General features: G+C 73.4%; 38 protein-coding genes, 4 tRNA genes, 1 rRNA gene and 1 other RNA gene. 29 read left to right on the top strand and 15 right to left on the bottom strand.

Annotation, left to right across the window (positions count from 1 at the left end; translation table 11 throughout):
- The coding region (locus tag LV78_RS06545; RefSeq protein ID WP_253843829.1) for an AAA family ATPase at positions 1–1,343 on the bottom strand (1,343 nt) is incomplete at its 3' end.
- Between the two features lie 904 nt (positions 1,344–2,247).
- Here LV78_RS06545 and LV78_RS06540 point away from each other — a divergent pair.
- Both LV78_RS06540 and LV78_RS06535 read left to right on the top strand, forming a co-directional pair.
- Positions 2,248–2,505: a hypothetical protein gene (locus LV78_RS06540; protein WP_253843828.1), complete on the top strand. Its 258-nt coding sequence runs from the start codon at positions 2,248–2,250 to the stop codon at positions 2,503–2,505.
- Positions 2,506–2,635: 130 nt separating this feature from the next.
- Positions 2,636–3,385 (top strand): sulfite exporter TauE/SafE family protein, encoded by a 750-nt coding sequence (locus LV78_RS06535; RefSeq protein WP_253843827.1) that lies wholly within the window; start codon positions 2,636–2,638, stop codon positions 3,383–3,385.
- A gap of 53 nt (positions 3,386–3,438) precedes the next feature.
- Here the strand turns inward: LV78_RS06535 and hisC are convergent, their stop codons facing one another.
- A complete protein-coding gene (gene hisC, locus LV78_RS06530) occupies positions 3,439–4,506 on the bottom strand; it encodes a histidinol-phosphate transaminase (RefSeq protein WP_253843826.1) in 1,068 nt (355 codons plus the stop codon).
- A 121-nt stretch (positions 4,507–4,627) separates the two neighbouring features.
- Between hisC and LV78_RS06525 the strand changes: the two genes are divergently transcribed.
- The 8 genes from LV78_RS06525 (at position 4,628) to LV78_RS06490 (ending at position 12,040) form a co-directional block, all read left to right on the top strand.
- The gene (locus LV78_RS06525) at positions 4,628–5,311 is read left to right on the top strand and encodes a dienelactone hydrolase family protein (protein WP_253843825.1); all 684 of its coding nucleotides are present in this window, start codon (positions 4,628–4,630) and stop codon (positions 5,309–5,311) included.
- 131 nt (positions 5,312–5,442) lie between these two features.
- Positions 5,443–7,125 carry a hypothetical protein gene (locus LV78_RS06520; protein ID WP_253843824.1) on the top strand — a complete coding sequence of 561 codons (1,683 nt, stop codon included), beginning with the start codon at positions 5,443–5,445 and terminating at the stop codon, positions 7,123–7,125.
- Positions 7,125–8,441, top strand: coding sequence for a hypothetical protein (locus tag LV78_RS06515; protein ID WP_253843823.1), 1,317 nt, complete (start codon positions 7,125–7,127; stop codon positions 8,439–8,441). Before LV78_RS06520 ends, LV78_RS06515 begins: the two co-directional genes overlap by 1 nt.
- Positions 8,438–9,196 carry an ESX secretion-associated protein EspG gene (locus LV78_RS06510; RefSeq protein WP_253843822.1) on the top strand — a complete coding sequence of 253 codons (759 nt, stop codon included), beginning with the start codon at positions 8,438–8,440 and terminating at the stop codon, positions 9,194–9,196. Before LV78_RS06515 ends, LV78_RS06510 begins: the two co-directional genes overlap by 4 nt.
- A 244-nt stretch (positions 9,197–9,440) precedes the next feature.
- A complete protein-coding gene (locus LV78_RS06505; protein WP_253843821.1) occupies positions 9,441–11,423 on the top strand; it encodes an acetoacetate--CoA ligase in 1,983 nt (660 codons plus the stop codon).
- 157 nt (positions 11,424–11,580) lie between these two features.
- Positions 11,581–11,669, top strand: a tRNA-Ser gene (locus tag LV78_RS06500).
- Between the two features lie 41 nt (positions 11,670–11,710).
- A tRNA-Arg gene (locus LV78_RS06495) sits at positions 11,711–11,783 on the top strand.
- Between the two features lie 80 nt (positions 11,784–11,863).
- Positions 11,864–12,040 carry a hypothetical protein gene (locus LV78_RS06490; protein WP_253843820.1) on the top strand — a complete coding sequence of 59 codons (177 nt, stop codon included), beginning with the start codon at positions 11,864–11,866 and terminating at the stop codon, positions 12,038–12,040.
- A gap of 27 nt (positions 12,041–12,067) precedes the next feature.
- Here the strand turns inward: LV78_RS06490 and LV78_RS06485 are convergent, their stop codons facing one another.
- Together LV78_RS06485 and LV78_RS06480 are read right to left on the bottom strand one after the other, a co-directional pair.
- On the bottom strand, positions 12,068–14,230 hold the full coding sequence (locus tag LV78_RS06485; RefSeq protein ID WP_253843819.1) for a hypothetical protein: 2,163 nt from the start codon (positions 14,228–14,230) through the stop codon (positions 12,068–12,070).
- Positions 14,231–14,352: 122 nt separating this feature from the next.
- Positions 14,353–15,168 (bottom strand): serine hydrolase domain-containing protein, encoded by an 816-nt coding sequence (locus LV78_RS06480; RefSeq protein ID WP_253843818.1) that lies wholly within the window; start codon positions 15,166–15,168, stop codon positions 14,353–14,355.
- Positions 15,169–15,246: 78 nt separating this feature from the next.
- Between LV78_RS06480 and LV78_RS41495 the strand changes: the two genes are divergently transcribed.
- Complete coding sequence (locus tag LV78_RS41495) at positions 15,247–16,662, top strand: SdrD B-like domain-containing protein (RefSeq protein ID WP_253843817.1); 1,416 nt, start codon at positions 15,247–15,249, stop codon at positions 16,660–16,662.
- A 391-nt stretch (positions 16,663–17,053) separates the two neighbouring features.
- On the opposite strand, the gene LV78_RS06470 is transcribed toward LV78_RS41495, so the two are convergent.
- Entirely contained in the window at positions 17,054–17,884 is an 831-nt protein-coding gene (locus tag LV78_RS06470) for an NAD-dependent epimerase/dehydratase family protein (protein ID WP_253843816.1), read from the bottom strand.
- Between the two features lie 117 nt (positions 17,885–18,001).
- On the opposite strand from LV78_RS06470, the gene LV78_RS06465 reads away from it, so the two are divergent.
- The gene (locus LV78_RS06465; protein ID WP_253843815.1) at positions 18,002–18,253 is read left to right on the top strand and encodes a hypothetical protein; all 252 of its coding nucleotides are present in this window, start codon (positions 18,002–18,004) and stop codon (positions 18,251–18,253) included.
- Between the two features lie 150 nt (positions 18,254–18,403).
- The gene (locus LV78_RS06460; protein WP_253843814.1) at positions 18,404–19,831 is read left to right on the top strand and encodes an ATP-grasp domain-containing protein; all 1,428 of its coding nucleotides are present in this window, start codon (positions 18,404–18,406) and stop codon (positions 19,829–19,831) included.
- On the opposite strand, the gene LV78_RS06455 is transcribed toward LV78_RS06460, so the two are convergent.
- Positions 19,821–20,633, bottom strand: coding sequence for a hypothetical protein (locus LV78_RS06455; RefSeq protein ID WP_253843813.1), 813 nt, complete (start codon positions 20,631–20,633; stop codon positions 19,821–19,823). The genes LV78_RS06460 and LV78_RS06455 overlap by 11 nt on opposite strands.
- An 82-nt stretch (positions 20,634–20,715) precedes the next feature.
- Here LV78_RS06455 and LV78_RS06450 point away from each other — a divergent pair, with 82 nt between their 5' ends.
- The 4 genes from LV78_RS06450 (at position 20,716) to LV78_RS06435 (ending at position 24,503) form a co-directional block, all read left to right on the top strand.
- Complete coding sequence (locus LV78_RS06450; protein WP_253843812.1) at positions 20,716–21,930, top strand: DNA cytosine methyltransferase; 1,215 nt, start codon at positions 20,716–20,718, stop codon at positions 21,928–21,930.
- 387 nt (positions 21,931–22,317) lie between these two features.
- Positions 22,318–23,568 carry a thioester domain-containing protein gene (locus LV78_RS06445; protein WP_253843811.1) on the top strand — a complete coding sequence of 417 codons (1,251 nt, stop codon included), beginning with the start codon at positions 22,318–22,320 and terminating at the stop codon, positions 23,566–23,568.
- Positions 23,569–23,706: 138 nt separating this feature from the next.
- Positions 23,707–23,880 carry an antitoxin gene (locus LV78_RS06440; RefSeq protein ID WP_253843810.1) on the top strand — a complete coding sequence of 58 codons (174 nt, stop codon included), beginning with the start codon at positions 23,707–23,709 and terminating at the stop codon, positions 23,878–23,880.
- On the top strand, positions 23,877–24,503 hold the full coding sequence (locus tag LV78_RS06435; RefSeq protein ID WP_253843809.1) for a putative glycolipid-binding domain-containing protein: 627 nt from the start codon (positions 23,877–23,879) through the stop codon (positions 24,501–24,503). The genes LV78_RS06440 and LV78_RS06435 overlap by 4 nt, the downstream gene beginning before the upstream one ends.
- Before the next feature lie 80 nt (positions 24,504–24,583).
- Here LV78_RS06435 and LV78_RS06430 read toward each other — a convergent pair whose 3' ends face one another.
- Genes LV78_RS06430 through LV78_RS06410 form a run of 5 tightly spaced genes read right to left on the bottom strand, consistent with a single transcriptional unit; the run spans position 24,584 to position 31,562 of the window.
- Positions 24,584–25,768, bottom strand: coding sequence for a thiolase family protein (locus LV78_RS06430; RefSeq protein ID WP_253843808.1), 1,185 nt, complete (start codon positions 25,766–25,768; stop codon positions 24,584–24,586).
- A 12-nt stretch (positions 25,769–25,780) separates the two neighbouring features.
- Positions 25,781–27,592: a hypothetical protein gene (locus LV78_RS06425; RefSeq protein ID WP_253843807.1), complete on the bottom strand. Its 1,812-nt coding sequence runs from the start codon at positions 27,590–27,592 to the stop codon at positions 25,781–25,783.
- 57 nt (positions 27,593–27,649) lie between these two features.
- On the bottom strand, positions 27,650–29,314 hold the full coding sequence (locus LV78_RS06420) for a fibronectin type III domain-containing protein (RefSeq protein ID WP_253843806.1): 1,665 nt from the start codon (positions 29,312–29,314) through the stop codon (positions 27,650–27,652).
- A gap of 1 nt (position 29,315) precedes the next feature.
- Positions 29,316–30,272, bottom strand: a complete 957-nt coding sequence (locus LV78_RS06415; protein WP_253843805.1) for a prephenate dehydrogenase — start codon at positions 30,270–30,272, stop codon at positions 29,316–29,318.
- Between the two features lie 54 nt (positions 30,273–30,326).
- On the bottom strand, positions 30,327–31,562 hold the full coding sequence (locus LV78_RS06410; protein WP_253843804.1) for a M20 metallopeptidase family protein: 1,236 nt from the start codon (positions 31,560–31,562) through the stop codon (positions 30,327–30,329).
- A 79-nt stretch (positions 31,563–31,641) separates the two neighbouring features.
- Between LV78_RS06410 and LV78_RS06405 the strand changes: the two genes are divergently transcribed.
- From LV78_RS06405 to LV78_RS06390, 4 genes are all read left to right on the top strand, one after another.
- On the top strand, positions 31,642–32,133 hold the full coding sequence (locus tag LV78_RS06405) for a tRNA adenosine deaminase-associated protein (RefSeq protein WP_253843803.1): 492 nt from the start codon (positions 31,642–31,644) through the stop codon (positions 32,131–32,133).
- Positions 32,134–32,153: 20 nt separating this feature from the next.
- Positions 32,154–32,612 carry a nucleoside deaminase gene (locus tag LV78_RS06400; RefSeq protein ID WP_253844300.1) on the top strand — a complete coding sequence of 153 codons (459 nt, stop codon included), beginning with the start codon at positions 32,154–32,156 and terminating at the stop codon, positions 32,610–32,612.
- A gap of 57 nt (positions 32,613–32,669) precedes the next feature.
- Positions 32,670–32,757, top strand: a tRNA-Ser gene (locus tag LV78_RS06395).
- Between the two features lie 555 nt (positions 32,758–33,312).
- Positions 33,313–35,778 carry a DUF8508 domain-containing protein gene (locus tag LV78_RS06390; protein WP_253843802.1) on the top strand — a complete coding sequence of 822 codons (2,466 nt, stop codon included), beginning with the start codon at positions 33,313–33,315 and terminating at the stop codon, positions 35,776–35,778.
- Between the two features lie 63 nt (positions 35,779–35,841).
- On the opposite strand, the gene LV78_RS06385 is transcribed toward LV78_RS06390, so the two are convergent.
- Entirely contained in the window at positions 35,842–36,249 is a 408-nt protein-coding gene (locus tag LV78_RS06385; protein WP_253843801.1) for a RidA family protein, read from the bottom strand.
- 93 nt (positions 36,250–36,342) lie between these two features.
- On the opposite strand from LV78_RS06385, the gene LV78_RS06380 reads away from it, so the two are divergent.
- Complete coding sequence (locus tag LV78_RS06380) at positions 36,343–36,966, top strand: TetR/AcrR family transcriptional regulator (protein ID WP_253843800.1); 624 nt, start codon at positions 36,343–36,345, stop codon at positions 36,964–36,966.
- Positions 36,967–37,047: 81 nt separating this feature from the next.
- Here LV78_RS06380 and LV78_RS06375 read toward each other — a convergent pair.
- From LV78_RS06375 to LV78_RS06365, 3 genes are all read right to left on the bottom strand, one after another.
- Positions 37,048–37,132 (bottom strand) — tRNA-Ser (locus LV78_RS06375).
- A gap of 180 nt (positions 37,133–37,312) precedes the next feature.
- The gene (locus LV78_RS06370; RefSeq protein ID WP_253843799.1) at positions 37,313–39,460 is read right to left on the bottom strand and encodes a methyl-accepting chemotaxis protein; all 2,148 of its coding nucleotides are present in this window, start codon (positions 39,458–39,460) and stop codon (positions 37,313–37,315) included.
- Positions 39,461–39,583: 123 nt separating this feature from the next.
- Positions 39,584–41,182, bottom strand: a complete 1,599-nt coding sequence (locus tag LV78_RS06365; protein ID WP_253843798.1) for a methyl-accepting chemotaxis protein — start codon at positions 41,180–41,182, stop codon at positions 39,584–39,586.
- A gap of 170 nt (positions 41,183–41,352) precedes the next feature.
- On the opposite strand from LV78_RS06365, the gene LV78_RS06360 reads away from it, so the two are divergent.
- The 7 genes from LV78_RS06360 to LV78_RS06330 all read left to right on the top strand — a co-directional run.
- Complete coding sequence (locus LV78_RS06360; protein WP_253843797.1) at positions 41,353–42,321, top strand: iron-siderophore ABC transporter substrate-binding protein; 969 nt, start codon at positions 41,353–41,355, stop codon at positions 42,319–42,321.
- 34 nt (positions 42,322–42,355) lie between these two features.
- Positions 42,356–42,450, top strand: an RNA gene (gene ffs, locus LV78_RS06355) — signal recognition particle sRNA small type.
- Positions 42,451–42,513: 63 nt separating this feature from the next.
- Positions 42,514–44,589 (top strand): DNA polymerase III subunit gamma and tau, encoded by a 2,076-nt coding sequence (locus LV78_RS06350; protein ID WP_253844298.1) that lies wholly within the window; start codon positions 42,514–42,516, stop codon positions 44,587–44,589.
- A gap of 47 nt (positions 44,590–44,636) precedes the next feature.
- A complete protein-coding gene (locus LV78_RS06345; RefSeq protein ID WP_012782836.1) occupies positions 44,637–44,984 on the top strand; it encodes a YbaB/EbfC family nucleoid-associated protein in 348 nt (115 codons plus the stop codon).
- The gene (gene recR, locus LV78_RS06340) at positions 44,984–45,577 is read left to right on the top strand and encodes a recombination mediator RecR (protein WP_012782837.1); all 594 of its coding nucleotides are present in this window, start codon (positions 44,984–44,986) and stop codon (positions 45,575–45,577) included. Before LV78_RS06345 ends, recR begins: the two co-directional genes overlap by 1 nt.
- Before the next feature lie 13 nt (positions 45,578–45,590).
- On the top strand, positions 45,591–46,061 hold the full coding sequence (locus LV78_RS06335; protein ID WP_253843796.1) for a uridine kinase family protein: 471 nt from the start codon (positions 45,591–45,593) through the stop codon (positions 46,059–46,061).
- A 412-nt stretch (positions 46,062–46,473) separates the two neighbouring features.
- Positions 46,474–46,671: ribosomal RNA gene (locus LV78_RS06330) — 16S ribosomal RNA — on the top strand; the annotation flags it as partial.

Below are 46,671 nucleotides of genomic sequence, written 5' to 3'. Positions count from 1 at the left end.
AGGCGGTTCAGGTTGCGGGTGGCCCGAGTGAGGTGGGTGATCGCGGTCGTGATCCCCCCCTGCCCTTGGAGGTAGCGGCCGAGTTGGTTGAGCAGGTTGCAGGTGGTCGTGCTGTCACTATCGGGACTCGCGCGATCGAGCAGGACCTGGGCGTGTGGAAGGAATTCCAGGAATGCTGGCCAGTTCTCCGGGGTATCGGAGTCCAATCCGTCCAGGGCTTTGTTGAGCGTCGCAGTCGCCTCGTGCAGTGCGGCGGTGACATCGTCGGGATGGCGGTGTGGGTCCTGCAGGCTCGGGTCCGGGGTGCGGGTGATGGCCTGGACTAGGCGGTGCACGCTGATGGTGTCCTCGGTCAGGCTGATCATGCTGTGGGCGGCGAGTCTGCCCAGTGCGTCCAGCACGTCGGGTTCCTCGCCAGCCGCAGCGACGAACCTGCGGGGGATTTCGTCAGGGGCGTACCAGGCCAGTTGACGCAGCAGGCTCCCCGCCAGTGGGGTGTCGGCGAGCCGGTTCAGGGTGACTCGCCAGACCCTGGCCACGGTGCGCTGGGCATCGCCACCCTCCCCAGCGGCGGCGAACATGCGATCGGGGTAACGGCCCAGCAGGTCTAGGTAGGCGGCCGGTGTGATGCGGGCTTGGCCGATGTAGGCGCCCGCCTGCTCCACCGCCAGTGGCAACCACCCCAGCTCCTCGCACAGCGCGTCCGCGTTGGACAGGTCTGCCTCGGGCCAGTCGGTGCGGATAATCCGGGTGAGTAGTTCGACGGCTTGTTGTGGAGTGAGGACGTCTAGAGCGACGGTGGTGATGCCGCGCCAACCGGTGCCCTGGCGACTGGTGATCACGATCGTGCCCGTGTGCACGCGCTCCAACAGTTCGGCGGCGTCCGCAGGGGCGGTCAGGTTGTCCAGGACCAGCAGCCACCCGTTGTGGGTAGCCAACCACCGCACCCCCAGCGCGGCGCGGTGCTCCAACGGTAATCCGGCGGTGTCCTGGACAAGGGCCTCGGCCAGATCGGCCATCCCGGTGTCGATCGCGCCCGGCGAGTCGGCGACCACCCACCACACCGGCGAAAATCGGTCCGTCTGTCGCTCGGCGAACCGGGAGGCCAGCGTGCTCTTGCCAACCCCGCCAAGCCCATGCACCGCGACCACAACCGCCCGGCCCGAATCGGCCACCGCGGCGTCCAACTGCGCGAGTTCGTCCGTGCGCCCCACGAACACCTCCGGTGCGGCAGGACGCCTATCCACGCCAGCCACCGCAGGAACAGACTCCATGGCGGGCACGCGGAAGGGCTCGACTACCAGATCGCCGTTCACCACACCCACGGCGGTCTGCCCGGTCACGCCTCCGGTGAACGAGACCCCTGCGGCCCGCTGCTCCGACGCGGCTGGGCCTGACCCCGCGTCGGTCCGGTAGGGCCCGGCGGCCCTCCTGCCTGACCGAAGTTCATGCCGATCGTTGGGCCCGAGCCTGAGCCCCCGGTGACATCACCGTTCCAGACAACACCTCCGCCGGTGGCCGTCTGGGTCAACGATGTGCCTGTGGCGGTGGCTGTCTGGTTCTGCCGTCTGGCCACCATCAGCGCCCAGACCGCCACTACCAGCCCGCCGATCCCGGCAAGCCAGCTCAGCCCTTCGATCACCGGCCGTGCCGGATGCTGGTCATTACCTAGCCAGGACAGCGCGCCGAACCTCAATAACGCCCACATCCCAGCCCCGACGATGACCGCTACACCGGCTGTCCACCACGCACGACGCCACACGTCCACCAGGCGACCTCTCAACTCTCCAGCACCGCCCGCGACTGGGCAGGCCTTCACCGTGCTCGTATTTTCCGCGCCCGGCGCTACAGATCCAGGCATCTCCATCGCAGTCACCCGAACGGGTGATCTAGATTGACACTTCCCGTTCCATGGGTGGTGGTGACAGTTGTGTGGGGTGATCATGGCGGGGCTTGGGCTGAAATGGGTCTCAGTTCCGGTCTCAGTTCACTGACGTACAGACGGGCCACGGAGTTCGCTCATGTGCTGCTGAACTGTACGTAGGCAACCTCAGATAGACCTCTGTATCGTCCCCCCGAGAACTTGAAAGCGGGAGACCTTCACGGGTCCGGGGGTTCAAATCCCTCCGCTTCCGCAAGTCGCCGAAGGATTCGAGTCGGGCCGTTCCGCTTTCGGGTGGGACGGCCCTTCGGCTTTTCCGACGTCCGGCGGTCATTTCCCGGCGACCACCGTCCATACTCGGAACCGTGCACCGCTCCGACCGCGCCCCGCTGCTCGACCGCGTCCTCGAAGTCGTGAACCGGCACGACCCCGAGGGGCTGCTCGGGCTGGGCGCCCCCGCCGACGAGTACGAGTCCGAGGCCCGAGCGCTCACCGCCGTGCTCGCTCGTGGCGACGCCATCACCGTCGCCGACGTCCGGCAGGTCTGGGTCCACTCGTTCGGGGCAGCCCCCGACTCGCTCACCGCCCTGGCGCGCGACCTGGCGCGGCTCCCCGCCGCCTAGCCCTCCGGAGCGGCCGCGCCCCGACCCCCGCAAGTGATCGTGAGATGGATCGCCGCCCCGCCACAACGCCGGGCACCCGGTGTTAGCGTCCGCGCACTGTCCGCGATCGGTCGACGGTGGGGAGCGCGTGATGACGGTGTTCGAGGCGGTCGTCGTCGCCCTCGCGGGCATGTTCGCGGGCGCCATCAACACCGTCGTGGGCTCCGGGACGCTCGTCACCTTCCCCGTCCTGCTCGCCATCGGCTACCCGCCCGTGGTCGCCAACGTCTCCAACAGCCTCGGCCTCGTCCCCGGCTCGCTCAGCGGCGCCTACGGCTACCGCGAGGAGCTCAAGGGCCAGGGCGAGCGGATCAAGCGGCTGCTGCCCGCCTCGGTCCTCGGCGGGATCGTCGGGGCCGTCCTGCTGGTCGTGCTGCCCGAGTCGGCGTTCTCCGCGATCGTGCCCGTGCTCATCGCGGTCGCCCTCGTGCTGGTCGTCGCCCAGCCGTGGATCAACCGCAAGCTCGCCGAGCGGAAGCGGCCCGCGCACGGCGGGGCCGCGCTCTGGGCCGGGATCTTCCTCGCGGGCATCTACGGCGGCTACTTCGGCGCCGCCCAGGGCGTGCTCGTCATGGGGCTCATGGGCGTGCTCGTGGACGACCAGCTCCAGCGGATGAACGCCCTCAAGAACGTGCTCACCGCCTTCGTGAACCTCGTCGCAGGCGTCCTGTTCATCTTCATCGCCGACGTCGAGTGGCTGGTCGTCCTGCTCCTCGCCCTCGGCGCCGTCGTCGGCGGCCAGATCGGCGCGAAGGTCGGCCGCAGGCTCCCGCCGCCCGTGCTGCGCGGCGTGATCGTCTTCGTCGGGCTCGCCGCCATCGCCCAGCTGCTGCTCGGCTGACCGGCGCTGGGCGGCCCCCGCCGCATAGAGGGGGGACCGCCCGTGCCACGGCCTCAGCGCTCGAACGACCTCGCCGCCGCCAGGAACGCCTCGTTCTCCTCCGGCGACCCGATCGTCACCCGCGCCCCGTCACCCGCGAACGCCCGCACCACGACCTTCCGGTCCAGGCAGTGCTCGTTGAACGCCGCCGTCCGCTCGCCCAGCGGCAGCCACACGAAGTTCGCCTGCGTCTCCGGCACCTCGTACCCGGCCGCCAGCAGCTCCGCGCGCACCCGCCCCCGCTCCACGACCAGCCCCCGGCACCGCTCCAGCAGCTCCGGCTCGGCGTCCAGCGACGCGATCGCCGCCACCTGCGCCAGCGCGTTCACCCCGAACGGCACGTACACCTTCCGCAGCGCGTCGGCCACCTCCGGCGACCCGACCGCGTACCCGACCCGCAGCCCGGCCAGCCCGTACGCCTTGGAGAACGTCCGCAGCACCGCCACGTTGTCCCGCCCGCGCGACCAGTGCGCCTTGGCCAGCTCGACCCCGTCCGGCACGTGCGGGTCGTCCACGAACTCCTTGTACGCCTCGTCCAGCACCACCAGCACGTCGTCCGGCACCCGCTCGACGAACCGCTCGACCTCCTCGGTCCGCACGGCGGTCCCGGTCGGGTTGTTCGGGTTGCACACGAACACCAGCCGCGTGCTCGGTGTGATCGCCTCCGCCATCGCGTCCAGGTCCAGCGCGTGCCCCGAGGTCAGCGGCACCCGGCGCTGGGTGGCGCCCACGACCTGCGTGATGATCGGGTACGCCTCGAACGACCGCCACGGGAACAGCACCTCGTCGCCCTCGGCGCAGGTCGCCTGCACGAGCTGCTGGCACAGCGTCACCGAGCCGCACCCCACCGCGATCTGCTCCTCGGGCACCCCGAGCTTCCCGCTCAGCCGCTCCACGAGCGCCCCCGAGCCGCTGTCCGGGTAGCGGTTGACCGACGTGGCCGCCTCCGCGATCGCCCGCACCACGCTGGGCAGCGGTCCTGCGGACACCTCGTTGCTCGCCAGCTTGATCGCCCCCGGAACGCTCCGGCCCGGCACGTACGGGGGCAGCAGCGAGAGGTCCGGGCGGGTGCGCACGCTCATCCAACGTCTCCTTGTTCCTCGTCCGACCTGCACGTTATCCCCTGCAAACCGAGATGTTGCACACGCGGAGTACGGATCCTCACGTTGACCGCTGTTCACCCCGGCGTGGAAGGGTTGGGACATGAAGCAGACCCGCATCGAGACCCTCCAGCTCACCGACGGCCGCGAGCTGCGGATGACCGTCGCCGAGCCGGAGTCCGCCGTGCGCGGCGGACTGGTCGTGCTGCACGAGGCGCGCGGTGTCACCGACGCCGTGCGCGGTCTGGTGAGCGGCCTCGCGGCCGAGGGGTGGCTGGTCGTCGCACCCCACCTGTACTCCGCCGACGAGCTCGACGACGAGCAGGCGGGCACGGCCGTCGACGGGCTGGACGGCGAGTCCGTCCTGGCGGACACCGACGTGGCCTTCGTCTGGCTCGGCCAGCGCGGGGTGGGCGCCGACCGGATGGGCGTGATGGGCTTCGACCTCGGCGGGTCGGTCGCGATGGCGGTCGCGGCGAGCCGCAGCGTCGGCGCGGCGGTGACCGTCGGCGGCGGTGGCGTCCTCGAACCGCTCGCCGCCGGGCTGCCCCCGCTGGTCGACCTCGCGCACGAGCTGGCCTGCCCGTGGCTGGGGCTCTACGGCGCCTCCGACGACGGGGTGCCCGCCGCCGAGGTCGCCAAGCTCCGCGACGCCGCCGCCGGAGCGCACGTGGCCACGGACGTCGTCCGCTACGACGACTCCGAGCACCGCTTCGACACCTCGCTGTCGAACGCCTCGGACGCGTGGCAGCGCGCCCTGAACTGGTTCGATTCGCATCTCCGGTAGTCATTTCGCTACCCCTTGGAACCAACTTGGGTAGCGGGTACATCTAAGGAGGCGCGTCCAGGGCGTGCTGCCGCGCGCGCTGGTAACGCGCGGCGAGGTTGCGGCGAGAACGCAGTGCTAGGGGGTAGTGGATGAGTGACGGGAACACGGTGCGGCTGACGCAGGCCGCGCCCTCGGGCTTCCTCGGGGCGCAGGCGCCCGCGACCGGCCCGACGCCACCCGCCGACACGGCGTCGACCCAGGTCGTGCGGCCCGGTGACGTCGCGGCGGCGCAGGCGCTCGGCGGTCCGCCGGGCACGCCCGCGCGGGCCGAGGAGGAGGACGGGACCGAGGCCCCCGGCGCCGCGGCGACCAGGGTGCTGTCCGCGCTGGACGTGGCCGCGCTCGTCGCGCCCGCCACGACGACGCTCCTCACCGGCATCACCCGTACGGGTCACCCTGAAGGGGTGATACCCGATGGGGCGACGAAGCACCTTGGTCCGGCTGACCTGACCGAGGCCGCCCGCGCCGCCGCCCAGTCGAGCACCCAGTCGACCACCCAGACGATCTCGCTCAAGGACCTCGCGCACGTGCTGCCCGAGTCCTCGGCGACCCACCGGATCAGCGCGGCGGACGCCAGGGCCGCGCTCGCCGGGCAGGGGCCCGCCGCGACCCAGGTCGTGCCGGGCGCGCAGCCCGCGAGCGCGCGCACCGCCCCGCCGGGGAGCACCCCGCCCGGCGGCGCCACCGCCGCGGGCAGCGCCACCCCCGTCCCGCCCGCGTCCCAGAACCAGTCCGCGCAGCCCCAGTCCGCGCAGGCGGCGGGCGCGCCGGGCGGCCAGATCGTGCACGGGCCGGTCAGCCCGGCGCCCGCGCCCGCCGCACCGGCGCCCGCGCCCGCCGCGGCCCAGAACGCCGCGCACCAGACCCCGGACGCGCCCCTGGCGCCGGTGCCGAGCGGCATGTCGGCGGGCACCACCGCCGCTGCGGGGGCGACCAGCCCCGCCTCGGTCCCGCCCGCCACCACCGGACCCGCCGGGACGACCGCCGACCCGACCTCGGGGACGACCGCCGAGCCCGTCGCCGAGCCGCTGCCTGACCCGGTGGTCGATCCCGCAGCCGACCTCGTGGCCGCCCCCGTCCAGTTCGGGGCCGCGCCCGCCGCGACGACCGGAGCCGCGCCGATCCCGGCAGCCCCGCTCCCGGCCGCCGCGCCCCAGAGCACCACCACGCCTCAGGCCGCCGCGCCCCAGACTGCGGACCCGGCGACCACCGCGGCCTCGGCACCCGCCGCCGCGCCGACCACGCCCGTCACCGGCCCGGCGACCGCCGACCCGGTGACCACCGGTCCGGCGACCGACCCGACCGCGACCGCCGCCGCCCAGACCGCAGGCGCGGCGACCACCGCCGCCGGGGGCGCCGAGGACGACGCCAGCTTCACCGGGGCAGCCAAGGCCGACCTGGAGAAGGCGGGCGCCGCGCTCGACGCCGTCGACAAGGGCCAGGTCAAGCTCGCGATGGACAACCAGTCCGTCGACGAGCTGCTCAAGCTGATCACCGAGGCCCGCGACATGGTCAGCTCCGTCCACGTCACCGCGCTCACCAGCCTCGACGTGGAGCTGCGCTTCGGCGACAACTGGGTCGGCCGCTCGATCAGCAAGCGCCTGCACGACCTCGCGGTCGGCGACGAGTCCTCCGCGGTCAACGTGATCGGCGACTTCCTGCGCATCCTGCTGGAGGTGGAGGAGACGATCCGCAAGGCGGCCCGCAACATCAGGAACGCGGACGACGACGCCAAGGACAACTTCGACAAGTCCGGGTGGGGGCACCACTGATGGCAGGCGAGCAGCGCGACCACCGGAGGAACGGCGACCACGCCAACCAGGGCGGTGGCGACAAGAACGGCTACGGCCGGGACAACGAGCCGTCCGAGCTGGGGCAGAAGGTCGACTGGATGACCTACTCCCACCAGCAGCTCTACGACATGGTGCACACGGGCGTCGACCTGGACAGCGCCAACAGCGCCAAGACCGGCTGGAGCGGCATCGGCAAGTCCCTCGGCGAGGTCCGCGACCTGCTGGTCAAGGCGATCAACCAGTCCAGCCAGGCCTGGGAGGGCGAGACCGCCGACCGCGCCCGCGAGGGCCTGGAGTCGGTGATGAAGTGGGCGCAGAACACCAGCGACCACGCCGAGAACGTCGCCACCTGCATCAACGAGGAGATCCAGCACGTCGTCACCGCGCGCGAGCAGATGCCCGCGCCCGTGCCGCCGACGCTGCCCACCGCCGTCGCGCCCGGCGCGGACCAGGCCCTCGTCCCGGCCGCGACGGCCCGCAGCGCGGACCTCCCGGCCACCTCGACCGCCGAGTCCGCGCTGACCGGCTCGTCGACGCTCGGCTCGGCGCTGCGCCGCACGCCCACCACGCCCGAGTCGTTCGCGGGCCTGGACACCGTCGCCGCCCCGGCCGCCGAGACGACCGCCGCGGCCGACGCCACGCACCGCCAGGCCGCCGAGGTCATGGCGATGTTCCAGCAGAACTCCTACGCGGTCGACCTGACCGTGCCCAGCTTCAGCGCCCCGGTGAACCCGGTGGCCACCCCGACCCCCGGCGCCCAGGTCCCGCTCGCTCCCGGCGGCGCCACCCCCGACGGCCCGGCGGGCGCGGGCGGTTCCGCCGTCGTCAACCCGGCCGCCACGACGGGCCAGAGCAGCGCGGACCGGCAGCGCCAGCAGGGCGGTTCGGCCGGGCGCGCCGCTGCTATCGCAGGCGGGCGCGGCGGCGCGGGCGGTTACGGCGGCGGGGTCTTCGCGCGCGGTCGCGTCCCCTCGTCCGGCTCCGGCTCCTCCGGCGGGTCCGGCAGCTCCCTCGGCGCGACCCCGATCGGCGCGGGCGGCTCGTCCGCGAACGTCGGCGCGGGTCACGGCGCCTCCGGCTCGACCGGTGGCGTGACCAGCCAGTTCCAGGCGTCCAAGGCGGTCACCCCGCAGCACGGCATGATCGGCGCCACGCCGATGGCCGCACCGCCCCCGATGGCGGCGGGCATGGGCGGCGGCGGCAACGACTCGCGCAACCGGCCGGACTACCTGGAGGACGACGAGAACGTCTTCGGCGTCGACCGCAAGGCAGCACCCCCGGTGATCGGACTGTGACCGAGCGCGTCTTCCGGCTGAGCGAGCAGGAGTTCTTCCTGCTCTGGCAGTCGGTCCACGGGCCGGACCTGCCGGTGCCGCTCGGCACCCGGCACTACGGCCACACCCAGGCCGAGCGCGCGGGGCTGGTCGAGTCCGCGTCCCGCGCGCTGGCGGGGCGCGGGCTCGGCACCGTGCACCGGCCCGACGAGCAGCTGCACGAGATCCTGCGCGGGCTCGGCGAGTACGAGATCGGCCTGGAGGTCGTGTTCTCCAGGGGCGGCGACCAGGGGCGCGGCCTGGCCACCGCCGCGTGGCACGGCGCGTTCGCCGCCCGCGCGGCGGGCCAGGTCCAGCTCACCTCGTTCCACGCCACCGCGCTCGCCACCACGACCATCGCCACCCTGCCCGCGGCCCCCACCGGCTCCGGCCGCTCGGTCAGCGTCCGCTGGACCGACTACCTCGCCGCCGGTGAGGCCGGGCGGGTGGACGGGGCCGAGGGCTTCCTGGAGGCGCTCCGGTCGGTCGGGGTGCGCGAGCCCGAGGCGAACACCCTGCTGCGCGCCGTGATCTCCCGCAGGGGCGGCGGCCAGGTCGCCGTGATCGCCCGCAACCGGGCGGGCTACCTGCGCGCCACCGGCGGCGCGGTGTCCTGGCTGGACACCGCCGAGGGCCGCTACCTGGTCCGCCGCGACGGGCCGTGGCTGGTGCTCGCGCCCGCGAACGTCCAGCGCCTCACCAGCGCCCTGGAGGGCGTGGTGGCGGCGGGCCGCTGAGCGGGCCCGTCCTCGGGCGCTGCGCTCAGGCGCTGTTCCCCGGCGCTGGTCTCGGGCGCCCACCGATGGCGCCGACCGAGTGCTGCCCCGGCCGACGAGCGCCCGTCCACGCCGCCCCCACCCGCACCGGGCCGACCCGCGCCGCTCCCACCCGGTGCGGCCCCCGCACCCCGCCACCCGCCGTTCCGCCGCGACGGCCGCTCGGGGCATGGTCCGGGCCGCCCCCATCGGCTAGGAACGGAGCATGACCGACACGCAGACCGGCACCGCCGCCGGTTCGCCGGAGCCCCTGTGGACCCCCGACCCCGATCGGGTCGCGGCGAGCCGCATGGCCGCCTTCCGCGACTGGCTGCGCGCAGAGCGCGGCCTGGACCTCCCGGACTACCCGAGCCTGTGGGAGTGGTCCACGAGCGACCTGGAGGGCTTCTGGGGCGCGCTGGCCGAGTTCACCTCGACCCGGTTCCACGCGCCCCCCGAGCGGGTGCTCGCCGTCGACGCCATGCCCGGCGCGGTCTGGTTCCCAGGGGCCACCCTCAACTACGCCGAGCACGCCCTGCGCCACGAGGGCGTCGCGGTCGTGCTGCGCGCCGAGGACGGCCGCCGCGCCGAGCTGACCTACGCCGAGCTGCGCGCGCGGGTCGCCGCGGCCCGCGCCGCGCTCCGAGCGCTCGGCGTGGGAGTGGGCGACCGCGTCGTCGGCCTGGTCCCCAACACCCCGGAGGCGCTGATCGCCTTCCTCGCCGCCGCGTCGCTGGGCGCCACCTGGTCCTCGTGCTCGCCGGACTTCGGGGCGCCCGCCGTGGTCGACCGGTTCGCGCAGGTCGAGCCGAAGGTGCTGGTGGCGGTGCCCGGCTACCGGTACGGCGGGCGCGACTACGACGTGCGCCCGGTCGTGGCGCGGGTGCGGGCCGCCGTGCCGTCCCTGGTCGCCACCGTCCTCGTCGGAACCGGAGCGGGCCCCGGTGAACCCGACGTCCCGGCCCCCGGCGTCCTGGACTGGGACGAGCTGCTGGCCGAGCACGCGGGCGCCGAGCCCGCCTACGACCCGGTCCCGTTCGACCACCCGCTGTGGGTGCTCTACTCGTCCGGCACCACCGGCCTGCCCAAGGGCATCGTCCACGGCCACGGCGGCATCCTCCTGGAGCACCTGAAGATGCTCGCCCTGCACTCCGACCTGGGGCCGGGGGACCGGTTCACCTGGTTCACCACCACCGGCTGGATGATGTGGAACTACCTGGTGTCCGGCCTGCTCGTCGGCGCCACCGTCGTGCTCTACGACGGCAGCCCCGGCCACCCCGACCTGTCCGCGCTGTGGCGGGTGGTCGAGCAGGAGCGGGTCACCTACTTCGGCGCCTCGGCCCCGTACCTCCAGGCCTGCCTGAAGGCGGGCCTGCGCCCCCGCGACGACCACGACCTGTCGGCGCTGCGCGCGGTCGGCTCCACCGGAGCCCCGCTGACCCCCGAGGGCTTCCGCTGGGTCGCGGACGCCGTGGGCGACGTGCAGACCGCCTCGGTCTCCGGCGGCACCGACATGTGCACCGCCTTCGTCGCCGCCGCGCCGGACCTGCCGGTGTGGGTGGGCGAGCTGTCCTGCCGGGCGCTCGGCGCCGCCGTCGCCGCGTACGACGAGCAGGGGCGTCCGGTGGTGGACGAGGTGGGCGAGCTGGTGGTGACCAGGCCCATGCCGTCGATGCCGGTGCTCTTCTGGGGCGACGAGGACGGCTCGCGGCTGCGCGAGGCGTACTTCGAGACCTATCCGGGGGTGTGGCGGCACGGGGACTGGATCCGGATCACCCCGAGGGGCACCGCGGTCATCTACGGGCGCAGCGACTCCACGCTCAACCGGGGCGGGGTGCGGATGGGCACGAGCGAGTTCTACCGGGTGGTGGAGGCGGTCGACGGGGTGGCCGACTCGCTCGTCGTGGACACCTCGGACGCGGCCACCCCGGACGGTGAGCTGCTCTGCTTCGTGGTGCTCGACGCGGGCGTGCCCCTGGCGGAGGTGGAACCGGCGCTGCGCGCGGGATTGCGCGCCCAGCTGTCCCCGAGGCACGTGCCGGACCGGTTCGTCGAGGTCGCGGAGGTGCCGAGGACGTTGAACGGCAAGAAGTGCGAGGTGCCGGTGAAGCGCATCCTGGCGGGCGCCGACCCCGAGCGCGCGGTCAGCCGGGACGCCCTGCGCAACCGGGACGCCCTGCTCCCGTTCCTGAACTGGATCTCTCGCTGAGATGAACGTCACGGGGGCGTCCGACGACCTGCGGAAGTCGACGCCCCCGTGCCGTTCACGGCGGCCCTGACCAGCGAAGATCGTGTGGGGAGGGGGGCGTTTTGCTAGTCGGACGGGGATGTGTGTAATCTATGCGTCGTAGCCGAGGGGCTGCTCGGGAGGCTTCGCCTAGTCTGGTCTATGGCGCCGCACTGCTAATGCGGTTTGGGTTCACCCCCATCCCGGGTTCAAATCCCGGAGCCTCCGCAACACCCGGTGTGATAGGGTGATAACTGAAGAAAAAACATGCGCCCGTAGCTCAACGGATAGAGCATCTGACTACGGATCAGAAGGTTAGGGGTTCGAATCCCTTCGGGCGCACATCACGAATCAGGGCCCGGTTCCAGGAATGGAACCGGGCCCTGATTCTTTTGCGTGTTTCCCGGAACCCCTGGAAAGGGTTGTGCCCGAGGTCACGCGACCGGTCCTGCCCCGAGCTGCTGGTCTGGTGGGACCTGATCGCGCCGCACCACCTCGGCGCGCAAGAACCGCACGACGCCCCGCCGCACGACGCGGTCGCCACCTGGTGGACGGGCAAGGCCCGGTCCTGGACGGCGGTCGTGCGGCTGCGGGGGTGAGCCCTGCGGGGGGTGAGCCGGGGCCGGCTAGCGGAACACCGGCCGGTTCGCCGCCGCCACCAGGGCGCTGCCCGCCACCCGCGTGGTGAGGCCCGTGCGGGGGTTCACCACCAGGACCACGTTGTGGATCGACGGCAGCAGGGCGTGCGCGTCGAGCTCCACCAGCTGCTCCTCCTCGAACACCCCGACGTGGTCCTGCGGCCTGCCGTCCGCCGTGCGCCGCACGCCCTCCAGGAAGCGCTCCCTGGACGTGTAGACCTCCATCAGCCGCGCGCCCGTCGTGCTCACCATCACCGGCAGCTCGTCGGGGCCGCGCATCACCACGAACAGCTTCGCGCGCAGCGCCGCGTCACCGGCCGCCGTTCCCGGCAACCAGCCCGCCGTGACCAGCCCCAGCACCGCCTCCAGCTCCGTCCTCGGCTCCGGGAAGCCCAGGTGGCGGGGGCTCGGGCGGTACTCGCTGTTCAGCACCGCCTCACCGGTCAGCTCGCCGGTGGCCGGGTTGGTCAGGTACGCGCCGTACACCGCCCAGTCCGGCACGGCGCCCGCGAAGCGCGGGTGGTTCACCGCCGGGTCCACGCAGCGCACGTACGGCTGCCGGTTGGCGCGCTGCGCGGCCAGCAGCTCCGGCGTCACCGGCGGCATCCCAGGGTGCTTCGGGTGCGCGGGGCCGTTGCTGGTGGTGACCGTGTGCGGGCCGGGACGCCACTGGTTGTCCTGGGGCGCGGCGGGGTGCGCCTGCCACGGCGGCGGGGTCTGCACGCCGGGCGGCGGCACGGGCAGCGGGAGCGACTGCTGCACCGGCACCGGCTGGGACTGCGGGTGCTGCACCGGGAACGGCTGCGAGTGCTGCGCGGGCAGCGGAACCGGAACCGGTACCGGAGCAGCAGGGGTCGGAGCCGGAGCGGGCTCAGGCGCGCCCAGCTCCGCGCACAACCTCCCCAGCAGGTACATCGCCGCGTGCTCCGCGCTGCCGAACTCCTCGCCCGTCGCCGACCCGTGCGGCTTCACCAGGTACCCGTCGTACGGGGCCACCTCGACCACCCACCCGGTCGACTCGGTGTCCTCCAGCGCCCGCCCGTGCGCCTCCAGGAACTCCCGCACCGGCGCCAGCGCCTTCTGCAGGCTCGCCCACGCCGTCCGCCCCTCCCGGAACCCCGGCACCAGGTCGTCGCCCGCGAACACCTCGCCCCGGCGCAGCCCGAACTCGGACACCTCGCCCACCGCGTAGTCGCGCTCGCGCATCCGCCGCACCAGCGCCGGGTGCGGCGGGACCCCGTGCCGCTCGAGGAAGTACGCCACGGCGCTGGTCCAGGTCAGCACCCCGTCCGTGTGGTGCGTCAGCGGCACGTCGGTCTCCCGCGACCCGCCGGTCTGCTCGGCGACCAGGTCCTCGACGAACCCGCCGCCCTCCAGCACCACCGGCGCGTCCCGCAGGTACCCCAGCACCGCAGCCAGCTCGGCCTCGCCCACCGGGGGCCGGTACCAGCGCGGCGCGCGCCCGTCGAACACGCCGACCGGGCCGAGCAGCTCGCACCGGTTGTTGCCAGGCCGCTCGGGCGCGGGCGGCTCGAACCGCCCCTCCCGCACCACCTCGCCGCCTGCGGTGAACCGCCAGTCCCACGCCGTGCGGTGGTCGGTCATCCGCAGCCGGTGCAACCACTGGGCCACCAGCGCGGGCGGCGTCCACGACCGCGTGCCGCCGTCCGCGAGCACGACCTCGCCCCGGAACTCGGCCTGCGCGCGGAAGAACCGGCAGCCCAGCACCAGCTCCCGCCAGCCGTCGGGGGCGCCCGCGAGCACGGCGGCCTCGGCCTCGGCCAGCGCCTGCGGCAGCACGGGGGTGTCCGCCACCTCGGGCACGTCCGGGTAGGGCACGTCGGGGCGGCGCACCAGCACCAGCCGCTCGTCCGCGTCCCCGGCGACGAGGCCCGCGTGCAGGTCGGCGTCCGGCACCGGCTCGGGGCCGTCCCCGGTCAGCCGCACCACGCCCAGCCGGAACAGCGGCTCGACCTCGCCCCTGAACCGGCGCGACCACTCCACCGGCTTGCCGGAGGCCGCGTCGTGCGCCCGGCTCGCGACGCCGATCCGCGCCCTGCTCCACACCTCGCACGGGTAGAGCCGGCCGTTCTGGAAGACGAAGCAGTCCTCCAGGTCGACGCCCAGCAGTTCCCCAGTCCGCCCACTCACCCCGAACCCCACCTCCCCGGCGGGGTCAGGCTGTCACAACCGAGCGCCGGGCCAACACGAGTTGACCGGCCGGTTACCCCGCTCACACGCTTTCGTGCCCCACAACTTCACCCGAACGGCCCCTAACGGGCCAGTTCCGCCACGACCGAGTCCGTGAACGGGGTCCACGCGGCCACGGCCCACTCGCCGAACGGCCGGTCGGTCAGCGCCACGCACGCCGCCGACAGCGCCGGGTCGAACCACAGGAACGTGCCGCTCTGCCCGAAGTGCCCGTGCGTGCCGGGGGAGCTGGTCGTGCCGGTCCAGTGCGGCGACTTGGCCGACCGGATCTCGAAGCCCAGCCCCCAGTCGTTCTCGCGCTGGAGCCCGTAACCGGGCAGCACGCCCTTCAGCCCTGGGAACGCGACGGTCTTCGCCTCGGCGACCAGCCCGGCCGACACCAGCTTCGGCGACTGCACCTCGGCCGCGAACGCCACCAGGTCCGCCACCGTCGACACCGCGCCCGCCGCAGGAGAGCCCTCCAGCGCCGTCGACCCCATGCCGAGCGGGCCCAGCACCGCCTCGGCCAGGTAGTCCCCGAACGCGATGCCGCTCGACCGCTCGACGGTCTCCGCGAGCACCTCGAAACCCCGGTTGGAGTAGATCCGGCGCTCGCCGGGAGCGGCCTGGACCTTGTCGGAGTCGAACGCCAGCCCGGAGGTGTGCGCGATCAGGTGCCGCACGGTGGACCCCTCGGGGCCCGCCGGGTCGTCCCACTCGACGGCGCCCTCCTCGACCGCGACCAGCACCGCGTACGAGGTCAGCAGCTTGGTCACCGAGGCCAGCGGGTAGCGCCGCCCCAGGTCCCCGTGCGACCCCAGGACCCGGCCGTCCGAGGAGACCGCAGCCGCCGCCGCGCTGTCCACCGGCCACTGCGACACCGCGCGCAAGCTCTCCACGACCACCACTCTGCCAGGGGGTCCCGGCCCCGCCGCACTGCGGTCGTCCGGCGCCCGCCCCACCATGGGCGGGCAGCCGTGCGGCACTGGAGGTCGGCGTTGTCCCGCAAGTCGTTCCCGCTGGTCGTGGTCGCCGTGGCACTGGCCGCGTCCACCCCGCTGCCGACCGCCGCCGCCGCGCCGTCCGACTGCCCGGTGGGCACCGAGGGCGTGCCGGTCACCTGGGACGAGCCCGGCCTGGAGTGGCCCGCGAACGTGGTGGACGCCGAGGTCCTGGACGTCGGCGGCGCCGACCTGGACGTGGCCGTGGTGCTGTCCGACCCGGCCTCCCGCAACGCCGACGACAGCAACCCGCTGGCCGACTTCGCCGCCGCCCGCCCCACCGACCTGCCCGGCTGGGCGGCGATCCCCCGGACCGGCACCCTGTCGAGCTACGGCCCCGGCTACCTGACGGCGGGCATGAACAGCCTCAGGGTGGGCGACACGGTCTCCTACACCTTCCGCTTCACCCGACCGGTCGTCGTCCCGGACTTCACCGTCGGGGGCATCGACTACACCGGGCTGGGGACCGTCCCGGCCCAGGACCCGTGGCACTCGCACCAGGACGAGGTCGTGGTGACCGCCGTCCGCGCCGGGACCGCCGTCGCCACCAGCGGCACGGGCACCGGGCTGGGCGGCCCGTACGCGCTCGGCGTCGACGGGACCCTCCCGCCCGGCGATCCGGGCGCGACCCTGGTGCGCGGCACCGCCGAGCCGGTCACCGCGCTGCGCCTGGACCTCTCCAACGGCCCGGACGACGAGGCCGCCGAGCTGGCGAACCCGAGGGCCACCGTCCTCCCGCAGCCCGCGACCTCGGTGGCGGACGCCATGACCGTGCGCGTCGCGGGCTTCACCGCGTGCCTGGGCACCGGCGCGATCACGTCCTCGGTGTACGCGGACGCCGACCGGGACGGCGTGCGCGACCCCGGCGAGGCGGGCGTCGCGGGGGCGGCGCTGGAGCTGCGCGACCCGCAGGGCTCGGTGCTGGCCACCACGACCACGGACGCGTCGGGCGGCTACGCCTTCGACCGGCTGCCGCCGATGACCTGGACGGTCCGGCTGGTGTCGGCGACCCCGCCCGCCACCTACACCGGGCCGACCAGCCGTGCCGTCGCGCTCGCGCCGGGGGAGCAGGCCACCGCGGCGGGCGACTTCGCGTTCCAGCCACCCGCACCGCAGCCCGCGGCGACCACCACGACCACCCCGCCCACGACCACGGCCCCCACGACGACCACCGGGCCGATCAGCACGACCGCCGCGCCGACCGCACCCACCACGCCCGAGCCCGCCGCAGGGCCGATCACCGCCCGGCCCGCGCTCGCCACGTCCCCGGCCGCCCAGGCGCAGGCGCTCGCGTCCACCGGGGCCGACGTCCGCGCGCTGGCCCCGCTCGGCGCGCTCCTGGTCGCACTCGGCGGCCTCGTGGTCGGCGCGTCGCGGCGGCGGGTTCGCTGAGCTCTTGGTGATGTGGCGGTTCGTCCGGTCCGGGCCGCGCTCGTTGGCCTCGTGGTCGGCGTGACCTGGCGGCGGGTTCGCTGAGCTCTTGGTGGCGTACCGGTTCGTTCGGTTCGGACCGCGCTTGGTGGTCTCGCGTTCGGCGCGATCCGACGGCGGGTTCGCCGAGCTTCTGGTGGCGTACCGGTTCGTCCGGTTCGGACCGCGCTCGGCGGTCTCGTGGTCGGCGTGACCTGGCGGCGGGCTCGCTGAGCTCTTGGTGGCGCACCGGTACGTCCGGTCCGGACCGCGCTCGGCGGTCTCGCGCTCAGCGCGATCCGACGGCGGGTTCGCCGAGCTTCTGGTGGCGCACCGGTCCGTCCGGCTCGGACCGCCCTCGGCGGCCTCGCGGTCAGCGCGACCCGGCGGCGGACTCGCTGAGCCACTGGTCGCGCACCAGCTCCACCAGCCCGGACCGCTCCGGCGCCCACCCGGCCGCGCGCAGCAGCGCCGAGTCCGACCGCAGCTCCCGCACCTCGCCGGGGTGCGCCGGGTGGTGCTCGACGGCCAGCCCCCGCCCGGTGACCTCCTCGACGGCGGCCACCACGTCGGCCACGCTCGCCGCCGTCGCGCCCACGTTGAACACCCCGCCGTCCAGCCCGAGCGCGACCAGGAACGCCCGCGCCACGTCCCGCACGTGCACGAAGTCCCGCACCGCGCCGCCGTCGCCGTGGACCGCCAGCGGACCGAGCCGCCCGGACGCCGCCGCGCACGCCCTGGTGACGATCCGGGTGTCGTCCCGGTCCCCGCCTCCCGCGACGTTGAACAGCCGCAGCACCACCCCGTTTGGCGCGGTCCAGCGCACCAGGTCCTCGGCGGCGGCTTTCGAAGCGGCGTAAGGGCTCGCGGGCGCGCGGGGCACGTCCTCGGACAGCACCGGGACGCCCGGCGCGCCGTACACCCCGGCGGTGGAGGCGAGCACGAACCGGGCGGGTTCGGCGCGCAGCAGGTTCGCGGTGCCCGCCGCGTTCACGTCGAAGTAGTCCAGCGGGCGCTCGAACGACTCGCGCACCCGCGCCAGCGCCGCCAGGTGCACCACCGCGTCGACCGACCGCGCCGCGTCCCGCGCCTCGGGGGAGCGCACGTCGCACCGCAGCGGCACGACCTCGCACCCCGCTCCGGACAGCTCGGCCGCCACCGCTCGGCCGACGTAACCCCGTGCGCCCGTGACCAATACCCGCATGGGCGACATACGATCACGCCACCACCTGTTCGGTTGACAGCAAATGGCGGGAAATTGGCCCTAAAGGTGTGGTTCTTTTCCGCCGATACAACCCGAGTGAGTTACCCGCACCCCGTCGTGCCCAGAACGATCGTGGTCGCGCTCGCCGAGCACGCCGAGCGCGAGGCAGAGCGGCAGCACTTCCTGCGGATCGCCGCCGCCGTGGCCGACTCCACCCCCTCCCGGCACCCCACCGAGACCCTCACCGCGACCCCCGCGAACGCCGACGACGACACGCTGCTGGCGCTCGCGATCGGCGTCACCCGACCGAGGGGAAGGCGTGCCTTCCTCGACCGCGTTGACCTGGTCCTTCGCGAGGCCGCTCGATGATCTCGCGAGGCTAGATCCACACCTATCGGCAAGTTTCATCCGCTCGTTGCCCCACCGTGCTTCGCCGATCCGCGCGGGTGCCTCTACAGTGCGTGGCACCCGGCGCTCGCCGGTGCTCTCATCTGCTTCTCATAAAGCGAGTCCTCGGCGATGGATCATGTCCTCCTCGCGCTCCAGGAGCGCCTCGGCACCTTGTTCGGCGACCGGCGGGTTGTCCTCGCCGGGGGCACGCGGCTGAGCAGTCGCGTGAACGAGCTGCACCAGCTCGGCGCGCGCCACACGCTCGTGCTGTCGACGGACGACCACGCCCCCCTGCACGACTCCGAACGCGCCCGCTGGGTGCCGCTCGGCATCGGCGGGTTCGTCGCGACCGAGCAGAACCGGCTCACCAAGCTGCTCACCTCGCCCGGCAAGCGCGTCCGCGCGGTGCTCGACGAGTTCGACCCCGAGGGCGAAGCCCTGGTGATCAGCACCCCCTACTCCCAGGTGCCCTCGTTCGCGGGCCGCCCGGTCATCAGCGCGCGCCGCCCCGAGTGGGTGGAGCTGGAGAACAAGACCACCGTCGACGCGCTGTGGGACGAGCTGTCCGCGCCGCGCGCCCCCGCCGAGGTGCTCGGGCTCGACTTCGACGCCCTGTGGGAGGCCACGCTCCGGCTCGACCGGGGCGCGGGCGCGGTGTGGTCCGGCGACGGCCCGGCGATCAACGGCGGCGCGAACTTCGTGCGCCGCGTCCGCGACCGCGCCGAGGCCCGCGACGCCTTCGAGGTGCTCGCGCCCAAGTGCGACTTCGTCCGCGTGATGCCGTTCCTGGAGGGCATCCCGGTCAGCGTGCACGGCATCGTCTTCCCGGACGGCACCGCCGTGCTGCGCCCGATCGAGATGGTCGTGCCGCGCCGCGCGGGCTCCGCCCGGTTCCTCTACGCGGGCTGCGCGTCCTACTACGACCCGCCCGCCCGCATCCGCGAGCAGATGCGCAACCTGGCCCGCCGGGTCGGCGAGCGGCTGCGCGAGACGGTGGACTACCGGGGCACGTTCACCCTGGACGGCATCGCCACCGCCGACGGCTTCCTGCCCACCGAGATCAACACCCGGTACGGCGGGGCCATGGTGTGCTTCGAGGACGCGCTGCCGCAGCTGCCGCTGTCGCTCGTCCAGGTGGCGCTGGTGGCCGGGCACGACCTCGGGGTGTCCTCGATGGAGTTCGAGGAGCTGCTCGTCTCGGCCGCCGACGCCTACCGGCACGGGTCGGTCGGCGCGAACGTCCGCGCGGTCCAGCCGACCGAGACCGTGGAGCGGCCCATCGTGTTCTCCGAGTGGGCCTGCCGCTTCGCGCACCCCGACGAGACCCCGCACGGCGCGCTGCGGCTCAAGCCCTCCCCGCTGGGCGGCAAGCTGGAGCTCGACTTCACCGCCGACCAGCTCCAGCTCGGCCGCCCGGTGGCCGCCCTGACCGTCGCCGCGTTCGCGCTCGCCGACCAGGAGTGGGGCACCGGTTTCGGCCCGCTGGAGCCCGCCGTCCCGATCGCCGACGACGAGCAGCCCGCACAGGTCGTGGAGCAGGTGTTCGTCACGGCGTGACCGGCTCGCCCCCGAGCCGGTCGAAGCCCAGGTCGAACCCCGGCGCGCCTTCCTGGCCGTACGCGGCCAGGAAGGCGTACCGGAAGCCCAGCAGCTGCAGCGTGACCGCCGAGGGCTGGTACGGCGGGAAGGCGCCCTCCTCGTAGGCGCGCAGCAGCCCTGGGTCGCCCTGCGCTATCGCGTAGACCCAGGACTCGTCGCACTCCCAGCCGTGCACCAGGTGCAGGGCCACCACCGCAGACTCCTGCAGCGCCTCGGGGAACGAGCCCGAGAACGCGATGCCGTGCGCCACGTCCACCACGTGCTGCGGCGCCACCTCGGGCACGGCGATCGCCAGCGCCATCGCGCAGGCCACCTCCGCCAGGCCCAGCGAGTCGAACACCTTCGGCGCGCCCTGGGCGACCGCCTGCCGCGCCTGCGTCATCAGGTCCGGCTGCCGCCGGGGCAGCTCCCGCCCCAGCCGGTTCCACCGCCTGCGGGTGCGCCGCGTCCCGTCCTCGGTGAACCCCGCGCCCGCGAGGGCGATCGCGGCGAGCAGGAATATCACCCGATCGCGGGTGTCCGCGGGGACCTTGTAACCGGCCCCCAGCTCCACCAGGAACGGCACCGCGCGCACCGTCGCCTCGGACACCGTGTCCTCGTCCAGCAGCCGCGCGGCGAGCCCGTCGCACGCGCCCGGCGCGCCCTCGGCGGCGCCCCTCAGCAGGTCGTCGACGCCTCGGCCGCCGGAGAGCGCGCGCCACGGCACGTCCTCCACCCCGCGCAGGGGGTCCGGCCGCCACCAGGCCGCGGGCAGTTCCATGCCGGGGAAGCTACGGGATGACTGGTCCGAACGGGGCGACCACGGCGCGGTGTCGCCCCGTGACCGCCGTACGATCACCGCCGTGCGCGGACCCACCTACAAGGTTGTCGACCTGTTCTCCGGCGCGGGTGGGATGAGCCTCGGGTTCCGAACCCACCGCGACTTCACCGTCGTCGGCGCGGCGGACGCGCAGATCGGCAAGCCCTCGTCCCCGCTGGGCTCGCTGCGGTGCAACAACGTCTACCGCGACAACATCGGCATCGACCCGCTGCAGGTCGACCTCGGCCGGATCGACCCGGCGGTGCTGCGCGAGGTGTGGGGGCTGCGGCGCGGCGAGCTGGACGTGCTGGTGGCCTGCCCGCCGTGCTCCGGCTTCACCCGGATCACCGCCGCCAACCACCTGCGCGACGACCCGCGCAACTCGCTGGTCGGCCGGGTGGCCCGGTTCGTGGCCGAGCTGCGCCCCAAGGTGCTGCTGATGGAGAACGCGCGCGAGCTGGTGCGCGGCAAGCAGCGGCACCACCTGGACGGGCTGGCCGAGCAGCTGATCGCGCTCGGCTACGAGGTGGACGCCTCCTCGCACATGCTGTCCCGGTTCGGCCTGCCGCAGCTGCGCGAGCGCGCCGTCGTGGTGGCGGTGGACGCGGGCATCCCCCTGCGCACGCTGGAGGACGTGTGGCGCGGCCGGGAGGTGCGCCCCGCCGCCGTGACGGTGCGGCGCGCCATCGGCAAGCTGCCGCCCATCCCGGCGGGCTACGCGCACCCGGACGACGCCATGCACGTCTCGCCGTCCTTCCGGGCGGACCGCTCGCTGGACCGGATGCGGGCGATCCCGATCGACGGCGGCTCGTGGGCCGACCTCGTCGGCGCGCCGGACACCGAGCTGCTGCTGAACCCCGCCCAGGTGAAGATCATGGAGGCGGGCCGGTGGGGTTCGCACCCGGACGTCTACGGGCGGATGTGGTGGGACGAGCCCGCGCGGACGATCAAACGGGAATGCGCGCACGTCGGAAATGGTCGCTATGCGCACCCGGAACAGCACCGCTTGTGCACGGTGCGTGAGATGGCGCTTCTCCAGGGATTCCCCCGGAAGTTCCGATTCGACGTCTCCGTGCTGGGGAACGCGTACCGGCACCTGGGCGACGCGGTGCCGCCGTTGATCTCTTACCAGCTCGCCTCGCTGGTGCGCTGGATCCTTTCCGGAGAGCGCCCCACCGCCCGTGAACTGTGCCTTCCCGGCACCTCGCTGCGGTCGAGCGACATCCGGCCCTCGTTGGTTCCGAGCCTGGTCGCTTGATCACCGTTCCATAACGTTGTGGACTCGAATCGCTGAAAAACCTCAGGTCCAACAAATGATCCACATGTCCTGACCAGGTGAAACGCACCGCGTTTCAAGGTTGCTTGTGACTTTGGACCTGTCTTTTAACAGTCAGTGGATCTTGGTTTCGGCCACTGTGGATGATCACTCCACCGTCCACAGTGGACCACTCTTCCGTGTTTCCGCAGGTCAGAGATTTGTACGCAGGGTGTTCCCAAAACTCGATTGGGTGAAACTCGATCGGATAGGGTTCGGCCGATTCCTGTCGTTTCGGTGTCGACCCCTGGTCAGGCGGTCCATCGCGGCGGCAGCGAACCGACGCCTTGCACCACCCATCGGGCTACCTGCGAAGCCTCTAGGAGAAACATGGCATCCCGGTTGTTGAAGCGTGCTGGGGCAATCGCCCTCGGTGCTTCGATCGCGCTGACCACCGCCGCCCTGCCCGCTTCCGCGACGGCCATCGAGATCCTCCCGATCCCGAGGCACGATCCCGACTTCGGGAAGTTCCACGAAGAGGGCATCGAGGTCAAGATGTCCGGTCACAAGGACAAGGACAACTGGCTCGGCGCCAACCTCATCGCGCTGAAGGTCAAGGAAGACGGCAAGACCACCGGCGTCAAGGCGTACTGCGTCGAGCTGCCGACGCCGCTGGAGAACGGCACTCCGCTGACCGAGGTCCCGTGGGGCGAGCACCCCAATTCGGGCACCAAGTTCAAGGAGAACGCCGACAAGATCAACTGGATTCTCCAGAACAGCTACCCGGTCAAGGACGCGTCGGTCCTGAGCGAGGCGACCGGCAAGTCGGTCAGCAAGCGCGAGGCCATCGCCGCAACCCAGGCCGCGATCTGGCACTTCAGCGACGGCGCCGACCTGGACACCACCAAGGACCGGGACCGCCAGACCAACGAGGACGTCAAGGCGGTCTACGCCTACCTGATCGGCGAGAAGAACGTCGGCATCAAGGAGCAGCCCGCTCCCTCGCTGGCGATCACCCCGAAGTCGCAGACCGGCAAGCCCGGCGAGCTGATCGGCCCGTTCGAGGTCAGCACCACCGCGGGCGCCGTCGTCCTCAAGGCCGACCTGCCCCAGGGCGTCACCCTGGTCGACGCCGCGGGCGCGACCCTGAAGACCGCAGCCAAGGGCGACGCGTCGGCCTCCGCCGACACCAAGTTCGAGAAGGTCTTCGTCAAGGTCCCCGAGGGCGCCAAGGACGGCCAGGTCTCCTTCTCCCTGCAGGCCGACGCGAAGCTGAACAGCGGTCGCCTCTTCGTCAGCAGCGACAAGAACAAGAAGACCCAGTCGCTCGTCGTCGCGCTGCCGAGCCAGGTGACGGTCAAGGCCGAGGCCACCGCCAGCTGGAAGGCCGAGCAGGTCACCACGCCGCCGACCACCCCCTCGGAGAGCACCACCCCGAGCGCCCCGGCCCCGAGCAGCAGCAACCCGAGCACGCCGGAGTCCTCCACCCCGGAGACCTCGGTCAGCCCGGTCCCCGTGGCCGAGAAGGACGAGCTCGCCTCCACCGGCGCCTCGATCTTCGTGCCGCTGCTGATCGGCCTCGGCCTGCTGGGCGCGGGCGCCGCCGCGATGATCGTGATGCGTCGCCGCAAGACCGCCTGAGCGAAGCCATGAGGGCGTGAACGAGCCCTCGCGGTAGCCCGAACGGCTCCCCCGGTCCATCCGGAGGGAGCCGTTTGGCGTTTCCGGGCCGTGGACGGGTCCGGTAACCTCGCTCAGCGAGTGCGAAGGAGCACCAGAGTGAACTTCGACGAGATCAAGAACAAGGCGACGCAGCTGCTGGAGCAGCACCACGAGACGGTCGAGAAGGGAATCGACCAGGCGGCGGACTTCATCTCGGACCGGCTCGGGCACGAGGAGCAGGTCCACTCGGTGGCCGAGAAGGCCAAGGACTCCCTGCCGGGTGGGCGGTGAGCGCCGCCAGGACGGCCGAGCGCGCCGTCGCCCAGACAGGTGAGTCCCGCTCGCCCGCCGCCCACATGGTCACCTGGCAGGGCTACTCGGTGCCCAGGCTGGAGCAGGTCCGCGTGCTGGTGTCCGAGCACAAGCTCAGGGCGTCCGGCCGGATCGTCGCCGCAGGGCCCGCCGAGCAGTTCAACGGCTCCTTCGAGCTGTCGGTCGGCGAGGACGGCGCCGTGACGCGGCTGCTGCTGCGCACCGCCACCGTCGCCGAGGAGCGGCACGTCTCGCTCAGCCGGTCCTCCGACGGCGTGTGGATGGTCGACCGGGGCAACGGCGGCGAGCGGGCCGACTTCGACGGCGCGGTCGACGTGGACGTGGAGTTCGCGGTGCTGTTCGCGGCCATCCCGATCCGGCGGCTGGGCCTGCACCGGGAGCCCGGCGAGGCCGAGCTGCCCGTGGTGCGGGTCAGCCTGCCCGACCTGGACGTCACCGTCGTGCGGCGCTCCTACCGCACCGCGTCGGTCGGCGACGGCGGCTCGGTCGTGGCGCTCCGCGCGGAGGACGGCGAGCAGGACGTCACCGTGGACGCCGAGGGGCTGGTCGTGGATTACCCGAACGTGGCGCAGAGGATCTGACGCAGCGGATCCAGCGCGGCCGGGGTCCCCAGGGGCCCCGGCCGCCGCCGTTCAGCGGCCTGCCCGCCCACCCGGCGCGGTCAGACCCGCACCGCGATCGCCATGCCCTGCCCGACCCCCACGCACGCCGCCGCGACGCCCACGCCGCCGCCGCGCGCCCGCAGGTGCCTGCACAGGTCCACCACGACCCTCGGCATCGACGCCCCCAGCGGGTGCCCGTAGGCGATCGCCCCGCCGTGCACGTTGACCTTCTCCCGGTCCACCTCCGGCAGGTGGTGCAGCACCGACAGCGCCATCGCCGCGAACGCCTCGTTGATCTCCCACAGGTCCACGTCCGCGCCGCCGATCCCCAGCCGCCCCAGCAGCTTCCGGATCGCCCCCACCGGCGCCAGGGTGAACCGCTGCGGCTCGCCCGCCGTGACCGCCGACCCCAGCACCTCGCCCAGCGGGGTGACCCCCAGCTCGGCGGCCAGCGACTCGGTGCCCAGCAGCACCGCCGCCGCGCCGTCGTTCAGCGGCGAGGAGTTGCCCGCCGTCACCGTGCCGTCGTCGCTGAACGCGGGCTTGAGCTTCGCCAGCTTCTCCGCGCTCGTCTCCGGCCGCACCGACTCGTCCCTGCGCACCGCCGACCCGTCCGGCAGCTGCACCGGGAACGCGAACCCGTCGTGCACGCCCGCGTCCCACGCCGCCGACGCCCGCCGGTGCGAGCGCAGCGCGTACTGGTCCATCCGCTCGCGGGTGATGCCCAGCTCCCCGGCCACCTGCTCGGCGGCCCGCCCCAGCGGGACCGTCCACGCGGACGGCATCCTCGGGTTCACCAGCCGCCAGCCCAGCGCCGTGGACACCGGCTCCAACCGGTCCGCGAACGCCCGGTCCGGCCTCGGCACCACGAACGGCGCGCGGGTCATGCCCTCCACCCCGCCCGCCACCACCACGTCCGCGTCGCCCATCGCGAGCGCGCGCGAGGCCTGCACGATCGCCTCGCCGCCGGACGCGCACAGCCGGTTCACCGAGGCTCCGGGCACCGTCGGGGGCAGGCCGGCCAGCAGCGCGGCTATCCGACCGATGTTCCGGTTCTCCTCACCGGCCCCGTTCGTGTTCCCGTACAGCACGTCGTCGACGCGCGCCGGGTCCAGGTCCGGGTGCCTGCGCAACAGCTCGGAGATCGGCAGTGCGGCCAGGTCGTCGACCCGGACACCGGCGAGCCCGCCCCGGTAACGGCCGAACGGCGTGCGGGCGGCGTCGAGGATCAGTGGGCGCTGCATGTGACCATCTTGTCACCGAGCGGCGAAGAACGAGGCGAAAGCCGAGGTGGGCCGCGTGGACCCCGAAGTGCCGAACAGCCGCGCCTCCACCATGTGCGGGCCCTCCGCGAGCGGTCCGCCCGGCAGCGACCCGGTGTTCACCGCCACCCGGTAGGAGCCCGCCACCGCGGGCCCGCCCAGCGCCGTGGGCACCGAGGCGATCCTCGTCCCGTCCATCCACAGCCCGAACCCGGCGAGCCCGGCCAGCCCGTGCTGCGCGGGCGCGCCCACCAGCACCAGCTCGACCACCACCCGGCCGCGCGGCACCGGCGCGCCCGAGGGCAGCGGGGCCCCCGACGCGTCCAGCACCCGCGCGGTCGGCCTTGGCAGCGCGGTCTCGGGCGGCCCCGGTTCGAGGCCGGTCGCGGCGGGCACCGGGCCGCCCGGCTCGAACTCCAGCTCGGCGTGCGTCGCGGTCGCCTCGAACCCGAGGGCCAGCCGCACCCCGACCACCCCGTCGTCGGACACCGACGCCACCCCGGCGGGCACGTCCCCCACCACCGGGAACCCGGTGTCCACCCGGAACGGCGCCCCGTCGACGGCGGCCCGCAGCGGCACCGGGACCCCCGACACCACGGCGACCAGCGGCTCGGTCGGCGGGCGGGGCCGGGCGTGCGACAGCGTCATCCGCAGCTGCCCGGCGGGCGCGCCCGAGCCGGCCCCCGCCTCGCCGCCCTCCGGCGTCACCTCCACCCGCACCGGTCCCACCAGCGGGGGAGGGGCGGACGGTGCGCCGCCCAGCCCGGCCAGCCACACCGGGACCCGCTGCCCGATCGGCCCGGACAGCGACACCAGCGCGGTGGCCTCCCGCCACGCGGGCACGACCGGGCTGGAGACCACCGGCTCGCCGTCCAGCAGCACCAGCGCCCCGTCCCGGCGCAGCACCAGCTCCCACACGTGCCCGGTGCCCGGCTCGACGTCGTCCAGCGGGCGCAGCACCCGCGTCCGGTCACCCTCGGCGGTCAGCACCTGGGCGGTCACTGACTCCTCGGACGCCCGCACCACCAGCCGCAGCGCCCCCGGCGGCAGCCCCGCCCCGGACAGCGCGGCCACCGGGCCGGGCGCCAGCTCCAGCGCCAGCTCGCCGTTCGCGATCGGGCCGCCCGCGCCCACCGCGAACCGCCCCAGCTCCTCGGCGTCCTCGCGCAGCACCAGCGGCGCGCGCGAGCGCAGCACGGCGGGCACGCCCGCGCAGGTGGTGGCCACGACCAGCGCCGCCGCCTCCTCGCCCTCGCCCGCGCCCACCCGCGCGCAACCGGGCTTGGTGGTGAGCCGCCAGCGCGCCGGGTCGGGCGCGTCCGCCCGCTCGAACCGGTCCACCAGGTGGTAGGCGCCGGGCTCGCGCACCCCCACCGGTCCGGGGACCCCGGAGGCCGACGCGGGCGCGGACCGCTGGCCGAATTCGTCGACCGCGCGCACCTCGACCCGCTGCTCCCGCCCGTCCGGGACGCGCAGCTCCACCAGCGACCCGGTCACCAGCCGGGTGCGCGACACGTCGCCGAGGCCCCAGCGCACCTCGTACCCCGGAGCCCCGCCGGTCCAGGTCACCAGCAGGCTGCCCGGACCCGGCCGCGCGGCCAGCTCCTCGGGGGCGTCCGGCGCCGGACCGGGCGCGGGCACGAGCACCCCGTCCGAGGAGAACGCCGTCAACGAGGTCGGCGGCGGCGGCCGGGTGCTGATCCCGGCGTCCGCGGGGCCGGGCAGACCACCCCCGCGCAGCACGACGACCACACCCGCGAACAGCACCGCACCCGCGGCGACGAACCCGATCCTGCGACGGTCCACGGCCTCACGCTAGGTGCGGGAGTGAGCCCGGTCACTCACCCGTTGCGCGGTCGAGACCTAGCGGGGCGACAGCGACTGGGTGACTTCGGTCTCCCGCACCGTGGTGGCGACGTCCACCTGCTCAGGCTCCACCTCGACCCGCACCCGGTGCTCGCCCGGCTCCACCCCGGACACCTCGAACTCGTGCACCCCGCCGACCGAGCCGCCCAGCGGCACCGCCGCCAGCCGCTCGCCGTCCAGGTCCACCCGCAGCTCCCGCAGCGGCAGCAGTTCGCGCGCCTGCGGGTCCAGCAGCGACACCACCAGGCGCACCCGGTCGCCGTGGCGGGCGAACCGCGTCCGCACCGGGGGCGCCGCGACGCCGGCGGGCGACCGGGGGTGCAGGACGGGCGTCTCCACCCTCCCGCCGGTCACCACCAGTCGCCCGGTCACCCCCGCCCCGTCCGCGCCGGTCCGCAGCACGACCGAGCTCGTGCCCGGCGGCAGGTCGGCCACCCCCAGCACGCCCCAGGGCTTGCCGTCGGGGCCCGCGTCGGTGAGGACCGCCGCCCGCGCCTCCCGGCCGCCCCCGGCCACCACCAGCTCGCGCAGGCCCTCCCTGTGCTCGCCGACGAACCTGGTCGAGGTCACCCCCGACAGGTCCGCGTCGGTCGACAGCGAGGTCGCCCCGGTGGTGCTGTCCGCCCGCTCCAACCGCAGCGGGACCACCCGCTCCGGCGACGGCTCGGCGGGCGCGCCCGCGCTGCCGAAGGCGACCAGCTCCACGCCGTTCTCGCCGCGGAGCGCCAGCCGGGGCCACACCCGGCCGGGGAGGGCGGTCCCGCGCAGCTCGGCCACCACCTCGCCGTCCCGCAGCGCCACGACCGAACCCACGCGCACCCGCACCTCCCAGCGGTGCCGCACCCCCGGCGCGAGCGGGACGGCCCGCTCCGAGACGGTCCGCCCGACCCCGGCCGCGAGCAGCACCGCGTGCCCGTCCCGCACGGTCAGGACCACCGCGCCGGACGGCCACCGCTCGGTGTCCAGCAGGCCGAGGTCCCGCCACCCGTCGGGCACCAGCGCCAGCGACAGCGAGCTGTCGCCCGAGGGGCCCGCCGCGTCCAGCACGACCTGGCCGAGCAGCCCGTCCACCGGCTCGTCGCGCGGCGCCAGCGGCGTGTTCGACTGCAGGTCGACCCCGCGGCAGGTGGGGACCAGGCGCCCCGAGCTCGTGCCCAGGCACTCACCGGTGTGCTGGGCCACCGGGTCGCGCAGCACCCGCCACAGGTCCGGGCGCACCGACTCGGGCCCGTCGAACGCCCGCAGCGGCACGTCCGTCCGGTTCGCCGGGTCCGCGCCCGGCGCGATCACCACCTCGGCGGCGGCCGACCTCGCGCCCCGCGCGCCGACCGCGCGCACCTCCACCCGCGCCTCGGCGGCCGGGTCGAGACCGGTCAGCTCCACCTCGTGGCCGGGCACGCGCAGCACCCGGTCGCCCCAGCGCACCTCGTACCCCGGAGCCGTCCGCTCGGCGGGCGCGTCCCAGGACACCCGGACGCTTCCGGGGTCCAGCACCGCCGCCCGCAGGCCCACCGGCGGCGGGGGAGCGGCGGACGAGGTCAGGTACCGTGCCCGCTCGGCCAGCTCCGGCGCCGCGGCGGGCGCGGACAGCTCCCGCATCACCACCACCGCGCCGACCAGCAGGACGCCTGCGGCGGCTAACGCCGCGACGCGCCTGCGCACGTCAGAAGGTCCTGGCCAGCGCGGTCGTCCCGTCCAGCGCCACCACGCGGCCACCGCGCGCGCCCACCGCGCGCAGCGCCTCGCGGGCGTCCGGCGCGGCCAGGTCCACGGTCACCTCGGCGCCCTCGTCCGCGCGCAGCGCGTCCAACCGCCCGCGCGCCGCGTGCCCGGCGTCGATCGTCTTCGCCAGCCCGCCCGTGGACGCCAGCGACCCGCGCGCCGCGCCCAACCGGCCCAGCGCGTCGTCCACCGCGCCCAGCAGCGCGTTCCGGTTGCCCTCGCACATCGCGCGCACCAGGTCCGGGTCGCTGCCCGCCACCCGCGTCGCGTCGCCGAACGACCCGGCGGCCAGCGCCAGCGCCAGCGGCCCGCCGTCCGCGCCCGTGCTGGCCAGCACCGCCGCCAGCACGTGCGGCAGGTGCGACACCCGCGCCACCGCCACGTCGTGCTCGTCCGAGTCGGTCGGCACCACGTGCGCGCCCACCGCCAGCGCCAGCCGCACCACGTCGCCCAGCACGTCCAGGTCGCACCCGTCCTCGGCGGCCACCACCCACGCCGCGCCCCGGAACAGCGCCACGTCGCCCGCCGCCCAGCCGGACGCGGACGTGCCCGCCATCGGGTGCCCGCCCACGTAGCGGGCGGACGGCGCGCAGCGGCGCACCAGGTCGGCCACCGGGCCCTTCACGCTCACCACGTCGGTCAACCGCACCCCGGCGGGCAGCATCCGCAGCACCCGCTCCACGGCGGGCAGCGGCACCGCCACCACCACCAGGGCGTCCGAGCGCTGCGCGCGGGCCAGCGCCTCGACCAGGTCGACCACGTCGAACCCGTCCGCGCGCGCCGTCCCGGCGTCCTCCTCGGACGCCGTCGCACCCCACGCGGTCCACCCCGCGGCCACCGCCGCGCGCAGCACCGAACCGCCGATCAACCCCAACCCGACCACGCACAGCTCACGCACGCGGGACATCCTGCCCGCACACGGTCGGTGACGGCGAGTGGCGGTGCGCGGGCGTCACCGCAGGGCGTCCAGCGCGAAGGCGCTGTAGAGCACCACCCCGTGCTCCAGCGCTGCCTCGTCGAACAGGGCACGGCCCGAGTGGTTCGGCTCGGCGCGCGCCAGGTCGACCCCGCGCGGGCAGGCCCCGAGGAACACCATGGCGCCCGGCACCTCCTGCAGGACGTAGGAGAAGTCCTCGGCGCCCATCAGCGGGTCCTCGGCCTCGGCGACCCAGCGCGGGCCCAGCACGGTCGACGCCAGCTCCAGCACGTGCGGCGCGACGTCCGCGTCGTTGACCGTCACCGGGTAGCCGGGGACCACCTCGACCTCGGCGGTGCAGCCGTGCGCGGCGGCCACGTGCTCGCACACCGTCACCAGCTCCTTCCCCACCCAGGAGCGGGTCTCCTCGGAGAGGGTGCGGATCGTGCCCTCCAGCAGGGCGGTCTCCGGGATGACGTTGTTCGTGGTGCCCGCCTCGATCCGGCCCACCGTGACGACGGCGGGCCGGTGCACGCTGACCCGCCTGGCCACCATCGTCTGGAGCGCCCCGACCATCGCCGCCGCCGCGGGCACCGGGTCGAGCGCGTCGTGCGGCATCCCGCCGTGCCCGCCGCGCCCGCGCACGAGCACCCGGAAGGTGTCCGCCGAGGCCATCATCGGCCCCGGCCGGGTCAGCACCACGCCGGAGGTGACCGTCGCGGACACGTGCAGCGCCAGCGCCTTCACCGGCCGCGCCCCCGCCGCGTCGAGCAGGCCCTCCTCCAGCATGAACCGGGCCCCGTGGTGGCCCTCCTCGCCGGGCTGGAACATGAACACGACCTGGCCGACCAGCGCGCCCCGCCTGCCCGACAGCAGCCGGGCGGCGGAGGCGAGCATCGCCACGTGCGCGTCGTGCCCGCACGCGTGCATGGCGCCGGGCACCTCCGACGCGTACTCCAGCCCGGTCTCCTCCCGCACGGGCAGCGCGTCCATGTCCCCGCGCAGCAGCACCGTGGGACCGGGCCGCTCACCGCGCAGCACCGCCACCACCGAGGACGAGGACGTGCCGGTGGTGACCTCCAGCGGCAGGCCCTCCAGCGCGTGCAGCACCGCGGCCTGCGTCTTCGGCAGGTCGAGCCCCTGCTCGGGGTGCCGGTGCACCTGCCTGCGCAGCGCCACGGTCCTGGGCTGGAGCGCGCGGGCCTCCTCGGACAGGCCGGTGAAGCGCGGGTCCTCGGCGGGCGTGGACGGGCTGGGCGCGGTTGTGCTCATCCCCCGATAGTGGCAGTCCGGGGCGTTCCGCGCGGGGGCTGTGCTACCGGGTGGGGGCCGGTGGCCCTACGGTGTGCACATGCCTGAGCAGGAGCCGCCGGTGCACGGCTTCGCGGTCGCGGTCGTCCGGGAGGACAACCGCTGGCGGTGCAGCACCCTGGACGGCGACGCGCTGTCGGAGTTGGACGCGGCGATCACCCAGCTGCGGGGGTTGCGCTCCACGGGCGCGGCGTTCGGGCTGCTGGCGGTGGACGACGAGTTCTTCATCGTGCTGCGCCCGGTGCCGGGAGGCGTGTCGCTGCTGCTGTCCGACGCGGCGGCGGCCCTGGACTACGACATCGCCGCCGACGTGCTGGACCTGCTGCGCGTCGACCCTCCCGACGAGGAGGACGACGAGCTGTGGCCCGAGGGCGACCTCGCGATCCTGGCGGACCTGGGGATGCCGGAGCACGAGCTGCAGGTGATCGTCGACGAGGTCGACCTGTACCCGGACGAGCAGCTGCAGATGATCGCCCAGCGGATCGGCTTCGGCGACGAGTTCACCCGGCTGCTGGACACCCTGCAGGCGTGATCACCGCGCGGTACGACGCGATGGTCGGCGCGGCCCTTGAGGCGGCGGCGGGCGCGGGCGAGGACATCCCGATCGGCGCGGCGGTCTTCGGCCCGGACGGCGTCGAGCTGGCGCGCGCCTGCAACGCGCGGGAGCGCCTGGGCGACCCGACCGCGCACGCGGAGGTCCTGGCCCTGCGCGCGGCGGCGGCGGTGTTCGGCGACGGCTGGCGCCTGGGCGGCTGCACCCTGGCGGTGACGGTCGAGCCGTGCGCGATGTGCGCGGGCGCCCTGGTGCTGGCGCGGGTGGACCGCGTGGTGTTCGGCGCGTGGGAGCCGAAGACGGGCGCCGTGGGCTCCCTGTGGGACGTGGTCCGCGACCGCAGGCTCAACCACCGGGCCGAGGTGGTGGGCGGGGTGCGCGAGGCCGAGTGCGCGGCGCTGATGCGGGACTTCTTCGCAGGTCGGGGCGCGTCCGAGCGGTGGCCGGAGAGCGGCTGATCACGTTGGGGGCACCCCCCTCGCGGGGTGGTTCGGCGGTCTTGTATTGTTCTTAGCGGTGGCGTGTCCGAGCGGCCGAAGGAGCACGCCTCGAAAGCGTGTGAGGTGAAAGCCTCCGTGGGTTCAAATCCCACCGCCACCGCCAGTCAGAGCGCCGGTCCCGAAACGGGACCGGCGCTCTGCGTTTCCGGGGGTTCCCGCGCCCGCTCCGCGCGCCGAAGGGACCAGTGGGATCTCGGCGCAAGGACTAGTCGCCAGCTCCGCGCGCAGCAATTCCGCTTCACCCGAGAATCGGGAACCCCTGCTCACCGCGACTTCCCCGCCCGAGCCGCCATCAACGGTCACCCGCCCCGCCCGCCCCGAGGTGGAAAGCTGTCCCCGCTCCACCCGCCGGTCGCGCACCGGCATCGGCTCACCCGGAGCGGGGAGCCCGAACGTGGGATGTGGGTGTGGACGTCGCGGATGATCCCGGCGGCGTCACGGGAGATCGGGCGCGGCCCTGCGGTTCGACCACCGCCCCGCACTGGCGCGCCAGCCGGTGCCTGGGAGGGGACCACCGGCTAGCGCCCGAGGCAGATCCTAGCACGCCATCGAACACACGTTCGAGTGATTCCCTCGCCGTCAACCGTTAGTCACGGTGTCTTCCCACGTTCACCCGTTGCGGGGAGGATCTGCGGACCCGCCAAATACGGAGGACCCGTTGAGATCAACCCCGCTCCGCGCCGGTTTAGCCGCCGCAGCCGCCACGGTCGTGTCGATCGCGTCCGCGACACCCGCCACCGCGGCTCCCAGCCAGGACGCGCTCATCGCCGAGGTCTACGGCGGCGGCGGGAACTCCGGCGCGGTGCTGACCCAGGACTTCGTCGAGCTGGCCAACCGCGCCTCCGCGCCGGTCGCCGTCGACGGCTGGAGCGTGCAGTACCTCCCGGCCTCCGCCAGCGCCGCCAGCCAGTGGCAGGTCACCCCGCTCACCGGCTCGATCGCGCCGAACGCCCGCTACCTCGTCGCCCAGGCCAAGGGCACCGGCGGCACCACGGCGCTGCCCACCCCCGACGCCACCGGCACGATCGCGATGGCGGCGGGCACGGGCACGGTCGCGCTGGTCTCCGGCGCCCAGGCGCTCACCTGCAAGACCGCCGCCGACTGCGCCGCCGACGCCAGGGTCAAGGACCTCGTCGGCTACGGCACGACCGCGGTCGTCCGCGAGGGCGCCCCCACGGCCACCCTCGCCAGCACCACCTCCGCCGCCCGCCCGCAGCTGGTCGACAGCGACGACAACGCGGCGGACTTCACCACCGGCGCGCCCACCCCGGTCAACTCCAAGGGCGAGGGCGCGGGCCAGAACCCGGACCCGGACCCCGATCCGGACCCGGACCCGCAGCCCGGTGACAAGCGCATCCGCGACATCCAGGGCACGACCCGGATCTCGCCGCTGCTGGGCCAGAAGGTCACCGGCGTCCCCGGCCTGGTCACCGCGACCCGCGCCACCGGCGACCGGGGCTACTGGATCCAGGACACCCAGCCCGACGGCGACCCCCGCACCAGCGAGGGCGTCTTCGTCTACACCGGCGACGCGGCCCCGACCGTCAAGCCCGGCGACTCCGTCCTGGTCAGCGGCACCATCGCCGAGTACCGCCCCGGCGGGACCGAGGCGAGCAACTCCAACCAGACGCTCACCGAGATCACCGCGCCGACCACGTCGGTGCTCTCCAGCGGCAACCCGCTGCCCGCGCCGGAGAAGCTCGCGCCCCCGGCCGGCTACCTGCCGACCGCCTCGGGCGGCAGCATCGAGCAGCTCCCGCTGGAGCCGGACAAGCACGCCCTGGACTACTTCGAGTCCCGCGAGGGGATGCTGGTCGAGGTCGTCGACGCCCGCGTCACCGGCCCCACCAACAACTTCGGCGAGTCCTGGATCACCACCCGGCCCCAGGACAACCCGACCGCGCGCGGCGGCACCATCTACCTCGGCTACGACCAGCCCAACCCCGGCCGCCTCAAGGTCAAGGCGGGCAGCGCGACCCCGCCGGTGAGCAACGTCGGCGACGTCTGGCGCGGCTCCACCGTCGGCAACCTGGAGTACACCAACTTCGGCGGCTACACCCTGGCGACCAAGTCGGTGGGCGAGCACGCGCCGGGCGGCGTCCAGCCCGAGGTGTCCGACGCGACCGGCAGGCACGAGCTGTCGGTGGCGACGTACAACGTGGAGAACCTGGCCGCCACCAACGACCAGGCCAAGTTCGACCGGCTCGCCGCCGCGGTCGTGGCGAACCTGCGCAGCCCGGACGTGGTCGTGCTGGAGGAGATCCAGGACGACAACGGCACGACCAACGACGGCACGGTCACCGCGGGCGCGACCTACCAGCGGTTCACCGACGCGATCGTCGCCAAGGGCGGCCCGCGCTACCAGTGGCGGCAGATCGACCCGGTGGACAACGCCGACGGCGGCGCCCCCGGCGGCAACATCCGCGTCGGGTTCCTGTTCAACCCCGGCCGGGTGTCCTTCGTGGACCGCGCGGGCGGCGACGCCACCACGGCGGTCTCGGTCGTGAGGAGCCGGGGCCGTGCCGCGCTGTCGGTGTCGCCCGGCCGGATCGAACCCGCGAACGAGGCGTGGGACGCCAGCCGCAAGCCGCTGGTCGGCGAGTTCTCCTTCCTGGGCCGCACGGTGTTCGTGGTCGCCAACCACTTCAACTCCAAGGGCGGCGACCAGGCCATGCACGGCCGCTACCAGGAGCCGGTCCGCTCGTCCGAGGAGCAGCGCCTCAAGCAGGCGACCCTGCTCAAGGGCTTCGTGGACCGGGTGAAGGCGGTCGACGCGGGCGCGAACGTGGTGCTCGCGGGCGACCTGAACGACTACCAGTTCTCGCCGGTGGTCAGGAAGCTCACCGAGGGTGGCGAGGTGGTCGACCTGATGTCGACGCTGCCCGCGAACGAGCGGTACAGCTACGTGTACGAGGGCAACTCGCAGACCCTCGACCACATCCTGCTCAGCTCCAACGTCAAGCGGTACCGGTACGACGTGGTGCGGATCAACGCCGAGTTCGCCGACCAGGCCAGCGACCACGACCCGCAGGTCGTGAAGATCAGGCCGAGCACCGGCAGCAGGCTGCTCGACCACATCGTGTTCGGGCTGGAAGACCTCGCGGACCTGTTCCACCGCCCCTGACGGGGTGACGACCGAGGGCCCGGTGGCACGTCGCCGCCGGGCCCTCGGCCGTGCGCGGGGTCCTCACCCGACCACGGCGGTGGCCTCGACCTCGATCAGCAGGTCCGGCTCGGCCAGCGCGGCGACGCCGATCAGCGTCACGGGCGCGAGCGAGCCGCCGCCCAGCCGCGCGAACGCCCGGTTGATCCCCTCCAGCAGCACGGGCATCTTGTCCAGGGTCCAGTCGACGACGTAGACCGTCACCTTGGCGAGGTCGTCCAGCGACGCCCCGGCGGCGGCGAGCGCCGTGCCGACGTTCAGGTAGGCCTGCTCGGCCTGCGCGGCCAGGTCGCCCTCGCCGATCCGGTTGCCGTCGCCGTCGCGCGCCACCTGCCCGGCGACGAACACCAGCTTCGACCCCGTGCCGATCGACACCTGCCGGTAGACCTCGACCTGCGGCAGCCCGTCCGGGTTCACCAGCGTGATCGCCATGCTTCTCGACTCCTCGTCGTGCGGGTCCGCCCCCGTCCGGGGCAGGCGCACCCCACACTACATAACAAAGCTATGCTATGTATCTTGGTGCTCATGGCGAGGCAGAAGGACCCGGCGGTCCGCACCCTCCTCGTGGAGCGCGCCGCGCACATGCTGCGCGTCCGCGAGCCGATCACGCTCCGCTCGCTCGTCGCGGGCACCGGGGTGTCTACGATGGCCGTCTACACCCACTTCGGGAACATGGACGGGATGTGGATGGCGCTGCGCCAGGAGGGCTTCACGCGGCTCGCGTGCCGGTTCGCCGAGGTCCCGGTGACCACCGACCCGGTCACCGACCTGACCGCGCTCGTCGTCGCGTACCTCGGCAACGCGCTGGAGCACCCCGACCTGTACCGGGTCATGTTCGACGCGAACTTCGACCTGGAGGACCTGGGCGCCGCCGACGCGACCCTGGAGCACATGGTCCAGGCGGCCCTGCGCGGTCGTGACGCGGGCAGGTTCCACGCGGACACCGCGCCGCTGGACCTGGCGACCCGGAGCTGGGCGGTGGGGCACGGCGTGGTGTCGCTGGTGGCGAACGGCCCGCTGCCCCGCGAGGTCCTCGCGCACTGCCCGGTGCTGCTGGAGGCCCTGTTCACCCGCACCGGCGACGAGCCGGACCGGTGCGCGGACTCGGTGGCGCGCGGCTGGGACCCGGCGCTGGCCGAGGTCCGGTAACCGCAGGTCAGCCTGCTGCCCGCACAACGCCTCGACAACGCCAGAGGCCCGGCACCACGTGGGTGCCGGGCCTCTGATCTGCGGAGGATACGGGATTTGAACCCGTGAGGGGGTTAACCCAACACGATTTCCAGTCGTGCGCACTAGGCCACTATGCGAATCCTCCGTCGATGAGCCTACCGGAGGAGGGAGTCACCGACCAAAACGGCTGGTCAACCAGCCTGTCGGTCCTCTCCGCCCCGCCCGCCGCCAGCCGGTTCCCGCCGAGGCGACGAGAAGCGCCGGACGAGAAGCACCGAGGGCGCCGGGGGAGTCCCCCGGCGCCCTCGGTCGTCCACGACCCGGATCAGAGAGTGAAGCGCCCCACCAGGTCGGTCAGCTGGCGGGCGGTGCCGCTCAGCTCCTCGGCCGCGTCCGCCGACATCCGCACGGCGTCCCTGGTGCTCTCGACGGTCGAGCTCACCTGGTTCAGCCGCACCGCGATCTGCGAGCTGTGGTCCGAGGCCAGGCTGATGCTGCGGTTGACCTCGTCGGTGGTGGCGGACTGCTCCTCCACCGCCGCCGCGATCGCCGACTGCGACTCGTTCACGCTGTCGATCGCCGTGGTGATCGCCGCGATCGACTCGATCGCCCTGGTCGTGCCCGAGTTGATCGCCTCGACCCGGCGCGACACGTCCTCGGTGGCCCGCGCGGTCTCCTGCGCCAGGTCCTTGACCTCACCGGCGACGACGGCGAAGCCCTTGCCCGCGTCACCGGCCCGCGCCGCCTCGATGGTGGCGTTCAGCGCGAGCAGGTTGGTCTGCTCGGCGATGCTGCTGATCGTCCGCACCACGTCGGTGATCTCGGCGCTCGCCGCGCTCAGCTCGGCGATGACGTCCGACGCCTGGCGGGTGCGCTCGACGCTGTCGTGCGCGGTCGCGGCGGCGGCCTGGGTGTTGCGGGAGATCTCGGCGATCGCGGAGCCCATCTCGGTCGAGCTGTGCGCCACGGTCTGCACGTTCCTGGTCACCTCGGCGGCGGCCTCGGCGGCGTTGCTGGTCTGCTCCGCCGCGCTCGACGCCGAGTCGGACAGCTTCGCGCCGGTCGACGACACGTTCCGCGAGGTCTCCTCGACCCGCAGGGACGCCTCGGAGATGCCGGACATCAGCTCGCGCAGCTCGCCGACGGCGGTGTTGAGCGCGGTGCCCATCTCGCCGATCTCGTCGTTCCCGCCGACCTTCGCCTGGACGGTCAGGTCGCGCTCGGACAGCGCGGTCAGCGCGCTGGTCAGGCCGCGCAGGCGGGCCGTCATGCGGCGCGCCCAGATCAGCGCCACCAGCGCGGCGGCGGCGGCGATCAGCACGGCCGCGACCACGAAGGCCCACAGCATCGCGCTGCGGCCCTGCTCGACCTCCTCGATGGCGCCCGCCGAGTCCGGGCCGTACGAGGAGACCGCGATGGCCCACTGGTACGGGCCGTAGTAGACGACGTTGGTCGGCGAGGCCGCTGCGGGCTCGCCGTCCAGGCCGGGCAGCTGGTAGATCGCGTTGAAGACCTGGCCCGCGCCCAGCGAGGTCGCCTTGGAGACGATCTCGTCCACGTACTTGACGCCGTTCGCGTCGGTCGCGTCCGGGTTCGTCGTGCCGACGTCCTTGCCGCCGGTGGAGGCGATGATCCGGCCCTTGTCGGCGGCCGAGGTGCTGTAGACGGTCACCCGGCCGTTGGCGCCGACGGTGGTGTCCGAGATGGCCTGGGACAGCTGGGCGATCGCCTTGTCCTGCGGGATGCCCACGTACAGCGCGCCGATGACGTCGCCGTTCGCGTTCTTGATCGGGTCGTAGGCCGCGATGTACCAGGTGTCGACGACCTTGGCCACGCCCCGGTACGAGGTGCCCGAGTTGATCGCCTTGGCGACCGCGTTCGGCGTCCCGTCCTGGGCGGTGGCGGGGATGTAGGTGCCGATGGCGCGCTCGCCCGCCTTGTTCGGCACGTTGGTGGCCACGCGCAGCAGGTCGCCCTTGTCGTCCATCTTCTGGAAGACGGTGACGGTCGCGCTGACCATGGAGCGGATGTCGTCGACCAGCGGCGTCGGCGCCGACTGGTCGCGGTTCTGGCCCAGCCAGGTCCCGGAGACCTCGGCCCTGGGCAGGGTGACGTCGGTGGCCTCCTGCGTGAGCTGGTTGACGGCCTTCCACGAGGTGGTGGAGGAGCCGTCGAGGCGCAGACCGCCGCGCTGCGCCAGTTCGGCGTTCGCGACGTTCATGCTGCTGTTGACGCTCTCCTGGATGGCCTCGCCCGCGGTGCGGGTCAGAGTGCTCACCCCGGAGGTGACGTGGTCGGTGTCGGTCTGGATCAGCTCGGCTACGTTGCCGGCCGCTGCGGTGCTGAACTTGTCGCTCTGCCAGGCACCGACCACCACGAGAACACCGGCGGTGGCGATGACCGTGCCGATGCTCAACGCCAGCAACCGGTGACCGAGCCCCAGGTTGAGCGGGGTCACACGTGTGCGCTTCATGTTTCGTAAAACGGCAGTAAAAGGGCCCTGCTGAGCCAAAAAGGCGCCGGGGGCGCCACCTGAAGAGGTGACGCCCCCGGCGCCGGGAGCGGTGCTGCGGAAGGCGCTCGGCGCCCCCGCCCGTCAGTAGCGGAAGCGGCCCACCACGGACTCCAGGTTGCCCGCCACGGCGACCAGCTCGCCGATGGTCTCGGTGGTCGTGCGCGCCCCGTCCGAGGTCGCGGCGGCCGAGCCCGCGACGCCGGTGATGTTGCCGGTGATCTCGGTGGTGCGGCCCGACGCGTCGGCGACGCTGCGGCTCATCTCGGCGGTCGTGGCCGCCTGCTCCTCGACGGCCGCGGCGATGGTGGCCTGCACGCCGTCCAGCTCGTTGATCACGTCGGCGATCGTCGCGATCGCGGTCACCGCGTTCGAGCTGTCGGCCTGGATGGCCTCCACCCGGTTGCTGATCTCCTCGGTGGCCCGCGCGGTCTCCTGCGCCAGGTCCTTGACCTCGTTCGCGACGACGGCGAAGCCCTTGCCCGCGTCACCGGCGCGCGCGGCCTCGATGGTCGCGTTCAGCGCCAGCAGGTTGGTCTGCTCGGCGATCGAGGTGATCACCTTGATGACGTTGCCGATCTCCGCCGACGACCCGCCGAGCTGCGCCATGGTCGCGCCGGTCTGCTCGGTCAGGCTGCGGGCGTGGCTGCCCAGCTGGGCGGCGTGGCTGGCGTTGCGGGCGATCTCCTGGATGGACGCGGACATCTCCTCCGCACCGGTGGCGATGGCCTGCACGCCGTCGGACACGTGCTCGGCGGCCTCGGTCGCCGCGTCGGCGCGGCTCGCGGTGTCCGCCGACGAGCCGGAGATCCGGCCCGCCGTGTCGGTGAGCTTGCCGGTGGCCGCGACCACCGAGCGGGCGCTGTCGGACAGCACCGAGATGGCCTCCGCGGTCTTCTCGGTCGCGCCGTCCAGCGCGGCGCCGACCCGGCTGACCTCGTCCGTCCCGGACAGGCCGGTGCGCTTGGTCAGGTCGCCCTGCGCCAGCGCGTCGCACACCTCGCTCAGCCTGCGCAGCGGACCGGTCACGGCGCGGGTCGCCGCGACGGCGAGGCCGACGGCCACCGCGATGGCGGCCAGCAGCGTGCCGACCAGCACCCAGATGCCGGTGCTGTAGTTGTCGCTCGCCCGCTGGAGCTGGGCGGCGGTCGACGTGGTCATGTCCTGCACCAGCGCGTCGAGCGCGTTCTGGATGCGCACGGCCTGCGGCTTGACCTGCGAGTCGCGCGCGGCCACGTACCCGGCGCGGTCGCCGGTGCGGGCCAGCTGGAGGAACTCCTCGCCGGCGACCACCTTGATGTACTCGGACCAGGCGGACTGGAGCTCGGCCGTGGACGAGCGCTGCACGTCGGTGACGGCGCTCTTGGCCAGGTCGGCGAGCGCGGCGTCCATCGCCTTGATGTCCTTGTTGAACGCCTCGTGCTCGGGGCCGTTGGTCGTGGCGACCCACTCGTCGGCCAGCGCGTCCACCCGCGTCTGGAGGTACGCGCGCCTGACCTCGTCGAACTTGGCCAGCGGCACCACGGCCTCGCTGTTGAGCTGCTCCTGACCGTCGCGCAGCGAGGTCATCTGCCCCACCGCGACGCCGGTGATCACGACCATGCCCAGCACGGCCACCGCGACCCCGGAGAGGATCTTGACCCCGACCGGAGCTCCGGCGAGCGCCCTTCCCTTGACTGCCATCCACGTGCCTCGTCTCGCCTCGGTGGGGGTGTTCCCCTGTCGGACGGCGAGTCGGCAGGCGGGGAGGTGGCCTGAGAAAAAGGCCACTCGTTCCGGCGGCGGGGCTGAGCTTGCGCCTTACGGGTGAAAGTTGTTTGCTTAGCCTCACCTAAATCTTGGAGGTGAGGTCCGTGCGGCTCCGCCCGCTCGTCGTCCTGCTCGCCCTGTTCGCCACCGCCTGCGGCGGTTCGACCAGCGGTGGCGAGGACACCCCGTCGTCGGCTTCCGGCGACGCGGCCGGTGTCGTCACGGTCGACACCAGGTTCGGCCCCGTCCAGGTCGAGGGCACCCCGAAGCGCGTCGTCGCGCTCGGCTGGTCCGACGCCGAGGCCGCCCTGGCGCTGGGCGTGCAGCCCGTCGGCGTCAGCGACTGGATGGCCTTCGGCGGCAAGGGCGTCGGCCCCTGGGCCGAGAGCCTGTTCACCGAGACGCCCCAGATCCTCGGCACGATGGAGCTCGACTACGAGGCCGTCGCGGCGCTCCAGCCGGACCTCATCCTCAACACCCGGTCGGACAACGACCAGGCCAAGCACGACAAGCTCTCCCAGATCGCGCCCACCATCGGCGCGCCCAAGGACGTGGTGACCTACGGCACCACCTGGGAGCAGCAGATCGAGATGGTCGGCAAGGCGCTGGGCAAGGACGCCGAGGCCAAGAAGATCACCGAGGACCTGAACGCCAAGTTCACCGCGAACAAGAAGTTCGACGGCAAGACCGCCGTCGTCGGCTCCTACTTCGACGGCAAGTTCGGCGCGTACGTCAGCGGCGACGCCAGGGTCGACTTCCTCAAGGCCATCGGCTTCACGCCCAAGGCCGAGGTCGAGTCCCTCGCCACCGGCACCTTCTTCGTCGACGTCTCCGCCGAGCAGCTCAGCCTGTTCGACGCCGACTTCACCGTCATCTTCCCGATCGGCGCCGACACCACCCCCATCAAGCAGCACCCGGTGCTGTCGGGCATCCCCTCCGCCAAGGACGGCCGGATGCTGGTCATGGAGGACAAGACGCTGGTCAGCGCCTTCTCCAGCGGCTCCACCCTGGGCGTCGCGTACGCGCTGGACAAGGCCGTGCCGCAGTTCCAGGAGATCCTCAAGGTGGGCTGATCGACAGGCCCCGCGCCAGTGGGGCTACACTGACGGCGGACCCCGTGCGACACACACCTCACGAACCTCCCCAGGGCCGGAAGGCAGCAAGGATAAGTGGGCTCTGGTGGGTGCACGGGGTCCCCTGATCTCAGCGGGAACCCTCGGCCCCGGCACGAATTCGTGCCGGGGTCTTTGGGTATGGTCAGGCCCGTGGCGCTCGCCCTCTACCGCAAGTACCGACCGGCTACCTTCGCCGAGGTCATCGGCCAGGAGCACGTGACCGATCCCCTGCGCATCGCGCTGGGCGCCGGGCGGGTGAACCACGCCTACCTCTTCTCCGGCCCGCGCGGCTGCGGCAAGACCTCCAGCGCGCGCATCCTGGCCAGGTCGCTGAACTGCGCGAAGGGCCCCACCCCCGACCCGTGCGGCGAGTGCAACTCCTGCGTCGGCCTCGCCCCCAACGGGCCGGGCAGCGTCGACGTGGTCGAGCTGGACGCCGCCTCGCACGGTGGCGTCGACGACACCCGCGAGCTGCGCGAGAAGGCGTTCTACGCGCCCGCCGAGGCCAAGTACCGGGTGTTCATCATCGACGAGGCCCACATGGTCACCACGCAGGGCTTCAACGCCCTGCTGAAGATCGTGGAGGAGCCCCCGGAGCACCTGATCTTCATCTTCGCCACCACCGAGCCGGACAAGGTGCTGCCGACGATCCGCTCGCGCACCCACCACTACCCGTTCCGGCTCATCCCCCCGGTCTCGATGCGCGCGCTGCTGGAGCGCAACTGCGCCGCCGAGGGCGTCGTGGTCGAGCCCTCGGTCTTCCCGCTGGTCATCCGCGCGGGCGGCGGCTCCGCCCGCGACACCCAGTCCGTCATGGACCAGCTGCTGTCCGGCGCGGGCCCCGAGGGCGTGCGCTACGACCGGGCCATCGCGCTGCTCGGCGTCACCGACGTCGCGCTGATCGACGACGTGGTCGAGGGGCTCGCCGCGGGCGACGGCTCCGCCGTGTTCGGCACCGTGGACCGGCTCGTCGACGCGGGCCACGACCCGCGCCGCTTCGCCACCGACCTGCTCGACCGGCTGCGCGACCTGGTGCTGCTGTGCGCGGTGCCCGACGCGGGCGAGCGCGGGCTGGTGTCCGCGCCCGAGGACGTGCTGGCCAAGATGATCCCGCAGGCCCAGAACATCGGGCCCGCCACGCTCACCCGGTACGCCGAGGTGCTGCACCAGGGCCTCACCGACATGCGCGGGGCCACCGCGCCCCGGCTGCTCCTCGAACTGCTCTGCGCGCGGATGCTGCTGCCCTCGGTGTCGGACGCCGAGTCGGCGGTGCTCCAGCGCGTCGAGCGGCTGGAGAAGCACGGCGTCGCGGCCGGCGGCGGCGGCAACGGCGGTGCAGGCGGCGGTCCCGCCGTCGAGTCCAAGTTCCAGCGCCCCTCGCAGCGCCAGGCCGAGCCCGAACCGGTCCAGACCCCCGCGCCCGTCGCGGTCGCGCCCGCGGTGGCCGCCGCGCCCGCCGCTGTCGCGCCCGCCGCCGTGGCGCCGCCGGTCGAGCCCGCGCCCCGGCAACCGCCCGCCGCGCAGGCCGCCCCGCCGCAGTCCCGGTTCCAGCGGCCCTCCCAGGCCCCGCCGCAGCCCGCGGCCCCCGCCGAACCCGCCGCGCCCGGCCGGGCCCCTGCCTCCGGCGCCGTCGACGCGGCCGAGATCCGCAGGCGCTGGCCCGAGCTGCTCGGCGTGGTCAAGGGCGCCAGCCGCAGCACCGAGGCCATGCTGACCAACGCCACCGTCACCGAGGTCGACGGCACGTCGGTCACCCTCGCCCACACCTCCGGCCCGCTGGCCCGCAGGCTCGCCGAGCCGCGCAACGCCGAGGTGATCGCCAAGGCGTTCGCCCAGGTCCTCGGCGGGAGCTGGCAGATCCAGTGCGTCCAGGGCAACGCCGCCGCGCCGCAGCGCCCCCAGGCGCAGGCCCGCCAGGCCAAGCCCGCGCCGTCCCGGCCCAGCCAGGCCGAGAGCGCGCCCGCCCCCGGCCACGGCAGGCAGATGCTGGAGAAGGCCATGCAGGCGCAGGCCAACCGGTCGACCGGCCGCTCGGGCGACGACATCCCGCTGCCGCCCGAGCCGGACGAGCCCGACGACCCCCTCCCACCGGAGCCGGTGGACGAGGAGGAGATGTTCGCCGAGGCGGCCAGGCCCGGTGAGCCGGGGGAGGAGCGCCTCGACCCCGAGGCGGTCGTGCTGAAGCTGCTCGCCGACGAGCTCGGCGCGCGCCCCTTGAAGAGCTGATCCCCGACTACGCTGGACGTCAGGCGCAACCGACGAGAGGAACCGCGGTGCAACCCGGTCAGCCCAACATGCAGCAGATCCTCCAGCAGGCGCAGATGATGCAGCAGCAGCTCGCCACCGCGCAGCAGGAGCTCACCGAGGCCGAGGTCACCGGCACCGCCGGTGGCGGCCTGGTCCGCGCCGTCGTCACCGGCGGCGGCGAGCTCAAGAGCCTCGCGATCGACCCCAGGGCGGTCGACCCCGAGGACGTGGAGACCCTGTCCGACCTGGTCGTCGCCGCCGTGCGCGACGCCAACCGCGCGGCCCAGGAGCTGGCCGCGCAGAAGATGGGCCCCCTGGCCAGCGGCATGGGCGGGCTCGACGGCCTCGGCGGCCTCGGCAAGCTGTTCGGCTGATGTACGAGGGCCCGGTCCAGGACCTGATCGACGAGCTCGGCCGACTGCCGGGCGTGGGTCCCAAGAGCGCGCAGCGCATCGCCTTCCACCTGCTGGCCGCGGAGCCCGCGGACATCGGCAGGCTTCAGGACGCCCTCCAGAAGGTGAAGGAGGGCGTGGTCTTCTGCGAGGTGTGCGGCAACGTCTCGGCCGAGACGACCTGCCGCATCTGCCGCGACCCGAGGCGCGACCTCACGCTGATCTGCGTGGTGGAGGAGCCGAAGGACGTCCTCGCGGTCGAGCGGACCCGCGAGTTCAAGGGCCGCTACCACGTGCTGGGCGGCGCGCTCGACCCGCTGTCCGGGATCGGGCCGGACCAGCTGCGGATCAGGCAGCTGCTCACCAGGATCGGGACCGACGTCAGCGAGATCATCATCGCGACGGACCCGAACACCGAGGGCGAGGCGACCGCCACCTACCTGGTGCGGATGCTGCGCGACTTCCCCGGTCTGTCCGTGACGCGGCTGGCCTCCGGCCTGCCGATGGGCGGTGACCTGGAGTTCGCGGACGAGCTGACGCTGGGGCGCGCCCTGTCCGGGCGCCGGAGCCTCTGAGCGCGGTCGCCCGGTGCTCCTGATCGCGGTCGACGGGCCGTCGGGCTCGGGCAAGACCACCTACGCCCGCTCGCTCGGCGGGGTCGTGGTGCCGACGGACCACTTCGCCACCTGGGACGACCCGGTGGCGTGGTGGCCGAGGTTGGTGGAGGGCGTGCTCGAACCGCTCTGGCGCGACGAGCCCGCCCACTACCAGCGCGTCGAGTGGGTCGGCGGCGAGCCGAAGCCGGGGGAGTGGATCACCTTCGACCCGCCGGAGGTCCTGGTGCTGGAGGGCGTGTCCTCCGCGCGCAGGGCGATCGCGGACCGGTTGGACCTCGCGGTGTGGGTGGAGGTCCCGTCGGAGTCCGAACGGCTGGAGCGCGCGGTCGCGCGGGACGGCGAGGACTGCCGGATCCACCTCCGCCGGTGGCAGGACTTCGAGCGCGGGTGGTTCGCGGTGGACGGGACGAAGGCCCGCGCGGACCGGGTGATCCTCCGCTAGCTGCGGTTTTAGGCCTCCCGACCCCCCGATTTTACTTCTGCGGGGCACCTGTGTAATGTTCTCCATGTCAGCACGGAACGGGCCGGGAAAACCGGAACGGAGTGCGGCGAGGGTCACGAACCAAGCTCCCAGATAGTGTGGTAGAGTGGGTGACCTGCGAAACGGAAGACCCAGCCCGGCCTCTTCTTGAGGTGCTGCGGCCATGGGCGTCAGTTTCACCACAAACGTTAGATAAGCACTAGCCTCGGATCGGGCCGCGCTTGCGGAACGTGATGATGTGCGCGTGTTCTTTGAGAACTCAACAGCGTGCCGAATAGCCAGTAAATTATGATCCTCGTCAAGAGGATTCCTTTGAGATTGTTACTGGACAACTGACATTTTGTCAGTGTTGTCCGAGCGATCAACTCATTCATTATTGGAGAGTTTGATCCTGGCTCAGGACGAACGCTGGCGGCGTGCTTAACACATGCAAGTCGAGCGGTAAGGCCCTTCGGGGTACACGAGCGGCGAACGGGTGAGTAACACGTGGGTAACCTGCCCTGTACTCTGGGATAAGCCTGGGAAACTAGGTCTAATACCGGATATGAACCTTCCCTGCATGGGGTTGGTT

Source organism: Actinosynnema pretiosum, from assembly GCF_024171695.1.
Lineage (GTDB): Bacteria > Actinomycetota > Actinomycetes > Mycobacteriales > Pseudonocardiaceae > Actinosynnema > Actinosynnema pretiosum.
This window is presented reverse-complemented; position numbering and strand designations above follow the sequence as displayed.

Bases quoted from the DNA above. Each gene is read 5' to 3' on its own strand.
- LV78_RS06525 (WP_253843825.1), top strand. From the start codon at position 4,628: ATGAAGCAGACCCGCATCGAGACCCTCCAGCTCACCGACGGCCGCGAG.
- recR (WP_012782837.1), top strand. From the start codon at position 44,984: ATGTACGAGGGCCCGGTCCAGGACCTGATCGACGAGCTCGGCCGACTG.
- LV78_RS06380 (WP_253843800.1), top strand. From the start codon at position 36,343: ATGGCGAGGCAGAAGGACCCGGCGGTCCGCACCCTCCTCGTGGAGCGC.
- LV78_RS06460 (WP_253843814.1), top strand. From the start codon at position 18,404: ATGGATCATGTCCTCCTCGCGCTCCAGGAGCGCCTCGGCACCTTGTTC.
- LV78_RS06430 (WP_253843808.1), bottom strand. From the start codon at position 25,768: ATGCAGCGCCCACTGATCCTCGACGCCGCCCGCACGCCGTTCGGCCGT.
- LV78_RS06470 (WP_253843816.1), bottom strand. From the start codon at position 17,884: ATGCGGGTATTGGTCACGGGCGCACGGGGTTACGTCGGCCGAGCGGTG.
- LV78_RS06385 (WP_253843801.1), bottom strand. From the start codon at position 36,249: ATGGCGATCACGCTGGTGAACCCGGACGGGCTGCCGCAGGTCGAGGTC.
- LV78_RS06535 (WP_253843827.1), top strand. From the start codon at position 2,636: ATGACGGTGTTCGAGGCGGTCGTCGTCGCCCTCGCGGGCATGTTCGCG.
- hisC (WP_253843826.1), bottom strand. From the start codon at position 4,506: ATGAGCGTGCGCACCCGCCCGGACCTCTCGCTGCTGCCCCCGTACGTG.
- LV78_RS06410 (WP_253843804.1), bottom strand. From the start codon at position 31,562: ATGAGCACAACCGCGCCCAGCCCGTCCACGCCCGCCGAGGACCCGCGC.
- LV78_RS06405 (WP_253843803.1), top strand. From the start codon at position 31,642: ATGCCTGAGCAGGAGCCGCCGGTGCACGGCTTCGCGGTCGCGGTCGTC.
- LV78_RS06455 (WP_253843813.1), bottom strand. From the start codon at position 20,633: ATGGAACTGCCCGCGGCCTGGTGGCGGCCGGACCCCCTGCGCGGGGTG.
- LV78_RS06365 (WP_253843798.1), bottom strand. From the start codon at position 41,182: ATGGCAGTCAAGGGAAGGGCGCTCGCCGGAGCTCCGGTCGGGGTCAAG.
- LV78_RS06520 (WP_253843824.1), top strand. From the start codon at position 5,443: ATGAGTGACGGGAACACGGTGCGGCTGACGCAGGCCGCGCCCTCGGGC.
- LV78_RS06505 (WP_253843821.1), top strand. From the start codon at position 9,441: ATGACCGACACGCAGACCGGCACCGCCGCCGGTTCGCCGGAGCCCCTG.
- LV78_RS06370 (WP_253843799.1), bottom strand. From the start codon at position 39,460: ATGAAGCGCACACGTGTGACCCCGCTCAACCTGGGGCTCGGTCACCGG.
- LV78_RS06445 (WP_253843811.1), top strand. From the start codon at position 22,318: ATGGCATCCCGGTTGTTGAAGCGTGCTGGGGCAATCGCCCTCGGTGCT.
- LV78_RS06400 (WP_253844300.1), top strand. From the start codon at position 32,154: ATGGTCGGCGCGGCCCTTGAGGCGGCGGCGGGCGCGGGCGAGGACATC.
- LV78_RS06515 (WP_253843823.1), top strand. From the start codon at position 7,125: ATGGCAGGCGAGCAGCGCGACCACCGGAGGAACGGCGACCACGCCAAC.